At 68.9% G+C, this 56,849-nt stretch carries 54 protein-coding genes and 1 riboswitch (1 of these 55 running past the window's edge); of the genes, 25 read left to right on the top strand and 29 right to left on the bottom strand.

Annotated features, from left to right (window positions below):
- On the top strand, positions 1 to 483 hold the 3' portion of the coding sequence (locus BJY20_RS00275; protein WP_185989686.1) for an ArsO family NAD(P)H-dependent flavin-containing monooxygenase. It extends 558 nt beyond the left edge of the window; the window shows 483 of its 1,041 coding nt (coding positions 559–1,041); its start codon lies beyond the left edge, outside the window; the stop codon is at positions 481 to 483.
- Positions 484 to 537: 54 nt separating this feature from the next.
- Positions 538 to 1,158, top strand: coding sequence for an L-threonylcarbamoyladenylate synthase (locus BJY20_RS00270; protein WP_185989685.1), 621 nt, complete (start codon positions 538 to 540; stop codon positions 1,156 to 1,158).
- Between the two features lie 20 nt (positions 1,159 to 1,178).
- Here BJY20_RS00270 and BJY20_RS00265 read toward each other — a convergent pair whose 3' ends face one another.
- The 3 genes from BJY20_RS00265 to BJY20_RS00255 form a co-directional block, all read right to left on the bottom strand.
- Complete coding sequence (locus BJY20_RS00265) at positions 1,179 to 2,372, bottom strand: glycine C-acetyltransferase (RefSeq protein WP_185989684.1); 1,194 nt, start codon at positions 2,370 to 2,372, stop codon at positions 1,179 to 1,181.
- Position 2,373: 1 nt separating this feature from the next.
- Complete coding sequence (gene tdh / locus BJY20_RS00260) at positions 2,374 to 3,414, bottom strand: L-threonine 3-dehydrogenase (protein WP_185989683.1); 1,041 nt, start codon at positions 3,412 to 3,414, stop codon at positions 2,374 to 2,376.
- Between the two features lie 71 nt (positions 3,415 to 3,485).
- Complete coding sequence (locus BJY20_RS00255) at positions 3,486 to 4,466, bottom strand: methyltransferase domain-containing protein (RefSeq protein WP_246297075.1); 981 nt, start codon at positions 4,464 to 4,466, stop codon at positions 3,486 to 3,488.
- Between the two features lie 259 nt (positions 4,467 to 4,725).
- On the opposite strand from BJY20_RS00255, the gene BJY20_RS00250 reads away from it, so the two are divergent.
- On the top strand, positions 4,726 to 5,970 hold the full coding sequence (locus BJY20_RS00250) for a mechanosensitive ion channel (protein WP_185989681.1): 1,245 nt from the start codon (positions 4,726 to 4,728) through the stop codon (positions 5,968 to 5,970).
- 116 nt (positions 5,971 to 6,086) lie between these two features.
- Here the strand turns inward: BJY20_RS00250 and BJY20_RS00245 are convergent, their stop codons facing one another.
- The 6 genes from BJY20_RS00245 to BJY20_RS00220 form a co-directional block, all read right to left on the bottom strand.
- Positions 6,087 to 7,718, bottom strand: coding sequence for an AMP-binding protein (locus BJY20_RS00245; RefSeq protein ID WP_185989680.1), 1,632 nt, complete (start codon positions 7,716 to 7,718; stop codon positions 6,087 to 6,089).
- 90 nt (positions 7,719 to 7,808) lie between these two features.
- Positions 7,809 to 9,011: an MFS transporter gene (locus BJY20_RS00240; RefSeq protein WP_185992379.1), complete on the bottom strand. Its 1,203-nt coding sequence runs from the start codon at positions 9,009 to 9,011 to the stop codon at positions 7,809 to 7,811.
- A 35-nt stretch (positions 9,012 to 9,046) separates the two neighbouring features.
- Positions 9,047 to 9,493, bottom strand: coding sequence for a MarR family transcriptional regulator (locus BJY20_RS00235; protein WP_185989679.1), 447 nt, complete (start codon positions 9,491 to 9,493; stop codon positions 9,047 to 9,049).
- A gap of 154 nt (positions 9,494 to 9,647) precedes the next feature.
- Entirely contained in the window at positions 9,648 to 11,672 is a 2,025-nt protein-coding gene (gene betT / locus BJY20_RS00230) for a choline BCCT transporter BetT (RefSeq protein WP_343062712.1), read from the bottom strand.
- On the bottom strand, positions 11,669 to 13,429 hold the full coding sequence (betA, locus tag BJY20_RS00225) for a choline dehydrogenase (RefSeq protein ID WP_185989678.1): 1,761 nt from the start codon (positions 13,427 to 13,429) through the stop codon (positions 11,669 to 11,671). Before betA ends, betT begins: the two co-directional genes overlap by 4 nt.
- A gap of 61 nt (positions 13,430 to 13,490) precedes the next feature.
- Complete coding sequence (locus tag BJY20_RS00220) at positions 13,491 to 14,984, bottom strand: aldehyde dehydrogenase family protein (RefSeq protein WP_185989677.1); 1,494 nt, start codon at positions 14,982 to 14,984, stop codon at positions 13,491 to 13,493.
- An 89-nt stretch (positions 14,985 to 15,073) separates the two neighbouring features.
- Here BJY20_RS00220 and BJY20_RS00215 point away from each other — a divergent pair, with 89 nt between their 5' ends.
- The 15 genes from BJY20_RS00215 to BJY20_RS00145 all read left to right on the top strand — a co-directional run bounded on the left by BJY20_RS00215 (position 15,074) and on the right by BJY20_RS00145 (position 26,863).
- Positions 15,074 to 15,688, top strand: coding sequence for a TetR/AcrR family transcriptional regulator (locus tag BJY20_RS00215; RefSeq protein ID WP_185989676.1), 615 nt, complete (start codon positions 15,074 to 15,076; stop codon positions 15,686 to 15,688).
- Between the two features lie 26 nt (positions 15,689 to 15,714).
- Positions 15,715 to 18,081, top strand: coding sequence for an ATP-binding cassette domain-containing protein (locus BJY20_RS00210; RefSeq protein ID WP_185989675.1), 2,367 nt, complete (start codon positions 15,715 to 15,717; stop codon positions 18,079 to 18,081).
- 74 nt (positions 18,082 to 18,155) lie between these two features.
- Positions 18,156 to 18,488: a VOC family protein gene (locus BJY20_RS00205; protein WP_185989674.1), complete on the top strand. Its 333-nt coding sequence runs from the start codon at positions 18,156 to 18,158 to the stop codon at positions 18,486 to 18,488.
- 42 nt (positions 18,489 to 18,530) lie between these two features.
- Positions 18,531 to 18,926: a VOC family protein gene (locus tag BJY20_RS00200; protein WP_185989673.1), complete on the top strand. Its 396-nt coding sequence runs from the start codon at positions 18,531 to 18,533 to the stop codon at positions 18,924 to 18,926.
- A gap of 16 nt (positions 18,927 to 18,942) precedes the next feature.
- Positions 18,943 to 19,458, top strand: a complete 516-nt coding sequence (locus tag BJY20_RS00195; protein WP_185989672.1) for a putative immunity protein — start codon at positions 18,943 to 18,945, stop codon at positions 19,456 to 19,458.
- A gap of 1 nt (position 19,459) precedes the next feature.
- On the top strand, positions 19,460 to 19,597 hold the full coding sequence (locus BJY20_RS00190) for a hypothetical protein (protein ID WP_185989671.1): 138 nt from the start codon (positions 19,460 to 19,462) through the stop codon (positions 19,595 to 19,597).
- Between the two features lie 38 nt (positions 19,598 to 19,635).
- A complete protein-coding gene (locus BJY20_RS16565; protein ID WP_185989670.1) occupies positions 19,636 to 19,905 on the top strand; it encodes a FitA-like ribbon-helix-helix domain-containing protein in 270 nt (89 codons plus the stop codon).
- Complete coding sequence (locus tag BJY20_RS00180) at positions 19,902 to 20,318, top strand: type II toxin-antitoxin system VapC family toxin (protein ID WP_185989669.1); 417 nt, start codon at positions 19,902 to 19,904, stop codon at positions 20,316 to 20,318. The genes BJY20_RS16565 and BJY20_RS00180 overlap by 4 nt, the downstream gene beginning before the upstream one ends.
- Before the next feature lie 165 nt (positions 20,319 to 20,483).
- A complete protein-coding gene (locus BJY20_RS00175; RefSeq protein WP_185989668.1) occupies positions 20,484 to 20,720 on the top strand; it encodes a FitA-like ribbon-helix-helix domain-containing protein in 237 nt (78 codons plus the stop codon).
- A 543-nt stretch (positions 20,721 to 21,263) separates the two neighbouring features.
- Positions 21,264 to 21,353: riboswitch (SAM riboswitch) on the top strand.
- A gap of 244 nt (positions 21,354 to 21,597) precedes the next feature.
- Positions 21,598 to 22,116: a flavin reductase family protein gene (locus BJY20_RS00170; RefSeq protein ID WP_185989667.1), complete on the top strand. Its 519-nt coding sequence runs from the start codon at positions 21,598 to 21,600 to the stop codon at positions 22,114 to 22,116.
- A gap of 2 nt (positions 22,117 to 22,118) precedes the next feature.
- Positions 22,119 to 23,234: a dimethylsulfone monooxygenase SfnG gene (gene sfnG / locus BJY20_RS00165; protein WP_185989666.1), complete on the top strand. Its 1,116-nt coding sequence runs from the start codon at positions 22,119 to 22,121 to the stop codon at positions 23,232 to 23,234.
- An 85-nt stretch (positions 23,235 to 23,319) separates the two neighbouring features.
- A complete protein-coding gene (arfB, locus tag BJY20_RS00160; RefSeq protein ID WP_185989665.1) occupies positions 23,320 to 23,763 on the top strand; it encodes an alternative ribosome rescue aminoacyl-tRNA hydrolase ArfB in 444 nt (147 codons plus the stop codon).
- A gap of 41 nt (positions 23,764 to 23,804) precedes the next feature.
- Positions 23,805 to 24,548: an SDR family oxidoreductase gene (locus BJY20_RS00155; RefSeq protein WP_185989664.1), complete on the top strand. Its 744-nt coding sequence runs from the start codon at positions 23,805 to 23,807 to the stop codon at positions 24,546 to 24,548.
- 20 nt (positions 24,549 to 24,568) lie between these two features.
- Complete coding sequence (locus BJY20_RS00150) at positions 24,569 to 25,447, top strand: NYN domain-containing protein (protein WP_185989663.1); 879 nt, start codon at positions 24,569 to 24,571, stop codon at positions 25,445 to 25,447.
- A gap of 294 nt (positions 25,448 to 25,741) precedes the next feature.
- A complete protein-coding gene (locus tag BJY20_RS00145; protein ID WP_185989662.1) occupies positions 25,742 to 26,863 on the top strand; it encodes a M15 family metallopeptidase in 1,122 nt (373 codons plus the stop codon).
- 58 nt (positions 26,864 to 26,921) lie between these two features.
- Here BJY20_RS00145 and BJY20_RS00140 read toward each other — a convergent pair whose 3' ends face one another.
- On the bottom strand, positions 26,922 to 28,271 hold the full coding sequence (locus BJY20_RS00140; RefSeq protein ID WP_343062711.1) for an MFS transporter: 1,350 nt from the start codon (positions 28,269 to 28,271) through the stop codon (positions 26,922 to 26,924).
- Between the two features lie 250 nt (positions 28,272 to 28,521).
- On the opposite strand from BJY20_RS00140, the gene BJY20_RS00135 reads away from it, so the two are divergent.
- Positions 28,522 to 28,878 (top strand): RNA polymerase-binding protein RbpA, encoded by a 357-nt coding sequence (locus BJY20_RS00135; protein WP_185989660.1) that lies wholly within the window; start codon positions 28,522 to 28,524, stop codon positions 28,876 to 28,878.
- 103 nt (positions 28,879 to 28,981) lie between these two features.
- Here BJY20_RS00135 and BJY20_RS00130 read toward each other — a convergent pair whose 3' ends face one another.
- From BJY20_RS00130 to BJY20_RS00115, 4 genes are read right to left on the bottom strand one after another with little or no spacing between them, the layout of a single operon-like run.
- Positions 28,982 to 29,476, bottom strand: a complete 495-nt coding sequence (locus tag BJY20_RS00130) for an FxsA family protein (protein WP_185989659.1) — start codon at positions 29,474 to 29,476, stop codon at positions 28,982 to 28,984.
- Positions 29,473 to 30,273: a polyprenol monophosphomannose synthase gene (locus BJY20_RS00125; protein WP_185989658.1), complete on the bottom strand. Its 801-nt coding sequence runs from the start codon at positions 30,271 to 30,273 to the stop codon at positions 29,473 to 29,475. Before BJY20_RS00125 ends, BJY20_RS00130 begins: the two co-directional genes overlap by 4 nt.
- On the bottom strand, positions 30,254 to 31,837 hold the full coding sequence (gene lnt / locus BJY20_RS00120) for an apolipoprotein N-acyltransferase (RefSeq protein WP_343062709.1): 1,584 nt from the start codon (positions 31,835 to 31,837) through the stop codon (positions 30,254 to 30,256). The genes BJY20_RS00125 and lnt overlap by 20 nt, the downstream gene beginning before the upstream one ends.
- On the bottom strand, positions 31,834 to 32,256 hold the full coding sequence (locus tag BJY20_RS00115; protein WP_185989657.1) for an Lrp/AsnC family transcriptional regulator: 423 nt from the start codon (positions 32,254 to 32,256) through the stop codon (positions 31,834 to 31,836). Before BJY20_RS00115 ends, lnt begins: the two co-directional genes overlap by 4 nt.
- A 35-nt stretch (positions 32,257 to 32,291) precedes the next feature.
- Here BJY20_RS00115 and BJY20_RS00110 point away from each other — a divergent pair, with 35 nt between their 5' ends.
- Complete coding sequence (locus BJY20_RS00110) at positions 32,292 to 33,230, top strand: 5'-3' exonuclease (protein ID WP_185989656.1); 939 nt, start codon at positions 32,292 to 32,294, stop codon at positions 33,228 to 33,230.
- Positions 33,231 to 33,306: 76 nt separating this feature from the next.
- Here the strand turns inward: BJY20_RS00110 and BJY20_RS00105 are convergent, their stop codons facing one another.
- From BJY20_RS00105 to dop, 12 genes are all read right to left on the bottom strand, one after another.
- Positions 33,307 to 36,120: a DEAD/DEAH box helicase gene (locus BJY20_RS00105; RefSeq protein ID WP_185989655.1), complete on the bottom strand. Its 2,814-nt coding sequence runs from the start codon at positions 36,118 to 36,120 to the stop codon at positions 33,307 to 33,309.
- 23 nt (positions 36,121 to 36,143) lie between these two features.
- On the bottom strand, positions 36,144 to 36,986 hold the full coding sequence (gene tatC, locus BJY20_RS00100) for a twin-arginine translocase subunit TatC (RefSeq protein ID WP_246297074.1): 843 nt from the start codon (positions 36,984 to 36,986) through the stop codon (positions 36,144 to 36,146).
- Between the two features lie 43 nt (positions 36,987 to 37,029).
- Entirely contained in the window at positions 37,030 to 37,302 is a 273-nt protein-coding gene (gene tatA, locus BJY20_RS00095; protein ID WP_185989654.1) for a Sec-independent protein translocase subunit TatA, read from the bottom strand.
- Between the two features lie 71 nt (positions 37,303 to 37,373).
- Positions 37,374 to 38,333: a helix-turn-helix transcriptional regulator gene (locus tag BJY20_RS00090; RefSeq protein WP_185989653.1), complete on the bottom strand. Its 960-nt coding sequence runs from the start codon at positions 38,331 to 38,333 to the stop codon at positions 37,374 to 37,376.
- Positions 38,330 to 39,319, bottom strand: a complete 990-nt coding sequence (locus BJY20_RS00085) for a WYL domain-containing protein (protein ID WP_185989652.1) — start codon at positions 39,317 to 39,319, stop codon at positions 38,330 to 38,332. The genes BJY20_RS00090 and BJY20_RS00085 overlap by 4 nt, the downstream gene beginning before the upstream one ends.
- A gap of 130 nt (positions 39,320 to 39,449) precedes the next feature.
- The gene (locus BJY20_RS00080) at positions 39,450 to 39,836 is read right to left on the bottom strand and encodes an FKBP-type peptidyl-prolyl cis-trans isomerase (RefSeq protein ID WP_185989651.1); all 387 of its coding nucleotides are present in this window, start codon (positions 39,834 to 39,836) and stop codon (positions 39,450 to 39,452) included.
- Positions 39,837 to 39,973: 137 nt separating this feature from the next.
- Entirely contained in the window at positions 39,974 to 40,990 is a 1,017-nt protein-coding gene (locus BJY20_RS00075; protein ID WP_185989650.1) for an FKBP-type peptidyl-prolyl cis-trans isomerase, read from the bottom strand.
- 113 nt (positions 40,991 to 41,103) lie between these two features.
- Positions 41,104 to 42,474 carry a Pup--protein ligase gene (pafA, locus tag BJY20_RS00070; RefSeq protein WP_185989649.1) on the bottom strand — a complete coding sequence of 457 codons (1,371 nt, stop codon included), beginning with the start codon at positions 42,472 to 42,474 and terminating at the stop codon, positions 41,104 to 41,106.
- A 9-nt stretch (positions 42,475 to 42,483) separates the two neighbouring features.
- Positions 42,484 to 43,140, bottom strand: a complete 657-nt coding sequence (prcA, locus tag BJY20_RS00065) for a proteasome subunit alpha (protein WP_221935349.1) — start codon at positions 43,138 to 43,140, stop codon at positions 42,484 to 42,486.
- 35 nt (positions 43,141 to 43,175) lie between these two features.
- The gene (gene prcB, locus BJY20_RS00060) at positions 43,176 to 44,003 is read right to left on the bottom strand and encodes a proteasome subunit beta (RefSeq protein ID WP_425484097.1); all 828 of its coding nucleotides are present in this window, start codon (positions 44,001 to 44,003) and stop codon (positions 43,176 to 43,178) included.
- Positions 44,000 to 44,194, bottom strand: coding sequence for a ubiquitin-like protein Pup (locus BJY20_RS00055; RefSeq protein ID WP_185989647.1), 195 nt, complete (start codon positions 44,192 to 44,194; stop codon positions 44,000 to 44,002). Before BJY20_RS00055 ends, prcB begins: the two co-directional genes overlap by 4 nt.
- A 53-nt stretch (positions 44,195 to 44,247) precedes the next feature.
- On the bottom strand, positions 44,248 to 45,744 hold the full coding sequence (dop, locus tag BJY20_RS00050) for a depupylase/deamidase Dop (protein ID WP_185989646.1): 1,497 nt from the start codon (positions 45,742 to 45,744) through the stop codon (positions 44,248 to 44,250).
- Positions 45,745 to 45,802: 58 nt separating this feature from the next.
- On the opposite strand from dop, the gene BJY20_RS00045 reads away from it, so the two are divergent.
- The 3 genes from BJY20_RS00045 to BJY20_RS00035 are packed head-to-tail and all read left to right on the top strand — an operon-like array spanning position 45,803 to position 48,159.
- Positions 45,803 to 46,774, top strand: coding sequence for an alpha/beta hydrolase fold domain-containing protein (locus tag BJY20_RS00045; RefSeq protein ID WP_185989645.1), 972 nt, complete (start codon positions 45,803 to 45,805; stop codon positions 46,772 to 46,774).
- A complete protein-coding gene (locus BJY20_RS00040) occupies positions 46,771 to 47,766 on the top strand; it encodes an alpha/beta hydrolase (protein ID WP_185989644.1) in 996 nt (331 codons plus the stop codon). The genes BJY20_RS00045 and BJY20_RS00040 overlap by 4 nt, the downstream gene beginning before the upstream one ends.
- A 3-nt stretch (positions 47,767 to 47,769) precedes the next feature.
- On the top strand, positions 47,770 to 48,159 hold the full coding sequence (locus BJY20_RS00035) for a DUF3054 domain-containing protein (RefSeq protein WP_185989643.1): 390 nt from the start codon (positions 47,770 to 47,772) through the stop codon (positions 48,157 to 48,159).
- A 23-nt stretch (positions 48,160 to 48,182) separates the two neighbouring features.
- Here the strand turns inward: BJY20_RS00035 and arc are convergent, their stop codons facing one another.
- From arc to BJY20_RS00020, 3 genes are read right to left on the bottom strand one after another with little or no spacing between them, the layout of a single operon-like run.
- Entirely contained in the window at positions 48,183 to 49,853 is a 1,671-nt protein-coding gene (gene arc, locus BJY20_RS00030; RefSeq protein WP_185989642.1) for a proteasome ATPase, read from the bottom strand.
- A 59-nt stretch (positions 49,854 to 49,912) separates the two neighbouring features.
- Positions 49,913 to 50,953 (bottom strand): tRNA (adenine-N1)-methyltransferase, encoded by a 1,041-nt coding sequence (locus BJY20_RS00025; RefSeq protein ID WP_185989641.1) that lies wholly within the window; start codon positions 50,951 to 50,953, stop codon positions 49,913 to 49,915.
- 11 nt (positions 50,954 to 50,964) lie between these two features.
- Complete coding sequence (locus tag BJY20_RS00020) at positions 50,965 to 52,071, bottom strand: site-2 protease family protein (RefSeq protein WP_185989640.1); 1,107 nt, start codon at positions 52,069 to 52,071, stop codon at positions 50,965 to 50,967.
- A gap of 127 nt (positions 52,072 to 52,198) precedes the next feature.
- On the opposite strand from BJY20_RS00020, the gene metH reads away from it, so the two are divergent.
- Together metH and BJY20_RS00010 are read left to right on the top strand one after the other, a co-directional pair.
- Positions 52,199 to 55,870, top strand: coding sequence for a methionine synthase (gene metH / locus BJY20_RS00015; RefSeq protein ID WP_185992374.1), 3,672 nt, complete (start codon positions 52,199 to 52,201; stop codon positions 55,868 to 55,870).
- Entirely contained in the window at positions 55,867 to 56,667 is an 801-nt protein-coding gene (locus tag BJY20_RS00010; protein WP_185989639.1) for a PD-(D/E)XK nuclease family protein, read from the top strand. Before metH ends, BJY20_RS00010 begins: the two co-directional genes overlap by 4 nt.
- Positions 56,668 to 56,849 lie beyond the last annotated feature (182 nt).

The following is a 56,849-nucleotide window of genomic DNA, read 5'->3' as shown; positions in this document are numbered from 1 at the left end:
GAGGAGGTCTCGTTGGTCTCGGCCCGCCGACTGCGCTTCCTGCCCGACGACGTCGACGGACGACACCTGTTCGACCAGGCCACCGCCAGGCTCGACGAGGGGGACGCAGAGGCGGCCTTCGTCGGCAACATCGTGGCTCTTCCGCAGGTGCGGGCCGCCCGGGCGAAGGGGGCGCTGCAGCTGCGGGCGATGTTCGACCGGATGACCCCGCACGGCGGCGTCATCGGTCGTGAGCACCTCGACGTGGACGCCGTCATCTGGTGCACCGGCTTCCGACCGGCCCTGCGGCATCTGCGATCGCTCGGGCTGCGCACGGCGAGGGGGATCCCGGAGGTGGCCGGCAACCGCTCGGTCAAGGACCCGCGGGTGTGCTTCGTCGGCTACGGGGACTGGACGGGGCCGGCGTCCGCCACGCTCATCGGGGTCGGACGCACGGCCAGGTCCCTCGTTGCCCGGCTGGCCGTCGAGCTCGGCGGGTCCTGACGTCGACACGGCCGCACCGTGGCCACCAGAGGCGAAGGATCCTAGGCTGGGCCGATGGCAACCTTCGTCGAAGTTCACCCGGACAATCCGCAGCCACGCAGCGTCGGCAAGGTCGTCGAGCGCTTGCGTGAGGGCGCCCTCGTCGCCTTCCCCACTGACTCCGGCTACGCCCTCGGAGGCCGACTGGATGACCAGCAGATCAAGGACCGCATCCGTGACATTCGTCGGCTCGACGACCGGCACCACTACACGCTGCTGTGCGCCGACTTCGCGCAGCTGGGCCAGCTCGTGCACATCGACAACTCGGTCTTCCGTGCCATCAAGGCGGCCACCCCGGGGCCGTACACCTTCATCCTCCCGGCGACGAAGGAGGTGCCGCGCCGCCTGCTGCACGCCAAGAAGAAGACCGTCGGGGTGCGGATCCCGGACAACCCGCTGACCAGGGCGCTGCTCGAGGGACTCGGCGACCCGATGCTCACCTCGACCCTGCTGTTCCCGGGTGAGGAGCGCACCCCCACCTTCGGCTGGGACGTCAAGGAGGCCCTCGACCACCAGGTCGACATCGTCATCGACGCCGGCGAGGTGTCCACCGAGCCCACCACCGTGGTCGACCTCTCCGGGGACGGCGCCGAGATCGCCCGCTACGGCGCGGGCGACGCGACCCCCTTCGAGTAGTCGAGCGGCGGCGTCCGTGATCAGGAGTTGCCGAGTACCTCGGTCCGGGCCGTGACGAAGGCGGCCACGCAGGTGCGCACGTCCTCCTCGCTGTGGGCGGCAGAGAGCTGGACGCGGATCCGGGCGGCTCCCTTGGGCACGACGGGGTAGGAGAAGGCGATGACGTACACGCCGTGCTCGAGCATCGCCTCGGCGATCTGCCCCGCCTGACGGGCTCCGTCCTCGCCGGGGAACATCACCGGCACGATCGGGTGATCACCCGGGAGCAGGTCGAAGCCGGCGTCGGTCATCAGCTCCCGGAACAGGGCGGTGTTGCGCCGCAGAGTCGCCCGGGCATCCGCTGACGTCCGGGCGATCTCGATGGCCTTGAGGGAGCCCGCGGCCACCACCGGGGCGACGGCGTTGGAGAAGAGGTACGGCCGGGAGCGCTGACGGAGCAGGGCGACCACCTCCGCCGGGCCGGAGACGTACCCGCCGCTGGCACCACCAAGAGCCTTGCCGAGGGTCCCGGTGAGCAGGTCGACCCGGTCGGCGACGCCGCAGGCCTCGGGGGTGCCACCGCCGCCGTCGCCGATGAACCCGACCGCGTGCGAGTCGTCGACGAGGACCATCGCCCCGTACTCCTCGGCGAGGTCGCAGATCTGCTCCAGGGGAGCGAGGTAGCCGTCCATGGAGAAGACGCCGTCGGTGACGATCACGGTGCGACGGGACCCCTTCGCCGCCTCGAGCTGTGCCCTCAGGTCATCCATGTCGGCATTGGCATACCGGTACCGGGCCGCCTTGCTCAGGCGGATCCCGTCGATGAGCGAGGCATGGTTGAGCGCATCGGAGATGATCGCATCGCCCTCGCCGAAGAGCACCTCGAAAACGCCGCCGTTGGCGTCGAAGCAGCTGGAGTAGAGGATCGTGTCCTGCATCCCGAACCAGTCGGAGAGGGCACCTTCGAGCCGGGTGTGCTGCTCCTGCGTGCCGCAGATGAAGCGCACGCTGGCCATGCCGAAGCCCCACTGCTGCAGCGCATCGGTGGCCGCGGTCAGTACCTCCGGGTGATCGGCGAGACCGAGGTAGTTGTTGGCGCAGAAGTTCAGTGCCTGCGTCTTGGTGGTCGTGATGTGCGCCTGCTGCGGGCTGGTCAGCTCGCGCTCGTCCTTCCACAGCCCGTCGTCTCGGATCTGCTGCAGGGTCGCGGTGAGCTCGTCCTTGAATCCGTACATCTCAGCTCCAGTCCATGATGACCTTGCCGCACTCTCCCGAGGCGGCGGTGGCGAACGCGTCCTCCCACTGCTGCGCGGGGAAGCGGTGGGTGATGACCGACGAGATGGTCTCGCGCAGAGCGGGAGAGGTCGAGAGCATCGCGCTCATCGTGTACCAGGTGTCGTACATCTCGCGGCCGTAGATCCCCTTGATCGTGATCATGTGCGTGATGACCTTCGACCAGTCGATGGGGTAGGGGTCCTTCGGGAGGCCGAGCATCGCGATGCGACCCCCGTGGTTGAGGTTGTCGAGCATGTCGGCCACCGCCGGGGGAGCGCCGGACATCTCCAGCCCCACGTCGAAGCCCTCCTTCATGCCCAGCTCGCGCATCGCGGCCGCGAGGTCGGAGGACGCGGCGTTGACGAGCAGGTCGGCTCCCGCCGCCTGCGCCAGCTCCAGACGATGGTCGGACAGGTCGGTCACGGCGATGTAGCGGGCACCCACGTGCCGTGCGATGGCGGCCGCCATCACCCCGATCGGCCCGGCACCGGTGACCACGACGTCCTCGCCCGCCAGGGGGAAGGACAGGGTCGTGTGGACGGCATTGCCCAGCGGGTCGAAGATCGCCCCGAGGTCCGGGTCGATACCGTTGGTGTGCACCCAGGCGTTCGCGGCCGGGATGACGACGAAGTCGGCGAAGGCCCCGTCACGGTTGACGCCGATACCGACGGTGTTGATGCACAGGTGACGTCGACCTGCTCGGCAGTTGCGGCACGAGCCGCACACCAGGTGGCCCTCGCCGGAGACGCGGTCACCGACCGCGACGCTCGTCACCGCGGAGCCCACCTGCACCACCTCGCCGTAGAACTCGTGCCCGATCACCTGCGGCGTCGTGGGCACGGCGCCCGCCGCCCACTCGTCCCAGCCGTGCAGGTGGAGGTCGGTCCCGCAGAGACCGGCCCGCAGCACCCGGATCTTCACCTCGTCGGCGCCCGGGGTGGGTTCGGGGACATCGGCCAGCTCCAGACCGGGGCCGGGGCGGGGTTTGACCAGTGCGCGCATCGTTCTCCTGTCGTGGCTACGGGGGTGACCGTCGTCACGACACTAGCGACCATCGCGAAGGGGGAGAAACCTCACCGCCGGGACAGCAACACCATCACCTCGTGGTGGCGGGTCTGGGGGAACATGTCGAACAGGCGGGCCCGCTCGACGCGGTACCCGGGAAGGTCCCCCAGATCACGGGCCAGGCTGGTGGCGTTGCAGCTGGAGTAGATGATGTGGGCCGGCGCCGCTGAGGCCAGGGCGGCGCAGAGCCGGGCCCCGATGCCACGACGCGGTGGGTTGACGATGACCAGGTCCGCGGCCACGCGCTCGAGGGCGCTGGCATCCCCGATGCGGAAGTGCGCTGCCACCCCGAGCTGCGTAGCCGCGGTGCGCGCGCTCGCCACGGCTTCGGGCGCGACCTCGACCCCCTCGACTCGCCGTGTGTGCGCCGCCTTCGCCATCGCGGCGTTGAGCGCGAAGCCGCCGACCCCGCAGTACAGGTCCAGGACACTGTCCGGGTCGACCTGGCTCACCCATTCGCGCGCCTGCCGGTAGAGGCCGGCCGCGACGACGCTGTTGGTCTGGAAGAAGCTGCCCGGACGCAACCGGAAGGTGATGTCATCCAACCGCATCGCCAAGGACTCGTCCTGCGTGAGCACCATCTCCTCCTCGCCCTCGAGGACGGCCTTGTGCTCGGGCTGGAGGTTGACCGAGACCACGCGCACTGCCGGGACAGCGGCTCGAAGGGAGTCCAGCCCCCGCCGGATCCGTGGCAACTGGCCGGGAGAGCGCAGGACGAAGCGGACCATCAGCTCACCGTCCGGACTGGCCGTGACGATGAGGTGCTTCAGCTCACCCGAGCGCGCCGGCACGTCGAAGGGCATCAGCCCAAGTGCGGCGACCTGGCCGGTCAGTGCTGGCAGAGCCGCGGCCAGTGCCGGCTCGTACAGGCCGCAATCGCGCAGGTCGACACCATTGAATTGTGCGTCCAGGATCCCGAATGTCGGTGATGACTTCGTTCCTCCGACGGCCAGCTTCGCCTTGTTGCGAAAAGCGGATTCGGGTCCCAAGAAGGGCGATGCCCACGCCTGCGAGATAACGAAAGGATGCAGATTCTCAGCCAGTTCACAGCATAGATCACTCACCTGGCGGGCATACGAAATCCCCATCAGGGCGCATGAACGGCAGGAATCGGCGTCGAAATGGGTGCACTCCACGATTGATCAGGGTACGGGGGAAGCGCAATCGGCGGGTCTGTGATTGGACATGCGGGGCTTGGCGGCATATACGGTCGCGGTGTTCAAACCCACGTCACATAGGAGCTCAATCATGGATTTCCTCGACGATACTGATTGGGGATCCCTGCTCGGCACGGTCCTCGCCGCCGTGGCCATCCTGGTGGTCACGTGGATCATCGCCATGGTCATCAAGTCGGTCTTCACCAAGCTCGCGACCAAGGTGCCTGCCCTGCAGAAGTCCGGCGCCGACGGCGCCAGCATCGGATCCACCCTCGGCTCGATCGGATCCCTGCTGGCCTGGATGTTCGGCCTGGTGGCTCTGCTCCAGCTCCTCGGCCTCAGCGCCGCGCTCGCACCGATCCAGTCGCTGCTCGATGGTGTGCTCGGCTTCCTGCCGAACCTCATCGGCGCCATCGTCGTCTTCGTCGTCGGTGCACTCCTGGCCAAGGTCGTGCGCCAGCTCGTCGAGACAGCACTGGGCGCCGTCCCGTTCGAGAAGTGGTTCTCGAAGGCCGGGTCGACCGCCAGCAACATCCCCGGCAGCCCGTCGGCCCAGACCGAGGGCGCCACGCCGCCCCCGCCCAACGCGCAGCCGGCCGGTGACGGCATCGCCAGCTCCCTTCCGAAAACGATCGGCACCGTCCTGTACGCGCTGATCATGATCGTCGTCGCGATCTCCGCCCTGCAGATCCTGGGTATCCGGGCCATCTCGCAGCCCGCGGAGCAGATGCTCCAGACGATCTTCGACGCCATCCCGAACGTCCTCGCGGCCGGCATCGTGCTCGCCCTGGGTGTCTTCATCGCGCGCTTCGCCGGTGACCTGCTCCAGCAGGTCCTCGACGGTGTCGGTGTCGACCGTCAGCTGGCCTCCGTGGATGTCCTGCCCGAGGGCACCAAGGTCGTGCCGACCATTGCCAAGGTCGCCCAGATCGGCATCGTGCTGTTCTTCGCCGTCATGGCGGCGGAGCTGCTGCACTTCCCGCAGATCACGAGCTTCCTCAGCGAGGTCATCGAGCTCGGCGGCAAGGTCATCTTCGGTGGCGCGATCATCGCGGCCGGCTTCTTCATCGCCAGCCTGCTGGCGAAGCTGCTCTCCGGCATCGGCGCGACGATCGTCAAGTACGCCACGATCGTGCTCTTCGTCGCCATGGGCCTGAAGTACATGGGCATCGCCGACTCGATCATCGAGCTCGGCTTCGGCGCCCTCGTCGTCGGTGGCGCTGCAGCAGCGGCCCTGGCCTTCGGCCTGGGTGGTCGCGACGCGGCCGCCCGTCAGCTCGACCGTGTCTCGGCCAACGCCGAGGCGCAGTCGCGCAAGGATGACCAGCAGCTCTGATCATCCGCCGCACCTGACGAAGGGCGGGTGCCGGGTTCGTCCCGGTGCCCGCCCTTCGCGCGTGCCGGGGCACGCACGAGGGGAGCCTCCGCGGGGAGGCTCCCCTCCTCCTGTGCCTACTCCCGCCCGAGGATCTCGCCCGCACGCTCGCGCATCTCGATCTTGCGGACCTTGCCCGTGACCGTCATCGGGAACTCCTGGGTGACGTGCACGTACCGGGGGATCTTGTAGTGGGCCAGCTTCCCGGTGGCGAAGTCGCGCACCTCCTGGGCGGTGAGCGACTCCGCACCGGCCGTGAGGACGACCCACGCCATGAGCTCCTCGCCGTACTTGTCATCGGGGACGCCGATGACCTGCACGTCGGCGATCGACGGGTGGGTGTAGAGGAACTCCTCGACCTCGCGGGGGTAGACGTTCTCCCCGCCTCGGATGACGAGGTCCTTGATCCGCCCGACGATGTTGACGTAGCCGTGCTCGTCCATCGTCGCGACGTCACCCGTGTGCATCCACCGCGCGTCGTCGATCGCCTCGGCGGTCTTGTCCGGCTGCTCCCAGTAGCCGAGCATCACGCTGTAGCCGCGCGTGCACAGCTCACCGGCCTCGCCGCGGGGGAGCGGTACGCCGCTCACCGGGTCGACGACCTTGGTCTCGATGTGCGGCATCGAGCGACCGACGGTCTCGGTGCGCCGGGCCAGGTCGTCGTCCATCCGGGTCATCGTCGAGACCGGTGAGGTCTCGGTCATGCCGTAGCTGATGGCCACCTCGGACATGTTCATCTCGGCGACGACACGCTTCATGACCTCGACCGGGCACGTGGACCCGGCCATGATCCCGGTCCGCAGGCTGCCCAGGTCGTAGTCGGCGAAGGTCGGCAGGTCCAGCTCGGCGATGAACATCGTCGGCACGCCGTACAGGGAGGTGCACTGCTCCTGCACGACCGCATCGAGGGTCGCGACCGGGTCGAAGGAGGGGGCCGGGATGACCATGCAGGCACCGTGCGAGGTGGCCGCGAGGTTGCCCATGACCATGCCGAAGCAGTGGTAGAAGGGCACCGGGATACAGATGCGGTCCTGCTCGGTGTAGGCGATCATCTCGCCGACGAAGTAGCCGTTGTTGAGGATGTTGTGGTGGCTCAGGGTCGCGCCCTTGGGAAAACCCGTGGTGCCCGAGGTGTACTGGATGTTGATCGGGTCGTCCGGGGTGAGAGCCGCCCCACGCTCGGCCAGTTCCTCGTCGGTGACCGCGCCGCCGGCCGCGACGAGGTCGTCCCAGGACGAGTCACCGATGTAGACGATCTCGGTCAGGGAGGACACCTGCGGGTGCACCTCCTCGACCATCGATCGATAGTCGGACGTCTTGTGCGTGGTGGCGCTGACGAGCATCCGCATACCCGACTGCTGGGCCACGTAGGTCAGCTCGTGCGAGCGGTAGGCCGGGTTGACGTTGACCAGGATCGCGCCCGTGCGCGCCGTGGCGTACTGCAGCAGCGTCCACTCGGGGCAGTTCGGCGACCAGATGCCGACTCGATCACCGGCAACCACCCCCTTCGCCATCAGGCCCTTGGCGAGTGCGTCCACGTCCGCGAGCAGCTGCGTGTACGTCCAGCGACGGCCGGAGGGCACGTCGACCATGGCCTCCCGGTCGCCGTGTGTGGCGGTGGTGCGCTCGAGGTTGGCCCCGATGGTGTCCCCGAGCAGGGGAGTGTTCGAGATGCCCGAGGTGTACGAGGGGTGTGCGGGTGCGGTCACAACGACTCCTTGCGTGTTCGCGACGATGCGGTACGTCCCCAACCTTGCCACTCGTGCCGGGGTGGTTGCCCGATGCGTGATCTGCCCGTCTCAGTCGGCGTCGCCGACCAGCACGGCCTCACCCTCGGTGGCGCTGTGCGCCGTCGGTGCTGGCCCGGGGCGCAGATGGCGTGAGCCGAACGCGAAGATCGCGACACCGATGAGGACGGCGATGGTGCCCATCCAGAACGGAGCACTCATGTTGACCTCCTCGCCGAGTCGGCCGGCCGCCCACGGGGCAACGGCGCCACCGGAGAAGCGGACGAAGGAGTAGGCCGAGGAGGCAACGGAGCGCTCGACGGGCGCCGAGCCCATGACGGCCTCGGTGATCAGGGTGTTGTTGACACCGAGGAAGGCACCGGCGATGACGATCCCGATGATCAGGACGGTCGTGGACTCGACGAAGAGGGCCATCATCGCCAGGTCGGCGGCGAAGAACGTCAGGGCACCCAGGATCGAGGGGATGGTGCCGAAGCGGCGCTGCAGCCACGGCGCGGTCCGGACCGAGCTGATGGCGAGCAACAGACCCCAGCCGAAGAAGATCCAGCCCACCTGCGAGGCGCCCATGTCCAGCGGGAACGGGGCGAACGCGAGGAGGGTGAAGAAGCCCATGTTGTAGAAGAGCGCGGTCAGGGCCACGGTGAGCAGACCCGGGTGCTTCAGGGCCCGGATCGGGTCGGCCAGGGAGGTGTGCCGGCCCGACGGGGGAGTGGGCGGAAGGAGGAAGGCGGTCACGACGATCGCGATGACCATCAGGGCCGCGACACCGAAGAACGGGGCGCGCCAGGAGATGGCGCCGAGCTGGCCGCCGACGATCGGCCCCACGGCGATCCCGAGACCCAGGGCCGCCTCGAAGAAGATGACGGCCTGGCCGACGCTGCCGGCGGAGGCCACGACGATGGTCGACAGTGCGGTGGCGACGAAGAGCGCATTGCCCAGGCCCCACCCGGCACGGAAGCCGACGATGGCACCGATGGAGTCCGACATCCCTGCCAGTGCGGAGAAAACGATGATCAGCGCGAGGCCGGCGAGGAGCGTGCGCTTGGCTCCGATGCGAGAGGAGATGAAGCCGGCGATGAGCATCGCGACGCCCATGACCGCCATGTAGCTGGTGAACAGCAGCGAGGTCTCGCTCGGGCTGGCGCCCAGCTCGTCGGCGATCGGCTTGAGGATGGGGTCGACGAGGCCGATGCCCATGAAGGCGATGACACAGGCGAAGGCCACGGCCCACACTGCGCGTGGCTGCTTCCACATCGAGGGGCTCTCGGTCGAGGGTGTTGCTGGGGACGTCACTGCTGGCCTTCCTGCTGGTGTGCGGTGGCCTCGAGAACCTCGTGCAGCACCTTCACTGCAGTGGTGAGGTCCTCGGGGGTGAGTGTGGGGTGCTCCCGGACTGCGGTGAGGACGGCCATCGCGTTGCGCTCGCGTATGACGGCCAAGGCCTCACGACCGGCCGGGGTGAAGGCCACGAGGGTGGCCCGCGCATCGTCGGGGTCGCTCTCCTTGGTCACCCAGCCGCGCTCGACGAGCGTCCTGACGAGGCCGGACATCGTCGGCTGGGAGGTGCGGTCGAGCTGCGCGAGTTGACCCACGCCGCAGGGCCCGTGCTCGTCCAGGAGAGAGAGGACGCGCACTCCGGCCGGGGGAGTGGAGTGGATGTGCTGTCGCGATGCGCGTACGAGGCGCGCTGCGTGGGTCACCAGATCGCTGGCGGTGGACAACTCGTCGTGGGGCACGCGTCAACGTTACATAGGGGTCCTATGTATATGCAATTCGACGCTCCCTGCCGATGCTCGGGGGAGTAGCTCGCCGCGCAGAGAGCCGGGGCACGAAGAGGACCGGGGCAGTGACCACGTCGTGGTCACTGCCCCGGTCCCGGCGGGAGATGGCTCAGATCTGTTCGGTCAACGTCCCCGCAACGGTCCAGCGTTCGAAGTGATCCAGCACGTCGTGACAGATCTCCTCACCGCTGTAGGGGAAGACGTCGTAGCCGCCGCCGCTGGGCAGCGCGACGTCGAGCCGCGTCGTGCGGTCGTCGGCCTCGATCATGCGCACGCCGTAGGAGGGCGCCGGCCCGGGGCGAGCGCGCACGGACCAGACGAAGGGGGATTCCCCCTCGCCGATGACCAGCTCCGCCGAGGAGGGGGTGTTCGCGTCCCCGTGCCGAACCTCGAGGTGGGCCAGACGGCCCTGCGACTCCATCTCCGTGACGACTTCCTCCAACGCGGGGACGACCACGCTCGCCAGACGTTCATTGGCCCGTTGGATGCTCACGGTGCCGAAGGCGTGCGACAGCCGCTGGCGCCAGGAGAGCTGGTGCTGGATCTCCTGACCGGCCAGATGCGTGGCCAGTGACAGCCGGGCGGCGTCGAAGTTGGTCCGCTCGACCTCCAGCGCCCTGTGCAGGCCGACCATCACCAGGATCATCACGATCGCGAAGGGCAGCCCCATGATGATCGTCGCGTACTGCAGGGCGACGATCCCACCGACGACGAGCATCGCGATGGTCAGGACGCCGGTCGCGACCGCCCACACGACCCGCAGGAACGCCGGAGCATCCGTCTGGCTGTCCGGAAGGTCGGACGTCAGGTTGGCCATGATGAGCGCACCGGAGTCGGCGGACGTGACGTAGAAGAGCAGCCCGACGAAGGTGGCGAGCCCGACCAGGAAGAAGGCTCCCGGGTACTGCTGCAGCAGGGTGTAGAAGCCCTGCTCGGGCTGGTTCATCGCCAGCTCGCCGAAGGTGGCATCGCCGTCGGCGATCTGCTTGACGGCGGAGTTGCCGAAGATCGAGACCCACATGACGATGTAGCTGAAGGGGATGGTGAGGGTGCCGAACACGAACTGTCCGATGGTGCGGCCCTTGGAGATGCGGGCGAGGAACATCCCGACGAAGGACGCCCAGGCGACCCACCATGCCCAGAAGAAGAGGGTCCACAGGTTCATCCACTCGGCCGGGTGGTCGTAGGCCATCGTGTCCAGGGTCATCCCGGGGAACATGGAGATGAAGTCGCCGACGTTCATCGTGATCGCCCGCAGCAGGAATGTCGTGCTGCCGGTGACGAGGACCCACAGCGCGAGCAGGATGGCCAGGATGACGTTGAGCTGGCTGAGGATGCGGATACCGCGGTCGACGCCCGTGGTCGCGGAGACGGTGGCCACGGCGACAGCGAGCACGACGAGTCCCACCTGTGCGGGGATGCCCTGCGGGACGTCGAACATCACGCCCAGACCGACGTTGAGCATGACGACACCGATGCCCAGGGACGTGGCGACACCGAAGATGGTGCCGAGCACGGTGGCGATGTCGACCGTGTCACCGATCGGTCCGCGGATGCGCTTGCCGAAGATCGGGTACAACGCGGAGCGGACGGCCAGGGGCAGTTTCTTGCGGTGCGCGAAGTAGCCCAGGGCGATGCCCATGAGTGCGTACATGCCCCAGCCGGTGATGCCGTAGTGAAAGAGGGTCCACACGGTCGCCTCCCGCGCCGCATCCACGCTCCCTGCCTCACCCTGTGGGGGGGCGAGGAACTGGGAGGCGGGCTCGGCGACGGCGAAGAACATCACGTCTGTGCCGATGCCGGCGGCGAAGAGCATCGAGGCCCACGCGAAGGTGGAGAACTCGGGTCGGTCGTCGTCATCGCCCAGCCGCACGCGGGCGTAGCGGACGCCGACGTAGATGACGAAGACGAGCACCACCGTCGCCAGTGTGATGTAGAACCAGCCGAACCAATCACCGATACGGGTGACCAGACTCCCCAAGGTGCTCTCCGCCGCACCCGGGGCGATCAGCGCCCAAGCGGCGATGAGGGCGATGATCACTCCCGAGACCGCGAGCACGGTGGTCTTCAGGCGGGGTGTGCTGGGGCGTTCCGCAGTCAGCTGGGGGTCGATCGAGGTGTCGTTCGCACTCACTGGTCATCTCCCTTCGTCGGAGCAGTCTGCATGGCGCGCAGGGCGCTCGGCAGGTGATCACGGGCGTCCCAGGCGGTGTTGCGCGGGTCGCCCTCGGGGTGGAGTGGCATGCCCTCACCCGCGCGGTAGACCGGCGGGTGCTCGGCGGCCAGGGGAGTGTTGCCGGCGATCAGGTCGGCAGCCTTCTCCGCGACCATCATCACCGGCGCGTAGATGTTGCCGTTGGTGATGGTCGGGAAGACGGAGGCGTCGACGACGCGCAGGCCCTGCGTGCCGTGCACCCTCATCGTCGAGGGGTCGACCACGGACATCTCGTCGGTGCCCATCTTTGCGGTGCAGGACGGGTGCAGGGCCGTCTCGGCGTCCTGGGCGACCCAGTCGATGATCTCCTGGTCGGTCTCGACACCCAGGCCGGGGGAGAGCTCACCCCCGTCGAAGGGGGCGAAGGCCGGCTGGTCGAGGATGTGCCGCGCGGCACGCACGACCTCGACCCATTCCTGGCGGTCACGCTCCGTGGACAGGTAGTTGAACACGATGCCGGGCTTGGTGAACGGGTCGTCGTTCTTGATCCGCACGTGACCGCGCACATCGGAGTTCATCGGGCCGATGTGCACCTGGTAGCCGTGCTTCCCGCCCGCGGCCGTGCCGTCGTAGCGCACCGCGATCGGCAGGAAGTGGAACATCAGGTTCGGGTAGGCGACGTCGTCGTTGGTGCGGATGAACCCGCCCCCCTCGAAGTGGTTCGAGGCACCGACGCCACGGTTGAGGAAGAGCCACTCTGCGCCGATGTAGGGCGCCTTCCACTTCTTCAGCCACGGAGCGATCGAGACCGGCTGCAGGCTCTCGTGCTGCAGGTAGACCTCGAGGTGGTCCTGCAGGTTCTCACCGACACCGGGCAGGTCGACGTGCGGAGTGATGCCCGCGGCACGCAGTGTCTGCGGGTCACCGACACCGGACAGCTGCAGCAGCTGTGGCGTGTTGAAGGCCCCACCGCAGAGGATGACCTCGCCGGCGTCCACGGAGTGCTTTCGCTTGCCAGCGCGCAGGAAGTCGACACCGGTGACGCGAGTGCCCTGCCAGCGCAGCTTCGTCACGGTCGCCAGGGTGGTGATATCGAGGTTCTTGCGGTCGCGGATGGGCCGCAGGTAGGCGCGGGAGGCCGAGATCCGGCTGCCCTTGGAGACGTTGCGGTCGAAGGGGGCGAACCCCTCCTGGCGATAGCCGTTCACGTCGTCCGTGCGGGCGTACCCGGCCTGGTCCGTCGCCTCGAAGAAGGCCTGGAAGAGGGGGCTGGAGGCGGGCCCACGCTCGAGGGTGAGCGGACCGGCCCCACCACGCCAGGCGTCGGCACCGGCGGTCGTGGTCTCCATGCGCTTGAAGTAGGGCAGGCAGTGGGCGTAGTCCCAGTGGTCCATGCCCTCGAAGGTGGCCCACTTGTCGAAGTCACCCGCGTTGCCGCGCTGGAAGATCATGCCATTGATGCTCGAGCTGCCGCCGAGAACCTTGCCCCGGGCGTGCTTGACGCGACGGCCGCCCATGTGCGGCTCGGGCTCGGTCTCATAGGCCCAGTCGTAGAGGGGGTTGCCGGCGGGGAACATCAGGGCGGCCGGCATGTGGATCAGAGGGTCGGCGATGAAGTCGGCCCGTCCTGCCTCGAGGACGAGCACGCTCGTGCTCTCGTCGGCACTGAGGCGGTTGGCCAGGGCGGAGCCGGCCGATCCTCCTCCGACGATGACGTAGTCGTAGCGCTTATTCATGGGGTCCTTCCCGTGTCGTGCGTGTGGCGAACGCGTGTGTGGTCAGTGCTTCTCGGGCTGGTCAGTCCTGGTCGTTGCCGAACCAACCGGTGGTGGCCGGTCGGGAGTTGTGCCAGATGTGCTTGCTCTCCTGGTACTCGTGCAGGCCGGTCAGACCGAGCTCGCGACCGATGCCGGACTGCTTCATGCCTCCCCACTCCGCTGCCGGGACATAGGGGTGGAAGTCGTTGATCCAGATCGTCCCGTGGCGCAGTCGGCGCGAGACCCGCTCGGCCCGGCCGGCGTTCTGCGTCCACACAGCGCCGGCGAGCCCGTAAATCGTGTCGTTGGCGAGGGAGACGGCAGCCTCCTCGACCGACTCGGGGGAGTCCCCGGTGAAGGTCTCGACGGTCAGGACCGGCCCGAAGGACTCGTCCTGGACGCACGACATGTCGGCGGTGCACCCGTCGAGGATCGTCGGGGGGTAGTAGCTGCCGACGGCGAGGTCGCCACCGGGGCGCTCGCCGCCGCAGCGCAGCACGGCGCCCTCGGCGAGAGCCGCCTCGACGTAGGCCTCGACCTTCCGGCGGTGCTCTTCGCTGATGAGCGGTCCGGTCTCGGCGGCCTCGTCGAAGGGACCACCCATCCGGATGGTCTTCGCGCGACGCACGAGCTCGTCGACGACCCGGTCGTGCACGGAGTCCTCCACGAGCAGGCGGGAGCCGGCCGAGCAGACCTGCCCCGAGTCGAGGAAGATCGCCGTGAGGGCGTTGTCGATCGCGGCGTCCATGTCGGCGTCGGCGAAGATGATGTTCGGGTTCTTCCCACCGAGCTCCAGCGCGACGTTCTTCACCGTGGCTGCGGCGGCCGCCATGATGGTGCGTCCGGTCGCGAGGCCGCCGGTGAAGGAGACGAGGTCGACCTCCGGCGCGCTGGTCATGGTGGCGCCGACCGTCGAGCCCGGGCCCAGCACGAGGTTGGCCACGCCGTCGGGCAGGCCCTCCTCGACGAGCGTGCGCACGAGCCAGATGGCGGTCTGCGGGGTGAGTTCGCTGGGCTTGAGGACGAAGGTGTTGCCCGCGGCCAGCGCCGGCGCGACCTTCCATGCCGTCTGCAGCAGCGGGAAGTTCCAGGGCGTGATCAGCGCGCACACACCGACGGGCTCGTGGACGATCCGGGAGGAGACGTCCGCGGTGCCGGGGTCGACGACCCGACCGGCCTCGGCCTGCGCCAGTGAGGCGAAGTGGCGGAAGACCGCGACGATGTCCTGCATGTCCATGCGGGCCTCGACGAGCCGCTTGCCGGTGTCCTGGGACTCCAGGCGAGCGACGTCGTCGAGCTCGTCCTCGAGGCGGTCGGCAAGACGGTGCAGCAGTGCGGCCCGCTCGGGGGCCGGGGTCTTCGACCACGGGCCGTTGTCGAAGGCAACCCGTGCGGCCTTCACGGCGTCCTGGGTGTCGGCCACGCCCCCTTCGTCCACGGTCACGACCACGGACCCGTCCGCGGGGCAGGTGATCTCTCGGGTCTGACCGGAGGCGGCGGTGCGCCACTCGCCGGCGATGTGCAGCGTCGTCATGGGGACTCCTTGGGTCGGCTCGGGAACTCGTCGACCGTAACGCACGTTTCACTATTAATCGAAACGCGCGTTACGGTTAGGGTGTGTCCATGATCAGCCACGCCCGCAAGCGCCCGGCCCGGGAGCGCCTGCTCGCCGCGGCCGAGGAGTTGATGTTCGTCGACGGAGTCGTGCTCACCCCCGTGGACGTGGTGCTCAAGCGCGCGGGCGCCTCGGCAGCGACGCTGTACTCGAACTTCGGCAACAAGGACGGTCTGATCGCGGCAGCTCTCGAGCGCCGGCTGACGGACTGGACACAGGCGTGGGATGCGGCGATCGAGGCGGCCGACTCGCCGACCGGCCGTCTCTTCGCGATCTTCCCGGCGCTGCGCACGTACCAGCGCGAGCGGCTCGCGGAGCGCTGGTGCGCATTCAGTGGGACCGCTGCCGCGATCTATCGCCCCTCGGAGGAGATCGTGGAGATGCTCGAGGCGGAGGACGAGCTGCTCCACGCCCGACTGCGCGCGTTCGCGGGCGAGGTCGCCGGCGAGGACCGAGCGCAGGACCTGGCCGACCAGGTCGCCGTCGCCTACCTCGGGACGATCACCGGGATGCTGCGTGGCGACCAGGAGACCGCTATCGCCCGCGGCGAGCTCGTCGCCCGGACCCTCGTCGCCTCGTTGGTGGGGGAGGGCGGCGCCGATCTGCTTGGATCGGACGAGTAATCCCGTCCCCTTCGTCTGGAGACACCATGACGCACGTCGCCGACAGCCACGACCTCATCCGTGTCCAGGGGGCTCGGGAGAACAACCTCAAGGACATCGGTCTGGACATCCCGAAGCGGCGCCTGACGGTCTTCACCGGGGTGTCGGGTTCGGGCAAGAGCTCGCTCGTCTTCGGCACGATCGCGGCGGAGTCGCGCCGGATGATCGACGAGACCTACAGCGCCTTCCTGCAGGGCTTCATGCCCTCACTGGCACGGCCGGACGTCGACAACCTCGAGGGGCTGACGACGGCGATCATCGTCGACCAGGAGCGGATGGGCGCCAACCCACGCTCGACCGTGGGCACCGCGACGGATGCCAACGCGATGCTGCGCATCCTGTACTCCCGGCTCGGGCAGCCGCACGTGGGACCGCCGACGGCCTTCTCCTTCAACGTCCCCACTCGCAAGGCGAGCGGCATGATGTCGACGGAGAAGTCCGGCGGGCGCGTGGAGAAGAAGGCGGTCAAGCAGGCCGTCTACCTCGGTGGCATGTGCGCGCGCTGCGAGGGCATGGGGCAGGTGAGCGACATCGATCTCACCGCCCTCTACGACGAGAGCAAGTCGCTGCGCGAGGGTGCACTCACGGTCCCCGGCTACTCGATGGACGGCTGGTACGGGCGCCTCTTCGAGGGCATGGGCCTGCCGATGGACAAGCCCATCGCGACGTTCACGAAGAAACAGCTCGAGACGATGCTCTGGTCCGAGCCGACCAAGATCAAGGTCGAGGGGATCAACCTCACCTTCGAGGGGATCATCCCCAAGATCCAGAAGTCGATGCTCTCGAAGGACCACGAGGCGATGCAGCCGCACGTGCGTCGCTTCGTCGAGCGGGCGGTGACCTTCCAGATCTGCCCGGAGTGCGAGGGCACGCGCCTGACGCCGGAGGCCCGGTCGTCGACGGTCAACGGCAAGAGCATCGCCGACCTGTGCCGGATGCAGATCAACGACCTGGCCCAGTGGGTGCGTGACCTCGACGAGCCGGGCTTCGAGCCGCTGCTGAAGGGCCTGCGCCACCTGCTCGACTCCTTCACCGAGATCGGCCTGGGCTATCTGTCACTGGACCGGCCGGCCGGAACGTTGTCCGGGGGAGAGGCGCAGCGCGCGAAGATGATCCGCCACCTCGGCTCGTCCCTGACCGATGTCACCTACGTCTTCGACGAGCCGACGATCGGGCTGCACCCGCACGACATCGCCCGGATGAACGACCTGCTCCTGCGCCTGCGGGACAAGGGCAACACCGTCCTGGTCGTCGAGCACAAGCCGGAGACGATCGCGATCGCGGACCACGCCGTCGACCTCGGTCCGTTGGCGGGGTCGAAGGGGGGAGAGGTGAACTTCGAGGGCAGCGTCGAGGAGCTGCGCTCCAGCGACACGCTCACCGGTCGGCACCTCGACGACCGGGTCCGGCTGAAGGAGACGGTGCGCGGGTCCACGGATGCGCTGGAGATCCGTGGCGCCGACACCCACAACCTCCGGGATGTCGACGTCGACATCCCGCTCGGCGTCCTGACCGTCGTCACCGGTGTCGCAGGCTCGGGCAAGAGCTCGCTCGTCCACGGCGCCCTCGATCACCGCGACGACATCGTCATCGTCGACCAGGCCGCGATCAAGGGCTCGCGGCGCAGCAACCCCGCGACTTACACCGGACTCCTCGAGCCGGTGCGCAAGGCCTTCGCCAAGGCCAACGACGTCAAGCCCGCGCTCTTCAGCTCGAACTCGCAGGGCGCCTGCCCGACGTGCAACGGCGCGGGCGTGATCTTCACCGAGCTCGGGGTCATGGCGACGGTCGAGTCGCCGTGCGAGGACTGCGAGGGGCGGCGGTTCCAGGACGCGGTCCTGGAATTCGAGCTGGCCGGCAAGAACATCGCCGACGTTCTCGAGCTGTCGATGAGTGAGGCCGAGGCCTTCTTCGCCAAGGACGGACCGACGAGCCTGCCGGCCGCCCACACGATCCTCACCCGCCTGGTCGATGTCGGCCTGGGCTACCTGACGCTCGGGCAGCCGCTGACCGCCCTGTCCGGCGGTGAGCGCCAGCGCCTGAAGCTCGCCGTGCGCATGGGGGAGAAGGGGGAGGTGTACGTCCTCGACGAGCCGACCACCGGGCTGCACCTGGCCGACGTGGAGAACCTGCTGGGTCTGCTCGACCGACTCGTCGACTCCGGCACGTCCGTCATCGTCATCGAGCACCACCAAGCGGTGATGGCCCACGCGGACTGGATCATCGACCTCGGGCCGGGGGCCGGCCACGACGGTGGCCGGGTCGTCTTCGAGGGCACTCCGCGCCAGCTCGTCGAGGACCGCGCGACGCTCACGGGGGAGCACCTGGCCGACTACGTCGGCGCCACGGTCTGAGCGGGCCGTCGCCCGAGTACTGGGGCAGCTGCACGTGGGCCCAAAGCAGGGGAGTGGGGGAGTAGCGTCGCAGGATGCTTCGCATCGGCGCGATCGTCCTGCACGTGTCCGACTCCACGCGCGGTTCCGCGTTCTGGAGCGAGGCGCTCGGGTACGAGTACGAGGCCAACCCGGACTTCCTCCGACCTGTGGGGTCCGCCTCCACCAGAGTGCATCTGGACGAGAACGACCGCACTCACCTCGACCTGTGGACCGACAGTGCCGAGGAACAGCAGGAGGAGGTTCAACGACTGGTCTCACTCGGAGCCGCACGAGTTGAGTGGGAGTACCCCGACGACGCCGACTTCGTCGTCCTCACCGACCCGGCTGGGAATCTGTTCTGCGTCATCGACACCTCGGCTGAATGAAAATGGCTGTCCCGAATCAACCGTGCCGGTGAGGATGAGTTCATGAGCTGTCTTGTCTCGCACACGTCCGTGGACTGCCGCAACGCCTATGACCTGTCGCAGTGGTGGAAGGCCCTGCTCGGCTACACCGACATCGAGGGCGACCCCAACGCGCCCGGTCACCAGGAGTGCATGATCCAGGACCCCCGGACGGGACACACGATCCTCTTCATCGAGGTCCCGGAGGCGAAGGAGGTCAAGAACCGACTCCACTTCGACCTGCGTCCACGGGACGTGTCCCGTGACGAGGAGGTCGAGCGGGTGAAGGCATCCGGAGCCACGCTGATCGCTGACCTCCGCGGAGAGTACGGGCCGGGTTCTGGCTGGGTAGTCCTCGTCGATCCGGAGGGCAACGAGTTCTGCATCCTGCGCTCGGCCCGGGAGGTCGCGGAGTCATGATCTCGAAGGGCCACCGGTGATCCTGCCCCAGGTGCGGGACCCACGGATGGTCACGATCCGTCGTGGTGGGACGCTCGCGGACGCCGATCACCACCTGCTGGCGCTGTGGGCCGCTGCGTGCGCCGAGCACGTCCTGCATCTCTTCGAAGCAGTTCGTCCGGATGACGTTCGCCCGCGCGAGGCCATCGCGGCGGCACGGGCGTGGACCCGCGGGGAGCTGCCGATGATGGACGCTCGGGCGGCGGGAGGACACGCGATGGGTGCTGCACGCGACCTGACCGGAGCGGCCCGGTTCGCGGCCTACGCCGCCGGTCAGGCTGCCTGCGTCGGTCACGTCGCGGAGCACGACCTCGGGGCGGCTGCCTATGCGATCAAGGCCGTGCGGGCAGCAGTGCCCGAGGGCGAAGCCGACCGGGCCGGTCGCCGGGAGTGCTCGTGGCAGCGCGATCAGCTGCACACCGACATTCGTGCGCTCGTGCTCGAGGACCAGCACAGGCGCAACGACATCTGCTGGTCGGTCTTCGAGTGCTGAGATGACGGCCAAGGGCGAAGGGGGAGCGGTGACCGGCGATGGGGAGGCGGACCGGACGAGTCGTCTGATCGAGCACGTCGAGTCGCTCGCCGGCACAAGGCGCCGGGGCACGGCGTGGGAGATGTGGCGTCGGGTCTGAGGCGCACCGGAGTCAAGTGCTAGCATTGCTGTCAGGGAGTGATTGCAGTGGCGTCAATTACGGTTCGAAATCTCGACGACTCCGTGCGCGACGAGTTGAGGCTCCTGGCTGCCCGTCATGGGCGGTCGATGGAGGCTGAGGTGCGCACCATCCTCGCGGCAGCCGCCGGCCGGGGGGAGCGCTCCCCGAATGCGCTCATGGACCTCTACTGGGCCAGACGCGGCGTCGATGTTGAGGTTGATCTGGAATTGCCACATCGTGAAGTTGAGGCGCTGAGGGTCGACTTCTCGGGGCACGAGTTCGGATGATCGCAGTCGACACCAACGTCGTGTCCGAGCTGATGAAGGTTCACCCGGACAGCCAGGTGCTTCGTTGGGGGTCCCTCGTTGACGATGGGGACATCACCGTGCCCACCGTTGCGGCAGCAGAGCTCTTCCATGGGGTCGAACGCCTCCCCGGGGGATCGCGCCGTTTCGGGCTTGAGCTCGCACTTGACGCCTTCTTCCGCAGGGTGGGCGATGAGCGCATGCTCCACTTCGACGCGCGTGCGGCCGTCGAGTTCGGGCGCGTGATGGGCGCTCGCAGTCGGGCGGGACGGCCCATCGCGACCATGGACGCGCTGATCGCGGCCACCTGCCTTGCACATGACGTCGGACTGGCTACACGCAACATCCGCGATTTCGGGGGTCTGGGTCTCGAGCTCGTCGATCCATGGCGATGACGACAGCAACATCCATGGCACCCATCGTCAGCAAGGAGCGAGGGGATTGATTCCATCGATGATGGTGTCGGAGGGCCTCGTCTTCGGGGTCCGGGCGTGGCAGCGCCGAGAAGGGGGCACAGGCGCATCCGGTACAGGTAGGTTGGTCGTCAGGTGGTGATCTACATGACATTCACGATCAAGAACCTCGACAACGGCGTCGAGAGCAAGCTCACCGAACTCGCGAACAGCCACGGCCGCACGATGGAGGCCGAGGCCGCGGAGATCCTGACGGCAGCGACTCGCGGTGAAGCCCCGGACGATGACTCCGTGATGGGCCTGTACGCATCGGCTCGGCGGATCGTGTCGAAGGAGGCGCTGGCTCCGCCGACGCAGGTCGATTTCACGCCTGACGGATTCTGAGGGCCAGGACAAGGCGCAGCGTCCTGTCGTCGTGCTGAGGCAGTAACGGAATCCGAGCCCACGTCGACGTAACGCCGATAATCCACATTATGTCATTATTGATGTGAGTTGATCCTGTCCCGGCCCCCCTGTTCGTCGCCTGGCCAAGTAGCCATGTACGCGGCGCACTTCATCGAAGGTGGTCTGAAGACCTTCGTCGTCGCCTCCGCAGAACGTGCCGACAGGCTGCGCACGAGCGGTCTGTCCGTCAACGGAGATCACCTTCGGGCACCGGCAGCTCTCGTGCGGTGGGCGCACCGCTGCTCCGTCCGGTGAGCTCGATGTGGCTGGTCCCGTCGACGTCGTGATTCGTCATGCCTCGGTCCATGCCACTCCCTCGCTATGGGTTGTCGGTGTCCAGCCATCATCGTTGCGCCGCAACGGTTTCGCGGGGCCGTCGAGAATCCTGCGGAGCATGACGCGATCACTGTCCGGCGGTGGGTCCCCGGCCCACCTGACGAGACACGAGTTGACCAGCGAGCCGTTGTGGGCTTCTACTGGACGCACCCATCCAGAGCGGCCGAGAGATCTGGCTCGACGACGCCGCAGCAACCACCCTCCGGGGGCAGGTGCTCACGCCAGGATCGATGGAGGATCGATGCACCACTCCGTGTCCGCTGTGACCACTCCCCTGCGTCCTGCCCACGGGCAGGCGCTCTTCAGTCGCCGCGCCGTCGACCTGATGCGACGCGGCGTCAGCGCCTGTCGCGCCGTCTGACAACAGCCGCCCCCGCTGCCCTCTTGCCGCCTCGACCGCGCTGCGCAGCCCCCTTCGTCCTGACATGGCCCGGCCACGCCGCAACCATGCCTGCCTACCCACACCTCCTGAGGAGGAACCATGAGCACGCCCCTCGCCGACGTCCTCGAGCCACTCGATCTGCGTGATGCCTTCCGCGGCGCGGCCGCGAGCACCTGGGTCGTCACCGGCAGCTCCACCGCCGGACACGTCGGCTTCACCGCCATCTCGATCGTCTCCGTCTCGGTCGATCCACCGCTCGTGAGCTTCAACATCTCCAAGACGTCGAGCTCGCTGGCGCCCATCAGCCGCTCCCGCAGGGCCGCACTGCACCTACTGTCCGACGAGCAGCGTTCTGTCGCAAGTCGGTTCGCCAGCGACCGGGACCGCCGGTTCATCGACGACGGCACGTGGTCCCTGGACGGCGGAGGCCTCCCCCAGGTCCACGGCGTCGCAGCCCGCCTCGTCACCCATCTCGTCGACCTCGTCGACGTGGGCGACAGCTTCATCGCCGTCGCGCGCGTCGACACCGCCGACATCACCGACCGCCGGCCACTCGTGCACCACGCCGGTGGCTACTACCCCCTGACCACGCTGACCACGACCCCGAACGGAGCCTGACCATGACCTCCTCCGACCCCCTGAACTTCGCCTACTGGGTGCCCAACGTCTCTGGCGGTCTCGTCGTCTCCGACATCGAGCAGCGCACCGACCACTCCCCCGAGTACAACCGCGATGTGGCCCGCACCGCCGAGCAGGTCGGCTTCGACTACGCCCTGACCCAGGTGCGCTACCTCGCGTCCTACGGCGCTGATGCCCAGCACGAGTCCGTCTCCTTCTCCCTCGACCTGCTGGCCGCCACGGAGCGGCTGAAGGTCATTGCCGCCGTGCACCCGGGCCAGTGGCCGGCCCACCTCCTCGCCAAGTTGACCGCGACGGGCCAGGCGACGAGCGGCAACCGACTGGCTCTCAACGTCGTCTCCGGCTGGTTCAAGAAGGAGTACACCGACCTCGGTCTGGACTGGCTCGACCACGAGGAGCGCTACCGCCGGGCCGAGGAGTTCATCGAGGTCCTGCGTGGGCTGTGGGACGAGGAGGACTTCACCTACCGCGGGGACTTCTATCGCACGCGCGACGTCACCTTCCGGCCGCAGCCGCAGACGAACCCGGAGATCTTCCAGGGCGGCAACTCGACCTCGGCCCAGGCCATGGCCGGCCGACTGTCCGACTGGTACTTCATGAACGGCAAGACCATCGAGGGCGCCGCCGAACAGGTCCAGTCCGTGCGCGAGCAGGCCGCCAAGCACGGGCGACGAGTGCGCTTCGGGCTCAACGGGTTTGCCGTCGTGCGCGACACCGAGGCGGAGGCCCTGGCCGTCGTCGACGAGATCATTGCCAAGGCGAACGTGGACAAGGTCAACGACTTCGGTGAGGCCGTGAAGCAGGCGGGCAGTGCGACGGCCGACAAGAAGGGCATGTGGGCCGACAGCGAGTTCAAGGACCTCGTCCAGTACAACGACGGGTTCCGGACGGGCCTCATCGGCACTCCTGAGCGGGTCGCCGAGCGGATCATCGAGTACAGGAAGGTCGGCATCGACCTCATGCTCACCGGATTCCTCCACGTCCGGGAGGACGTCGAGCACTTCGGCAGGCAGGTCATCCCGATCGTGCGCGAGCTCGAGAAGAACCTGCCCGAGGAGCTGCGGTCCGCCGACCAGCTCGTCGGCGCCGCCCGATGACCGGCGCGATCGGCACCTGGGACGCGCACTGCACGCCCCGCCTCCGCTCGAGGTCGCGCTGGTGCAGGAGTGACATCCTGACCAGGTGAACGAGCTCCGCGTCCCTCCCGGTCCGGGGGTCCCCGACGGCATCGCCATCCCCGGCTCGGACCTGTCCGAGCAGTTCAGCCGGGCCAGCGGGCCCGGAGGTCAGGGCGTGAACACCACCGACTCGCGTGTCCAGCTCTCGTTGGATGTGGGAACGGCAAGCGCCCTGACCGATCGCCAACGCGACCGCGTCCTTGCTCACCTCTCGAGCCGCCTTGTCGGCACGGTCCTGACCGTCGACGCTGCGGAGCACCGGTCCCAGCGCCGCAACCGCACGGCCGCACGGGAGCGGATGGCCTCCCTGCTGCGCGAGGCTCTCGCACCTCCTCCCCCATCACGGCGCGCGACCAAACGCACCCGTGGCTCCCAGCGTCGCCGGCTGGCCGCCAAGCGTCGGCGGGCAGTGATCAAGCAGAACAGAGCGACGCCGAGGGACGACTAGCACCCGTTGGCAGGAAGCCACCGTGGCAGGAGGATGGACCCATGAGGATTGCCATCGCGGGAGGCACCGGCGTGGTCGGCCACCACGTCGTCGCCGCTGCACGCGCTCGTGGGCACAAGACGGTGGTCCTCTCCAGACGAACCGGAGCCGACCTCTACGAGGGCACCGGGATCGACGAACGCCTCACCGGAGTGGACACGGTCATCGACGCCACCTCGGTGCAGACGATCTCGGCCCGCACGTCCATCGACTTCTTCCGCACGGTCACACAGCACCTGGTGACTGCCGGTCGGCGATGCGGGGTGCGCCACCACATCGCCATCTCTGTCATCGGAGCCCAAACCGCTCCCTTCTCCTACTACGCAGGAAAGCGGGTCCAGGAGGAGCTCGTCCTCGACCAAACCATCGGCACCGTCGTGCGAGCCGGCCAGTTCCACGAGTTCGCGCAGCAGATGATGGCCCGGACCAAGGCGGGGCCGGTCTACGCCATCCCCAGGATGCGCTCCCAGCCGGTTGCGGCCAGTGAGGTCGCCGGCCTGCTCGTCGACGTGGCGGAGCAGGAACCGCAGGGCGTCGGCCCCGAGATCGCCGGCCCGCAGGAGTTGAGGGTGGCGGACCTGGCCCGCCGGGTGATCGACCACGAAGGGGGGCGCAGCCGCGTCATCGAGGTGCCCTTCCCCGGTGGCTTCGGTCGGGCGATGCGGGACGGCACGCTCATTGCCCGTGCGGGCACGACCTTGGGCCGACAGACATTCAGCGAGTGGCTGGCGGGGCAGGCGCGCTGAGCCGGCGGTAGGTTGCCGACATGGATGCCGACCCCCGTACCTCCACCCGCATCGCCGTGCTCATCGACTGCGACAACGTCTCCAGCAAGCACACAGCAGCGGTCCTTGAGGAGCTGGCCAAGTACGGCACGCCCACGGTCAAGCGTGCCTACGGCGACTGGACCACCACCCAGCTCGGTGGGTGGAAGGGCGAGCTGCAGCGCAACGCGATCCAGCCGGTACAGCAGTTCGCCTACACCGTCGGCAAGAACTCGACTGACTCGGCGCTGATCATCGACGCGATGGACCTGCTGTGGCAGGGACACGTCGAGGCCTTCGCCCTCGTCTCGTCCGACTCCGACTTCACCCGTCTGGCCACCCGTCTGCGCGAGTCCGGCAAGCGCGTCTACGGACTGGGCATGCGCAAGACGCCCGAGTCCCTTCGTCGAGCCGTCGACCAGTTCATCTACCTCGAGCTGCTGCAGGAGCAGTCCCGCGACGAGACCGACCGGGTGGAAAGCGGCGGTCGGGCAAGCACACCCACCTCGGCCGATGACCACGAGGCCCCCGAGACGTCGATCAACCTTCAGTCGGCGTTGACCAAGGCCATCAACGCCACCTCCGGCGACGACGGGTGGAGCACGCTGGGCACCCTCGGTCAGCACCTGTCGCGGGCGCACGCCGACTTCGACCCGCGGGCCTTCGGCCACCAGAAGTTGTCCACGCTCGTCGAGGAGCAGCCCTACCTCGAGACGAGGAACGAGTCGTCGATGATCCAGGTACGGCTGCGGACCAGGCGCGGCGGGGCCAGCACGTCGAAGAAGACAGCGGAACCCGCGAAGTCGACCGCCAAGAAGTCCACGCCCAGGACGACCACGGCGAAGAAGAAGACCACGGTCAAGACCTCGGGGAAGCCGTGATCCGGGCGTAACGACCTCATCGAGAGGCATTGCGGTCCGCGCTTCCCGTCACATCCCCTTCCGCAGTGTGACAAGCGCCTCTAGACTGCTCGCTGGTCCACCCCCTCAGGAGACTCAATGACCCAGCGTCGTCGACGTCCGAACGGCACTGTTTGGACAGTTGTCGGTCTGTGCCTGTCCGCAGGCATCGCATTCGCACCGCCGGCCTTGGCGACGGGTCCGTCGGACGACCCATCCCCCAGCACCGCGTGGAGCGCCGACAACGACCCCGGTGAGGGCGACCACGGCACGCCATTGAGCGAGAAGAGCCTCGATGAGCAGGTGGCCGAGGCCGAGCGCCTCTCGAAGAGCCTGACCGAGGACAACAAGGAGATCGCCGCCGCGGTCAAGGGCCTGGAGAAGTACTCCAAGCGCGTCAACACCTTGCTGCAGCGCCAGGCCGAGGCCCGCGAGAAGTACGAGCAGGCCAAGCGCGACGTCGACAAGGCACAGACACAGCTCGAGCACTTCCAGGAACGGCTCGCCGAGGGCGAGGCTGATCTGCGGGACTGGGCCTTCGAGACCTACACGCAGTCCGGGGGCTACAACGACACGCTGGAGCTCTTCGGGACGCTGGCGAAGGCGCCGGACAGCGGCAGCAACAGCGCCGGCGACCTGCGGTACCTGACCAACGAACGGATCCGCTCCGTGGACGTCGTGCAGCAGGAGACCGACATCCAGGCCGAGCTGACGAAGAGGAAGGAGTCGGCCGTCCGGGAAGCCTCCCAGGCCAAGAACGAGGCCGCCCAGGCCAAGGATGACGCCGACGAGGTGCTCCAGGAGCGCAAGGCGTCGCTGGACGAGCTGCGGGAGAAGCACTCCGAGGACCTGGCGAACGCCGGCCCCGTCATCACTGCGCTCATCGGTCAGCCGAACGGTGCCGCCCAGGGCGCAAGTGAGCAGCTCAGCGAGACGCTGCAGGACCTGGGCCAGGACGTCTCGGAGTTCGAGGGCGCCGAGCCGTGCTCGACCAACACCATGTCCTACCCCAACGGCCAGATCCCACCGGCCGCCCTGTGCCCGCTCCTGGGCGCTCCGAGCGAGTCACTTCGACCCCAGGCGGCTGCCGCGTTCAACTCGATGAGCCTGGCCTACCAACGCGACACCGGGCACCTGCTCTGCGTGACCGACAGCTACCGCTCGTATGCCAACCAAGTGGTCACCAAGGCCTCACGCGGACAGTGGGCGGCTGCTCCCGGCACGAGCAACCACGGTGTCGGCATGGCCCTCGACCTGTGCGGCGGGGTCAACAGCTTCGGCCATCCGGCGCATCTGTGGATGCAGCAGAACGCACCCCTGTACGGCTGGTTCCACCCGTCCTGGGCTGCAGCGGGCGGCTCCCTCCCCGAGCCATGGCACTGGGAGTTCTCGGGCTGACCCCGTGGCTCGTGGCGGCAGTGCGGGCACTTCGGGGGGACTCGGGGGCGCAGGTCGCTCAGCGGCCGGGAGCCCCCGAGGGAGACTTCACCGGCAGCAGCACCACGAGCCCGGCGACGAGCACCAGGGCGATGCCCAGGATGCCCCAGTACTGGGTGTTGTCCCGGCCGGTGAACACTGCCCCCAGCCAGATGAAGAGCGCGAAGGCGGCCGGCGACAGGAACGAGACGACTCGACCGGTCGTGGCGTACAAGCCGAAGATCTCACCGCTGTGCCCCTCGGGGATCACCCGCGCGAGGAAGCTGCGGGAGGCCGCCTGGGCCGGCCCCACGAAGGCCGTCATGGCCAGGCCGAGGGTCCAGAAGACGATCGTGCCGCCGTCGTGGAGCAGGAACACCCCCAGGCCGAGGACGACCAGCGCGCTCAGGGAGATGACGATCACCTGCTTCGGTCCCAACCGGTCGTCGAGCAGGCCGAAGGCCATGGTGCTCACCCCGGCCAGGATGTTGGCCGCGGCACCGAAGATGATGACGTCACCGGCAGACATCCCGAACGTGCCGGCAGCCAGCACGGCACCGAAGGCGAAGACACCGGCGAGTCCGTCCCGGAAGAGTGCCGAAGCACCGAGGAAGTAGACGGTGTGCCTGGACCTGCCCCACAGCCTACGCAGTGACGCCCACACGAGCTTGTACGAGTCGATGATCCCGACTCGGGGTGCCCGCTCGCGCGGCGAGTCCCTGAGCACGAGGAAGGTCGGCACGGTGAAGAGCAGCGTCCACAGGCCGCACACGAGCATCGAGACCCGGATGTCCAGGGCCGAGTCGTCAGTGACGCCGAAGAGGCCGACCTCGGGCTGGATGAACACGAAGAACAGCAGAAGGAGGACGAGGATGCCACCGAGGTAACCCATCCCCCAGCCGAAGCCGGAGACCCGACCGACGTTGCTCGGTGAGGCGACCTGCTCGATGGAGGCGTTGTAGTTGACCCCGGCGATCTCGGAGATGATCGACCCCGCTCCCAGGAGGACCAGACCCAGCACCAGGAAGGACGGGTCGGGCTTGACGAGGAAGAGCGAGGCCGACAGCGCGGCCAGGATCCAGGTCTGGATGCGCAGGTTGCGCACGGTCCGGCCCGACCGGTCGGAGTTCTGTCCCAGTACCGGCGCGAGCAGGGCCACGAGGAGTCCGGCAATCGCCGTGGCGACAGCCAACGCCGTCGACGTGGTGTTGGTGCTGCCGAAGCTCTCGCTGGTCAGGTAGACCGAGAAGACGAACGTCGTGATCACCGTGTTGAACGGCTGTGAACCCCAGTCCCACATCGCCCAGGCGACGATGCGCCCACGACCACCCTCGCCCCGTGCTCGAAGGGCGGTCTCTGGCTCGGCTGCGGGAGGTGTCGAGGCGGTCACGAACCGAGAGTAACCCGCGGCAGGGACACGATGTGCGTCACCGGGGTGGTTCGCGCTATCCTGTGGGGTCGCTCCATGGTCAACCACGTATTGACCACAGCCGGGCCGCATCCGGCCGGGAGGAGACGGACCTCACCACCGCAACGACGCGTCGTGTGGAACAACCGGTGCCCACCGGGCGTTGACACACACGTGAAGGTCCGCGCTGCAGGGGCGTGAACATCGCGAGAGACACCAGGAGACTTGCAACATGGCAGAGCGCACGCTGCGCGGCACGCGCATGGTCAGCTTCAGCATGGAGACGACGGACAACGTCGTCCCGAGTGACCGTCAGATCACGGCCTACGTCTGTGACGACGGCCACCGCACCGAGTTGCCCTTCTCCGTCGAGGCCGACATCCCGGGAACGTGGGAGTGCCGTTGCGGCAAGTTCGGCAAGCTCGTCGACGGGCCGGAGCCGGACACGAAGCCCGCCAAGCACGTGCGCACGCACTGGGACATGCTTCTGGAGCGTCGCTCCATTCCCGAGCTCGAGGAGCTCCTCGACGAGCGTCTGGCGCTGCTGCGCGCCAAGCGTGGCGAGAAGCCACGCAAGCGCAGCGCCTAACCTCCGCGGTCCACGAACGAAGGGGTTGCCCGCCGATGGCGGGCAACCCCTTCGCCTGTCCTGAGGTGCGAGGCACGAGCCTCGAAGGGTCATGCCTGCACGCTCACTCGTCGTCGTCGATGATCTCGCCCTCGACGACGTCGTCCTCGCCCCTGGGACGCGTACGACGCACCCGCACCTCTCCCCCGACACCCGCGGCCAGCAGGCGCCGCGCGACAACCACCTCGAGGCCGATCCGGGCGACGGGCCGGGTGAAGGGCAGCGCGAAGACCAACCCGACCACCGAGGTGACGAGGCCGGGTATGAAGAGGAGCGCTCCCCCGGCCACGACGAGGATGGCGTCGGCGATCTCGCGGTTGGGCATCTTGCCCGAGCGCAGCGCCTGCTCCAGTGCCCGCCACGTGCGTCGTCCCTCCCTGCGCACGAGGAAGGCCCCGAGCGTGGAGAGCGTCAGCACCACGATCACGGTCGGGAGCACGCCGATCAGCCGGGCGACGCCGACGAAGACCGCGATCTCCAGGATCACGACGAGGACGATGGCCAGTGGGATCCAGCGGATCCTGCGTCGCCCTGTGCGGTTGCCGGGTGGGAGGGTCACAGCCGGTGCCACCTCGGCTCGCGCTCGAGGAGTCGGCGGGCCTGGGCCAACCGGTGCTGCACACCCCACGTGGTGATCCGGGTGATCGACTCCCGCACGACGTCGCCGTCCATCTTGGAGTCGCCGATCTCCCGCTCGACGAAGGTGATCGGGACCTCGACGACGGTCAGTCCGGCACGCACCGTCCGCACGGTCAGATCCGTCTGGAAGCAGTAGCCCGCGCTCTCCACGTCGTCGAGACCGATGGTGCGCAGGGTCTGGCACCGGTAGACCCGGTAGCCCGCCGTCGCGTCGTTGACCGGCATCCCGAGGATGGCCCTGATGTAGACGTTGCCGGCCACACTGATCGCCTTGCGCTCCACCGGCCAGTTGACGACCTGCCCCCCGGGTACGTATCGCGAACCGATGACGAGGTCGGCCTGCGCGGCGGCCTCGAGCATCACGGGAAGGTGCTCCGGACGGTGCGACCCGTCGGCGTCCATCTCGACGACCGCGTCGTAGTCGCGTTCCAAAGCCCAGCGGAACCCGGCGAGGTAGGCAGCGCCCAGCCCCTCCTTGACCTCACGGTGCAGGACGAGGACGCGTGGGTCCGCCGCGGCCAGCTCGTCGGCGACCCGGCCGGTGCCGTCCGGTGAGTTGTCGTCGAGGACGAGCACGTCGGCATCGGGCACGGTGGCCCGCACCCGCTCGACGATGCCGGGCAGGTTCTCGCGCTCGTTGTACGTGGGGATGAGGACGGCGATTCGCTCGATCGGCGGGCGCGGCTCTCGGGGGCGGTCAGGCACCGGTGGTGACATCCTCGGTCTGCGGGGTGGAGGGACGACCCCCCATTCTACCCGCGAGTCGCTTGCGCACACGAAGTGCACCGGCACCGATGAGCAGGAACCCGCAGACCCACTCGACCCATGGTCCCAGGCGGTCGGAGACGGTCAATCCGCTGCGCAGCACCACCTCGTCGACGGGCTGCGCCGCGGTGAACAACCCGGTCGTGGGAGTCGAGGTGCCGTCGGGGTTGATGAATCCGGAGACTCCGACCGTCGAGACGTGCGCGACGCTGCGTCCGTGCTCGATGGCCCGGATGCGGGAGATCGCGTACTGCTGCGTCGACTCAGCGGTGTAGCCGAAGGTGGCGTTGTTGGTCTGGACGACGAGCAGGCTGGGCCGGCTCTTGTCGTCGGCGTTGCGCACGGCCCCGCGCATCAACCCGTCGTAGGCGACTTCGAAGCAGATCGTGGGGATGGCGGAAAAGGTGCCGTCGTCGCCCTCGATGCGGAAGGCTGCGGGCGCATCCCCCTTCGCGAAGCCGACCCGCACGAGGTCGACCTTGTCGCTGAAGTGGCGGTAGAAGTCACGGTGCGGCACGTACTCCGCGAAGGGCACCGGGTGCTGCTTGACGTAGCGCTCCGGCTCACCGCCGCCGGGTCGGTAGAGCAGCGAGGCGTTGGAGACCGCCGGGGCCGGCTCGTCGAGGATCGCGCCGACGATGAGCGGTGTGTCCACCGCCTCGACCGCGCGCGCGACCTGCGCCTTCGCGTCGGGATTGCGAAGGGGGTCGATGTCCGAGGCGTTCTCCGGCCAGATCACCAGGTCGAGGTCGTCGTGCTTCGCCGCCAGCTCCTGGGTCCCGGCCACGTGATTGTCCAGGACCGCGCGACGCTCGGCGTTGAAGTCCAGACCGGGGCTGGGGACGTTGCCCTGCACGAGCCCCACCCGGGCGCTGCTGTCGCCACCGGAGGGCACCGGGACCGCCCATGATCCGAGCCCGACGACCAGGGTGAGTGCCAGGGCCACCTTCGGCAGACGGCGCGTGACCACGAGCAGCACCACCGGCACCGCCACCAGGGCCACGACGAAGGTGATCAGCGGTGCACCACCGATCGCGGCCCACCGCGCCAGTGGGGAGTCGGCCTGGCTGAAGGCGATCCGTGCCCAGGGGAAGCCGCCATAGGGGACGGTCCCACGCATCAGCTCCTGCAGCACCCACAGCACGGGGACGAGCAGGGCGGCGGGCAGGGCACGGCCCCGCCGGATCAACGGACGCTGCACCCACACGAGCACCGCGCCCATCAGGGCCACGTACAGCGACTCGAAGGTCGCCAGGGCGAACCACGGGAAGGCACCGACGTAGATGCCCGACCAGCTGAGGGTGGGCACGAAGCAGGCGAAGCCGGCCAGGAAGCCCAGCAGCGCGCCCAGGCGGGGGCGCACGTCCCACATGGCCACGCTGATGAGGACCACTCCCCCGACGGCCGCCACCGCGACGTCGTGGTCGGGGAAGGACAGCCACAGCAGGAGTCCTCCGGTGATGGCCAGCAGGAGGCGCGCGGGCACCGGGCGTGCGAGCAGTGGCAGAGCGCTCACTCCCACGGGGTCGTCAGCACGATGGTCGTGCGAGTGGAGACCCCACCGGCCGCCCGGACCCTGGCCAGCAGTTCTTCGAGGTCCTGTGGCGTGCCGACGCGCACGCGCAGCATGTAGTTGGAGTCCCCGGCCACCGAGTAGCAGGCGTCGATCGCCTCGATGCCACGCAGCCGGTCGGGGATGTCGTCGGGATCGCGCGGGTCGAGCGGCGCGACGGCGACGAAGGCCGTCAGCGGCGTGCCGAGCGCAGCAGCGTCTACCACGGCCTCGTACCCGGAGATCACGCCCCGCTCCTCGAGGCGTCGCACCCGTTGGTGGGCCGCGGAGGTGGACAGCCCGACAGCCTTGCCGAGGTCGGTGAAACTCATCCGGCCGTCCTGGCGCAGGAGGTCGATGATGCGTCGGTCGGCCGCTTCCATGACAGAACCATATGCGACACACGTATCGTCGAGGCATGTCCGCCCCGGCGAGTGAACGCCTGCTCCTGCTCGATTCCGCATCCTTGTACTTCCGCGCCTTCTACGGCGTCCCGCCGCGAAGCACCGGCCCCTCGGGGATCCCCACCAACGCGGTCGCCGGATTCCTCGACATGATCGCCACCCTCGTCACCCGTTACCGGCCCACCCACCTGGTCGCCTGCTGGGACGACGACTGGCGTCCGCAGTGGCGGGTCGACGCGATCCCGACGTACAAGGCACACCGCGTCGCCGAGGACGCCGTCGACGGCGAGGCCGTACCCGATGAGCTCGGGCCGCAGGTCCCGGTCATCGCCGCAGCCCTGGAGGCGATCGGTATCCCGCGCATCGGGGCCGCGGACTACGAGGCCGACGACGTCATCGGCACCCTGGCGATGCGCCACCGCGGGCAGATGCCGATCGACGTCGTCACCGGCGACCGGGACCTCTTCCAGCTCGTCGATGACGCGTCGGGGACGCGAGTGCTCTACACCGCGCGCGGCGGGGTCCGGCAGCCCGATCTCGTCACCCAGTCGTTCCTGGCGGAGAAGTACGGCGTACCGACGGGCGAGGCATACCTCGACATGGCGGCGCTGCGCGGAGACACCAGCGACGGCCTGCCCGGGGTGAAGGGCATCGGCGACAAGACGGCTGCGACCCTCATTTGGGACTTCGGCTCGCTGGCCGGGGTGCGCGCGGCCGTGGCCGCGGGTGACCCGCGCATCAAGGGCGCCCGGCGCACCAATCTCGAGGCGGCCTCCGACTACCTCGACGTCGCGCCACTCGTCGTCCGGGTGGCCCACGACGTGCCGGTCGGCGACCTCGACCTCCACCTGCCGGACGACATCGCCGACCCCGGCGCGATGAGCCGGCTCGCCCTCGAGCACGCCCTCACCGGCCCCTTCGACCGGATGGGCACCGCCCTTCGCTCGCTCTAGAGGGCCCCTCCTCCGCTGGGGCATCGGGGGTCTCCGGGGGCGCAGGTCGCCCTGCGGCCGTGAGCCCCTGGACGTGTCAGTCCAGGCGGTCGGCGGCGACGACGCCTCGACGCACCTTGTCGACGGACTTGCGGGCCACGGTCCGCAGGTGTGGCTCCGGCGCCGCATCCGCGACCTGGCCGAGCAGGTCGACGATCTGCTTGCAACGACGCACGAAGTCCCCGGCCGTCAGGTCCGACCCGCTGAGCACCTCGTCGAGCCGGCGACCGCTCGCCCACCGGTGCACGGCCCAGGCGATACCGCCGTCGGGCTCACCGGTCTGAGGCAACGCGTGCTCGCTCTCCAGGTCCTCCAGCTCGCTCCACCGCTGCAGCATGTCCTGCCACGCATCCGAGACCCCGTCGGTGGGCAGCCGGGGGAAGGGGTCGTGCTCCTCACGGCGGGGCTCGTGGACGAGCATCGAGACCACGGCAGCCAGCTCGGCCGGGTCGAGCCTCGACCACGCTCCCCCACCCAGGCACTCGGCCGCGAGGAGGTCCTTCTCGGTGTAGAGCCGCCGCAGTCGCCCGCCGAGCTCGCTCACGCTCTCGCCCTCGTCGTCGAGGTAGCCCAGTCTCGTCAGGACGACGCAGATCCGCTCGAAGGTCTGGGCGACGGAGTTCGTGCGGTGCTCGACCTTGCGCTGCAGTGACGAGGTCTCCCGCTTCAGCTTCCACCACCGTTGAGCCCACCGCGCGTGCACCTCTCGCTCAGGGCACTGGTGGCAGGGGTGCTCCTTCAGCTGCCGGCGCAGCTGCGCGAGGTGCTCGTCCTCCCCCTTCGCCGCCTCCGTGGCCCGGGTGCGCACACTCGGGGCCTGCTCGTCGGGCGCCTTGATCCGCAGCGTCGTCGCGAGATCGGTGCGCTGCTTGGTGGACTTGGGGTTGAAGCCCCGCGGGATGGTCAGCTTCCCGAACGCGGCCACGGGTCCGTCGAGGTCGGCCGGTACGAGCCGGCGCACCTGCTTGTGCTCGGTCAGGACCGTGGGCGCGGACTCCTCCCCCTTGTACGAGCGCGGTGGCGCGATGACCAGGGCGAGACCGGAGCGTCGTCCCCCGATGCGGATGACGTCCCCGACGCGCAGTGCCTCGAGGGAGACGGCGATCTCGGCCCGACGATTGGCACCCCGGCGACGCTTGCCCTCCTTCTCGACGTCGGTGATCCGGCGCCGCAGCGCGGCGTACTCCCGGAAGTCACCGAGGTGGCAGTGCATCGCCTCGGCGTACGCGTCCAGCGAGTCCTGCTGCTCGCGCACCTTCGTCGCCAGGCCCACGACCGCCCGGTCGGCCTGGAACTGCGCGAAGGAGGTCTCCAGGACCTCCTTCGCCGTCTGGCGCCCCACCTGGGCGACCAGGTTGACCGCCATGTTGTAGGTCGGCTTGAAGCTGGAGTGAAGGGGGTAGGTCCGGGTCGAGGCGAGACCGGCCACGGCCATCGGATCCAGCCCGCGCGACCACACCACGAGCGCGTGCCCCTCGACGTCGATCCCCCGCCGGCCGGCACGACCGGTCAGCTGGGTGTACTCCGCCGGCGTGATCTCCACGTGCGACTCGCCGTTGAACTTCACCAGCTTCTCGAGCACGACCGTGCGAGCGGGCATGTTGATGCCCAGGGCAAGCGTCTCGGTGGCGAAGACGGCGCGGATGCGGCCCGCGGTGAACAACTCCTCGACGATCTCGCGGAAGAGGGGCAGCATGCCCGCGTGGTGGGCGGCGAAGCCGGCTGCGATACCGGCCACGAACTGGTGGTAGCCGAGGACGTCGAGGTCCTCCCCTTCGAGCACGGCCGCGCGCTCCTCGACGGTGCGGCGGTTGCGCTCGCCCTCGCGCTCGGAGACCAGGCGGACATCATTGGCCAGCAGCTGGGTCACGGCACCGTCGCACCCTGCTCGGCTGAAGATGAAGGTGATTGCCGGCAGCAGGCCGTCACGATCCAACTCGCGGATGACCTCGGTGCGGGAGGCGGCCCCGCCGAATCGGCCTCCTCCCCCGCGCTGACGCCCCTGACCGCCCTGGTTGCGGCCGCCGCCACGCCGCTCCCGACCACCGCGACGGTCGCGCCCCCCGCGGCCGCCACCGCGCTGCAGTCGCGGGTCGTCCTCGGTACCGCGAACCTTCTCGCGGATGGCGTGGAGCAGCTCGGGGTTGACCTTCGTCGGCGCCCCTGCTGACGCTCCCTCCTCGTCGACGAAGAGGTCGTGCACGTCCCGGCCGACCTGCATGTGCTGCCACAGTGGCACGGGCCGCTCCTCCGTCACGACGACCTCGGTGCCACCGCGCACCTCGGCGAGCCAGTCGCCGAACTCCTCCGCGTTGCTCACCGTCGCCGACAAGGAGATCACCTGCACCGAGCGGGGCAGGTGGATGATGACCTCCTCCCACACGGCGCCGCGGAACCGGTCAGCGAGGTAGTGGACCTCGTCCATGACGACGAAGGCCAGGGTGTCGAGCGTCGTTGACCCCGCATAGATCATGTTGCGCAGCACCTCGGTCGTCATGACGACCACCGGCGCCTCGCCGTTGACGGAGACGTCCCCGGTGAGCAGCCCGACGTTGTCGTGACCGTGCGTGGCGACGAGCTCGTGGTACTTCTGGTTGCTCAGCGCCTTGATCGGTGTGGTGTAGAAGGCCTTCTGACCGCGGGCGAGTGCCAGGTGGACGGCGAATTCACCGACGACCGTCTTGCCGGCCCCGGTCGGTGCAGCGACGAGGACGCCGTTGCCGGCCTCGATCGCCTCGCACCCGTCCAGCTGGAAGCGGTCCAGGTCGAAGTCGTAGGTGGCGGTGAAGGCCGCCAGCTCCCCTCGGCCCTTGCGGCGGGAAGCGGCATAGCGTTCGGCGGGCGAGGACATGTCCCCACGCTATGCCAGAACGATCACGTCAGTGGTGAGGCCTCGTCGTCCGACAGGTGCGACCAGTCGGGCTCGTCGCCGCGCTCGACTCGTCGCCGGTCGATCAGCAGCGCGATCCCGATGGCGATGAAGTACAGCACGCACAGGGGGCCCGCGAGCAGGAACATCGTGAACGGGTCCGGGGTCGGGGTGATGATCGCCGACGCGATGAAGATCAGCAGGATGGCCACCCGCCAGGACTTCAGCAGGGTCCGGCCGGAGAGGACACCGATCGACACGAGCCCGATGAGGAAGACGGGCAGCAGCCACGCCAGCCCGAAGGCGAGGATGAAGCGGGTGACGAAGGTGAAGTAGTCGCTCGCCTGCTGGATGTTGCTCGACTTGCCGTCGTCCGGGGTGAAACCGAAGAGAATGATCAGGGCCTTCGGCAGGGTGACGTAGGCGAAGAAGCACCCGGTGAGGAAGAGGGGGATCGCCGTGAAGAAGACACCGAGGGACATCCGCTTCTCGCGGCGGGTCAGCCCGGGGAGGATGAAGGCCCAGATCTGCCACACCCAGATCGGGCTGGAGATGATGACACCGGTGAAGATCGAGATCCCCAGCTGCGTGGTGAACGCGGAGGTGGCGTTGCCGTAGTTGAGCAGGGCAGCGGCGCTCTCCGGGTTGGACGCCTTGTACTGGTCGAAGGGCTGCGTCAGCTGCTCGTAGACCCCGGCGTAGGTGAAGCCGCCGATCGTGACCCCGTCGTAGAGCACCCACCCGAGGATCGCCCCGACGATGACCGCGGAGGCCGCGACCATCAACCGGTTGCGGAACTCCAGGAGGTGCGCCTTGAGTGGCATCCGCCCTTCGGGGTCCTTGGGCATGCGGTCACGTCGGGCCATGCGTTGCGTGGACGAAGGGGGCGAGTCAGGCACCCGGGCCGGACTCGTTGTCCGTGCGCGGCTTCGCGTCGTCGGCGGGCGAGCGCTCGGTCGTGGTCGACTCGACCGTGCCGGAGTCACGGGCGGACTTCTCCGCCTCACGCTGGCGGTCCTCTTCCTTCATCTCGCTGACCTCGGCCTTGAAGACGCGGGCCGACTTGCCGAGGCTGCGCGCAGCATCGGGCAGCTTCTTGAAGCCGAAGAGCAGGAGGATGACGACCAGGATGAGGACGATCTCCATGGGACCCAGACTGGGCATGACGGCACCTTTCGCGTTGGTACGTTTGCTCACCAGTGTACGACTCGGGGTTTCGTCGCCCTGCACGGTTCTCAGGTCCGGTACGCAGCCAGTGCGGACCGGGCGTGTGCGGCCACGGAGGACCGCAGCGACGCGGGCTCGAGGACCTCGACGCCGCCTCCCAGACGCAGCACGAGACGCTGCATGAACCCCTCGGTGCTCGAGGGCATGGTCACCAGGAGGTGATCACCGTCCGGCGTGCGATCGGTGACCGGGTAGTACTCGGCGACCCAGTGCGCGCCCGGTGCCAGACGCACCAGGACCGCCACGTCCTCGGCGCCACCTTGGTAGACGCCGGTACGCAGGTCGCGGCCGGCGAGCCCCTCGGGTGGGTCGGCGGGCACGTCGAGGACGTCGACTGCCTCGATGCGGTCGATCCGGAAGAGGCGCAGGTCCCGGGCACGGTGGCACCAGCCCTCGAGGTACCAGTGCCCCTCGACCCGGGCCAGTCGCATCGGGTCCACGTCGCGCTCGGTGCGCTCATCCCGGCTGGGCACGTGGTAGCCCAGGTGCACCCGACGGCCGGCGGCCAGGGCGTCACGCAGGTCCGCGAGCACGTGACCCGCCTGCGTGTCGTCCTCGACGACGAGGACGCGGTCGACGCCAGGGATGGCCCCGGCCGCACCCTCGAGCTTGCTCAGGGCGCGCTCCACGGCGCTGGACTCCCCCGCGCCGGATGCGGCCAGGGAGCGCAGGCCGACGATGAGCGAGGTGGCCTCGTCGACGGTCAGGCGAAGGGGGCGGGAGATCGCGTCCGCGTTGCTGACAAAGACGCGTCCACCCTCGTAGCTGGCTTCGATGAGCTCGTCCGGCATCGGTCCGTACCCGCACATGAAGAGCAGGTCGAGATCGGCGCGCAACTGCTTCTCGGTGATGCCGAGTCCCGCCGCGGCGCGCTCGATCTCGATCCCCTGGCGGCTGGCGAGCCAGGGGACCATCGTCAGCAGACGCTCGACACGGTTGGTGGCCGATTCCACGGGCTGGCGGGTCATGCCGGGGCCTCCTGGTGTGCGCTGACGACGGCCTCGAGCCGGTCGATGACGGCAGCGCGCAGCGCAGTGGGCTCCTCGACGACGACGTCGGGGCCGTGGCTGGCGATCTCGGCGGCGAAGGCGGTCGGGTCACCGTGGTCGACGTCGACCCGGTCCCACTGCTCGTCGATGTCGGCCACGGCAGTGGCGCGACGGCGCAGCACGTGCCCGGTCCCGACACGGACCCGCAGCACAGCAGCGCTCGAGGGTGGTTCCCTGCCGTCGGTCGCCGCGATCATCGAGACGGGGTCGAGGTCCTCGGGCACGACCTGTGTGGCCGACTCACCCGTGGTGGTCACCGTGGAGGTCACGCGCGAGAGCCGGAAGACGCGCGACGCCGCCCGGTCGAGGTCGTGACCGACGAGGTACCACCGGCCGTGCCATGCAGTCAGGTACCAGGGCTCGACGTGTCGGGGACCGGGCTTCCCCTCCCCCGCGCGGGCATAGTCGAAGCGGACGGTGGCCGCCGTCAGGACGGCGTCCTTGAGCGGCTCGAAGGCACTCTCGCCACTGCCGAGGTGCGGCTCCAGGCCGATGAAGGGGTCCTCGCTCAGCTCGTCACCGGCAGCGACCTTGCGCCACGCCGTCGCAGCCGTCCCGGCCATCGCCGCGTGCGCCCACGCGCGGCTCGCGAGGCCCACCACCGCCAGTTCCTGCGCAGTGAGCTCGATCGGCGGCAGGTCGTAGTCCCGACGGTCGATCCGGTAGCCCAGCTCGTCCTCGAAGACCCCGATCTCCTCGGTGACCAGCGGGATCCCCATGGCGCGCAGGTCGTCCTTGTCCCGCTCGAACATGCGGTCGAAGGCCTCGTCGGACTCGACGCTGCGGTAGGCCTCGACCAGCTGACGGATCCGCTGCTTGGGCAGGGGGATCCGAGATGACAACAGGCTCATCGTCAGGTTCAGCAGGCGCTCGGCCTTGGCCTTGGGTGTGTTGGGTGCCGCCACATCCGCTCCCTTCGTCACGGCGAGGCTAACCTGCCGGGGTGCTCGTCGACGCGAAGGGCCGCGGCGCAGGAACGTGTCCTGATCGCCGCGGCCCGTCGTCGACCGTCATCCGGCCGGGTGTGTCAGGTCCTCAGCCGGCCTTCACCAGGTCGACGACGAAGATCAGGGTTTCGCCGCCCTTGATGACGTTGCCGGCGCCCTGGTCGCCGTACCCGAGGTGGGGAGGGATGGTGATCCTGCGTCGACCACCTTCCTTCATGCCGATCAGGCCCTGGTCCCAGCCCTGGATGACCTGCCCGACGCCGGCGGTGAAGGCCAGCGGCGCGCCACGGTTCCAGGAGGCGTCGAACTCCTCGCCGGTCGAGTGGGCGACGCCGACGTAGTGCGCCTGGATCGGCGAGCCGGGGGTCACCTCTGCGCCGTCGCCGACGGCGATGTCCTCGACGACGAGGTCGCTGGGTGGGGTGTCACCGGGGAAGTCGATCTCCGGCTTGGTGGTGTTCGGGTCGAACGGCATGTGGATCTCCTTGGTGTCGGGGTGGTCGGGGTGGTCGGGGTGGTCGTGGCTTCGAGGCTACGGCCGCGGACGGCCTGCGCACCTCAGCCACCGGTGGTTGAGGTGCGGGCCCGCACTGCGGGCGATGCCTTGAGACCTCAGGGAGCGCCGAGGACGTCGACGGTGAAGACGAGCGTGGAGCCGCCCTCGATCGACCCGTCCGGAGTGCCCTCCTTGCCGTAGCCCTCCTTCGGCGGGACCACCACGAGCAGGCGGTCACCGACCTTCGCGCCCTCCACGGCCTTGTCCCAGCCGGGGATGACGGCGTTCTGGCCGACCGGGAAGGCGAACGGGCCGCGTCCGTCCTTCATGGACGAGTCGAAGACCTTGCCGTCCTCCCAGGTCACACCGGTGTAGGAGACATAGACGTAGTCGTCCTTCTTGATCTTCTCGCCGTCACCCTCGATGAGCTTCTCCACGACGAGCTTCTTCGGCGGGTCCTCGCCCTTGGGGACGGTGATGTCGGCGGGTGCGTCCGGCTTCCAGTCGACCTTCGGCAGACCGGCCTGCGGCTCGACCTCCTTGCCCTGCGCCTTCGTCGGAAGCTGGCCACGCACGTCGTAGACGAGAACGAGGTTGTCCTTGCCGTCGATGCCCAGCTGCGGGGCGCCCTCCTCTCCGAAGAGGTCCTCGGGCGTGAGCACGGCGACGCCGCTGGATCCGATCGGCTGGCTCTTGATGGCCTTGACGAGCCCGGGCAGGGACTGCTTGTTGCCCAGGTCGAGGACGATCGGCGAGCTGGTGTACGTCTCCGAACCGTCGATGGCCTTGCCGTCCTTGGCAGAGAACATCGCGAGGTCGACCGTGGCGTAGGCGTCGTCCGGCAGGTCCTTGCCGTCGCCCTCGTCCAGGATCGTGCGGGTGGTCTGGGAGACCTCGAGCGGCTTCTCGGGCAGCTCCACGGAGGGGCCCTTCTTGCCCTCGGCCTGGGTGACCTCGATCTCCTCGACCTTGTCGAGGTCCTCCTCCTTCGGCTCCGCGAGGGTGGGCGTCGCGTCCTTGGAGTCGGACGCCGACTCGCTGGACCCCTTGTCCGACGAGTCGCTCTCGGAGTCACCGCCACAGGCGGTCAGCAGCATCAGCGATGCGAGCGATGCCGCAACGGCGGTGGTCAAGCGGGGACGGGCCTTCGGCACGATCAACCTCATCGATGGGTGTAGGAAATGGTCCGCGGACACCCTAACCAGCGATTCTGGGTGTCCGCTGACCCAAGGGTGTGCATCGGCCGCTATGTGCCGACCATCATGTCGATGAGTCGCTGGACCCGTTCGTCGACACTACGGAAGGGATCCTTGCACAGCACGGTGCGCTGCGCCTCGTCGTTGACCTTCAGGTGCACCCAGTCGACCGTGACGTCGCGTGAGTGCTCCCGCGCGGTGCGCACGAAGTCCCCGCGCAGCTTGGCACGCGTCGTCTGCGGCGGGGTGTCCATGGCCGCCACGATCTCCTCGTCCGTGACGACCCGCGCGATCCGTCCGGCCCGCTGGAGCACGTGGTGCACGCCCCGAGCCGGGTCGATGTCGTGGTAGGCGAGATCGAGCTGGGCCAGTCGCGGGTCGTCCAGGTCGAGCCCGTGCCGGGTGGCGTACGCATCGAGCAGGCGGTACTTGATCACCCAGTCGATCTCCGTGTCGACGAGCGAGAGATCGTCGGTCTCGACGGCCTGCAACGTGCGTTCCCACAGGTCGAGGACCTGCGTGGTCAGGTCGTCGTCGATGCCCTCGCGCGCGGCGTACTCGGTGGCCCTGGCCAGGTACTCGACCTGGATCTCCAGCGCGCTCATCCGGCGGCCGTCGGCCAGGGCCACCGGAGTGCGCCCCGTCCGGTCGAGGCTGATGTCGCGGATCGCCCGGATCGGGTTCTCCAGGGTCATGTCCGGCATGGCGACGCCGTCCTCGAGCATGCGCAGCACGAGGTGGGCCGACCCGACCTTCAGCAGCGTCGTGGTCTCGGTCATCGTCGAGTCGCCGACGATGACGTGCATGCGTCGGTAGAGCTCGGCATCGGCGTGCGGCTCGTCGCGGGTGTTGATGATCGGCCGCGATCGGGTGGTCGCCGAGGAGACGCCCTCCCAGATGTGGTCGGCCCGCTGGCTCACCGAGAAGGTGGTTCCCCGGGTGCCCTGCATCAGCTTGCCGGTGCCGGCGATCATCTGGCGGGTGATGAGGAAGGGCAGCAGACCCTCGGTCACCGCGGCGAAGTTGTCCGTGCGCGCGACGAGGAAGTTCTCGTGGCAGCCGTAGGAGTTGCCGGCGGAGTCGACGTTGTTCTTGAAGACGTAGATGTCACCGGCGACGCCCTCCTGCGCCAGTCGCGCCTGGGCGTCCTCGACGAGATCCTGCACGATTCGCTCCCCCGCCCGGTCGTGGGCGATGAGCGTGCGCAGGTCGTCGCACTCGGCAGTGGCGTACTCGGGGTGGCTGCCGACGTCGAGGTAGAGCCGGGAGCCATTGGGCAGGAAGACATTGCTCGACCGCCCCCAGGTGACCACCTTGCGGAAGAGGTACCGGGCGACCTCGTCCGGCGTCAGTCGTCGATGCCCGTCGGTGACGGCCGTGATCCCGAACTCGGTCTCGATGCCGAAGATGCGTCGCTCCACGTGTGCAGGCTAACCCTCGCGCAGGGCCGGCCCGGTGAGCCGGCGGAAGCACCGGCGCGGCCGGTCACGCTCGAGCACGGCGACCTCGAGTGCATCGAGCGGGATCCGCGGGCCCGTCCCCTCCCCTTCGCCGTGGATGGAGAGCACCTCCACGGCCACGTCGAACGCCTCGGTCAGCGACATCCCGTTGTGCCAGCGGGAGCGCAACGTCTCGTTGAGCTGCTCGCTGGCACCGCCGATGACCACGCACCCGGCCTCGTCGGAGACGGACCCGTCGTAGGTCAGTCGGTAGATCCGGTCGCGCTCGGGACTGCCCCCGACCTCGGCGACCACGATCTCGACCTCGTAGGGCTTCTGGTCCTCGGTGAAGACCGTGCCCAGGGTCTGGGCGTAGGCATTGGCCAGACCCCGTGCGGTGACGTCGGAACGGTCGTAGGAGTAGCCGCGCAGGTCGGCGTAGCGGATACCGGCGACGCGGAGGTTCTCGAACTCGTTGTACTTGCCGACCGCAGCGAAGCCGAGGCGGTCGTAGATCTCGCTGACCTTGTTCAGCGACCGGCTGCTCGGGTTGTCGGCGACGAAGAGGATGCCCCCGTCGTAGGCGAGGACCACGACCGAGCGACCGCGGGCGATCCCGGCCCGGGCGAAGTCCGCCCGGTCCTTCATCACCTGCTCGGGTGAGACGTAGAAGGGGGGTTGGCTCACCGGGCACCTCCCGGGTTGTCGCGGCGGGTCTCCAGCACGGTCGCGACCGCGCCCTCGAGGACCACCTCGTCCAGGAAAGTCACCCCGTCGGCACCCACCATGCCGACGGTCGGCCAGATGCGTCGGTGCACGTCCGGTCCCCCGGTCGCGGAGTCGTCGTCGGCGGCGTCGTAGAGCGCTTCGACGGCGACGCGCACCGCCTCGTCACGCCCCATGTCGGGACGCCAGAGCTTCTTCAACGCACCACGCGCGAAGGCCGCTCCCGAACCGACGCTGTGGTGGCGGTGCTCCTCGTAGCACCCCCCGGTCACGTCGTAGGAGAAGATCCGACCGGTGCCGGCCACGGCGTCGTACCCGCCGAAGGCCGGGACGACGGCCAGCCCCTGCATCGCCAGGCCGAGGTTGCTGCGCAGCATCGCGGCCAAGCGGTTGGCCTTGCCCTCGAGGGACATATGCGTGCCCTCGATCTTCTCGTAGTGCTCCAGCTCGACCTGGAACAACCGCACCATCTCGATCGCCACCCCCGCCGTGCCGGCGATGCCGACGAGCGAGAGGTCGTCGGCGGCGAAGACCTTGTCCATGTCCCGGTTGGCGATGACATTGCCCAACGTGGCGCGTCGGTCACCCGCCATCAGGACACCCTCGGGCCAGGCCAGGCTGACGATCGTCGTGCCGTGGGGCGCCTCCAGCGCCGGCGTGCTGGGTAACGGACGCCGGCCGGGCAGCAGCTGCGGCTCGTGCCTCCCGACGAACTCCGTGAAGGAGGCACCTCCGGCGGTCATGAAGGCCTCCGGCAGGCGCCCGTGGGACAGCGTCGGACTCACTGGCCACCCTTCTGGACGAAGCCCTTGACGAATTCCTCGGCGTTGGACTCCAGGACGCCGTCGATCTCGTCGAGCACCGAGTCGACGTCCTCGTCACGAGCGGCGTTCTGCGCCGCCACCTGGGTCCCCTCGTCGACGGGCTCCTCGTCACCCCCACCGGAACGCTCGGGACGGATCTGCTCCTGCGCCATGACTGCTCCTTCTCGTCGTGGCCGGCCGCTGCCGGCACCCGGTCCCTACGAGCCTATGCCCCGAGCCCGACCACGAGGTCGTCGACGTCTCCGGTGGACAGCAGCGACTCGGTCTCGTCGCGGCCGTGGGCGAGCGGGTCCAGCATCGACACCCGGGCGATCCGACCGGCCCGCGGCAGACGGAGCACGAGACTGTCCCACGACGCGGAAATGACGTGCTGCCCAAGGCGCTCGACGACACCTCCACGCAGCCATGCGCGGGTGTCGGCAGGCGGGGTGGAGACCGCTGCTCGGACCTCCTCGTCGCTGGTCAGTCGGGTGATCCGGCCGGCCTCCTCGAGTTTGTGGAAGATGCCCTTCTCAGGGCGCACGTCGGAGAACTGGATGTCGATCGCCGTCAGCCTGGGGTCCGTCCACTCCATGCCGTCCCGATGGCGGTAGCGCTCGAGCAGGTTGAGCTTGGCGACCCAGTCGATGTCGGCCGTCGCGTCCATCGGGTCGTGTGCGAGGAGCCCGAGGAGCCGTTCCCAGTGGGCGAGTACCTCGTCGGTCGCCGGGTCGCTCCCTTCGCGCTCGACGAAGGCGGTGGCCATCTCGAGGTACTCGGTGAGGATCTGTACCGCCGTGAGGTCCCGTCCGTCGCGCATCCGCACCGTCGCCGTGCAGGTGGGGTCGTGGGAGATGACCTTCAGTGCCTCGACCGGGTGGAGCACCTCGAGCCCACGGTCGAACGCGTCCGCCTCGATGAGGGAGAGCACGAGCGAGGTGGAGCCGGTCTTGACCAGGTTGGCCACGTCCGCCTGGTTGGCGTCGCCGATGATCACGTGCAGCCGGCGCCAGATGTCGGGATCGGCGTGCGGCTCGTCGCGGGTGTTGATGATCGGGCGCTTGAAGGTCGTCTCCAGCCCGACCGACGCCTCGAAGAAGTCACTGCGGGAGGAGATCTGGTACCCGGCGTGCTCGCTCTCCTGGCCGATCCCGACCCGTCCCGCACCGCACATGACCTGGCGGGCGACGAAGAAGGGGGTCAGCCCGGCGACGATCCGCTCGAAGGGAGTCCTGCGGGTGACCAGGAAGTTCTCGTGCGTGCCGTACGAGGAGCCCTTGCCGTCGGTGTTGTTCTTGTACAGGTTGATACCGGGCGGGGTGGCGGCCAGTCGTTGCACGACCTCGCGCATGACCAGCTCCCCCGCGCGGTCCCACACGACGGCGTCCCGCGGGGAGGTGACCTCCGGGCTGGAGTACTCGGGGTGTGCGTGGTCGACGTACAGGCGGGCCCCGTTGGCGAGCACGACGTTGGCCAGCGTGGGGTCCTCGATGTCCGTCAGCTGGGACAGGTCGGCCCGGGACCGGGGTACCTCGAAGCCGCGGGCGTCGATGAGCGGGTGCTCGTCGCTGTAGTCCCATGCGCCGTGTGCGGCCCGCAACCCGTGTGCCCGCGCATAGGTGGTGACGACGTCGCCGGAGGCGGCCATCGGATTGGCCTGCGGCTCCCCCGGCACGGAGATCCCGTACTCGGTCTCGACACCCATGACCCGTCGCACACTCATGGCCACAGGGTAGGCGCCCCCACCCCGTGGTCGAAGGGGCAGCGTGTTGAATGGGGCCGTGGACGATCAGACGTGGATGCCCATGGGCACGAGGATCCTCGACTTCCTCACTCGCTTCGCGGTCACCGCCGACGAGATGACCGCGGATCGGCTCTCCAGAATGCGCAGCGCGGTGCCGATGCGAGCGCCCTACACCTGGGTCGTCGGGGCACCGCATCGTGGCGTGCGCAGCGAGGACCGCTGGATCACCGTGCGCGACGGCCACGAGCTGAAGGTGCGCGTCCACCGACCCGCGTCGGCCGAGCGGCTGCCGCTCCTCCTGCACTTCCACGGGGGCGGCTTCGTCATCGGCCACATCGGCATCTACGACCCCTACCTCACCCGGATCGCCGCAGCGGCCCGGGCCGTCGTCGTCACGGTCGCCTACCGGATGGCGCCCGAGCACCGGGGGCCGCAGGCCGCCCTCGACTGCCGTGACGCCACCACCTGGGCCCTGGAGCATGCCGAGGAGATCGGCGCCCGCACCGACGCAGTCGGCGTCACCGGGGACTCGGCCGGCGGCAACCTCGCGGCCGGGATCGCCCAGCACCTGCGCGACGATGCCTTCGTGGGGCTGCGCCACCAGGCCCTCGTCTACCCCGCTCCCGACCTGACCGAGCGCGAGCTGGCGGACCTGCAGTCGCTCGACCGGCGCTACCCGATCCTGACCCCTGCCATGCTGCGCAGCTTCCGGAGTCTCTACCTCGGCGACGACGCGGACGCCCACGACCCGCTCATCTCCCCCGCCCACGGCGACCTCACCGACCTGCCGCCGGCGCTGGTGCAGACGGCCGAGCTGGACCCCCTTCGCCCGGACGGGGAAACGTACGTCGACGCCCTGCGCACGGCCGGGGTCGAGGTACGGCACACGAACTACCGTGGTGCGCCGCACGGTTTCCTCAACTTCCCGGGGCTCGCCCCCGCGGCGGAGCCCGCACTCCAGGAGCTCGTGGGCGAGCTGCGACACCATCTGCACGTGGAGGATCGATGAAGCGTCCCTACCCCGGCCTCGCCCCGATGGTGGGCCTGCTGACCACCGTGCTCGACACCGTCGGGCGGGTCTCGATCGTCGACGCCACCATCGAGGACATCAAGCGGTCCCGGGCTCAGGTCTACCCGACCTCACCCCCCTTCGCCTGGATCACCGGCCGGGTCCGTGCGGACGTGACGGTCGACGAAGGGAGCGCCCCCGCGCGTGATGGGGCGACCATCCCCCTTCGCTGGTACACACCGTCCGGAGCGCGCTCACAACGACCACTCGTCGTCTACTTCCACGGTGGCGGCTGGGTGCAGGGATCCACGCGGATGTACGACCCGCTGTGCAGCCACCTCGCGGCCGAACTCGACGCCGTGGTGGTCAGCGTCGATTACCGGATGGCGCCGGAGCACCGCGCGCCGACGGCGGCGCACGACGCGATCGACGTCACGCGGTGGCTGCACGAGCACGCCGACCACGGGGTCGACCGGGACCGGATCGCCCTGTGTGGCGACTCCGCCGGAGGCAACCTCTCGGCTGTCGTCGCCCAGCAGCTGCGCGACCTGCGCACCGGTGACGGCGAGCCGGTCATCCGCCACCAGGCGCTGATCTACCCGGCGACGGACATGACCATGGCCTCCCCGTCGATCGCGGAGCACTCGCAGGGGGCGATCCTCACGCAGGCCAAGATCATCGCCTTCCGAGCCCTCTACATCGGGGACGCCGACGAGGCGGTGGACTACACCGACCCCCTCGTCTCACCGCTGTTCGGAGAGGTTGCCTCGGTGGCGCCGGCTCTGGTGCAGACTGCCGACCTGGACCCGATCCGCGACGACGGACTGCGCTACGGCCAGACCCTGCGCCGGGCCGGGGTCCCGGTGCGCGTGACGAACTACGTCGGGTTGCCGCACGGGTTCGCCAACTTCCCCGGGATCGCACGCTCGGGAGCACAGCACCGCGAGGAGCTCGTCCGCGAGCTGCACCGACACCTGGTCGAGGAGGTCTGACCGATGACTCCACCCGGGCCGGCACTCCGGTCGCCCGGCACCCGTACCGTCGTCGCTCTCGGGATCGACGTCGTGATCATCGCGGTGTTCACGCTCCTGGGACGTCGCACCCACGACGAGGCGCTCGACCCGGCCGGGTGGTGGCACACCGCCTGGCCGTTCCTCGTCGGGTTGGTCCTCGGCTGGGCGCTCGTCGTGGTCATCCGGCGCACGTGGCCGCTCCGGTGGGTCGACGGCGTGCCCGTGTGGTTGGCCACCCTCGTGACGGGCATGCTCCTGCGGGCCGCGAGCGGTCAGGGGACGGCCGCGCCCTTCGTCGTCGTCGCGACGCTCTTCCTGGCGGCCACGCTGATCGGCTGGCGGCTCGTGGCCGGACGACTCGCAAGGACCTGAGTCGTCACGACGGGGACCGCGGGTCAGAGGTACTGGCCGGTGCGGTGCCCCGTGTCGATCGAGCGGCCCGGCTCGGCGCCCCCGGACTTGCCACCGATGAGCGTGCGCACGTAGACGATCCGCTCGCCCTTCTTGCCCGAGATCTTCGCCCAGTCATCCGGGTTCGTCGTGTTGGGCAGGTCCTCGTTCTCCTTGAACTCCGCCACGCAGGCGTCGAGCAGGTGCCCGACGCGCAGGCCCTCGGTGCCCGTGGTGAGGAAGTCCTTGATCGCGGCCTTCTTCGCCCGGTCGACGATGTTCTGGATCATCGCGCCGGAGTTGAAGTCCTTGAAGTAGAGGACCTCCTTGTCGCCTCCGGCGTAGGTGACCTCGAGGAACTGGTTCTCGTCGGACTCGGCATACATCCGTTCGACGACCGCGTCGATCATCTCCGAGACCGTCGCCGCGGGATTGCCGTCGTGCTCCCCGAGGTCCTCCGGGTGCAACGGCAGGTCCGCGGTGAGGTACTTGCTGAAGATGTCGCGTGCGCCCTCGACGTCAGGGCGGTCGATCTTGATCTTCACGTCCAGGCGACCGGGACGCAGGATCGCCGGGTCGATCATGTCCTCCCGGTTCGTCGCGCCGATGACGATGACGTTGTCCAGACCCTCGACACCGTCGATCTCCGCGAGCAGCTGCGGCACGATCGTCGTCTCCACGTCCGAGGAGACACCCGACCCGCGGGTGCGGAAGAGAGAGTCCATCTCGTCGAAGAAGACGACGACCGGGGTCCCGTCGCTCGACTTCTCACGGGCGCGGTGGAAGATCAACCGGATGTGCCGCTCCGTCTCGCCGACGTACTTGTTGAGCAGCTCCGGGCCCTTGATGTTGAGGAAGTAGGCCGTGGCGCTCTCCTGCCCCGTGCGCTCGGCGACCTTGCGGGCGAGCGAGGAGGCGACGGCCTTGGCGATCATCGTCTTGCCGTTGCCGGGCGGGCCGTAGAGAAGCACACCCTTGGGCGCCTTGAGCTGGTGGCGCTCGTAGAGGTCGGCGTGCAGGTACGGAAGCTCCACGCTGTCGCGGATCGCTTCGATCTGCGTCGTCAGGCCACCGATGTCGTCATAACCCAGGTCCGGGACCTCCTCGAGGACCAGGTCGGCGACCTCGGCGCGCGGGATGCGCTCGACGGCGATGTTGCTGCGCTGGTCGACGAGCACGGCGTCCCCGACGCGCACCTGCTTCTCGGTCACCCGGCCGCCGCGCCGCACGACCCGCTCCTCGTCCTGGCGCATGATCACCAGCAGTCGGTCATCGTCGAGGACCTCCTTGACGACCACGACCTCGCCGGCGACGTCCTCACCGTGGACCGAGACGACGTTCATCGCCTCGTTGAGCCGCACCTCGCGGCCGACCCCCAGCTCCGCGACGTCCACGGCCGGGCTGACCGCAACATGCATCTTGCGGCCACCACTGAGCACGTCGACGGCCTGGTCCTGCGCGTGCACATCGACGATGACGGCGTAGGACGCGGGCGGCTGCGCCAGCCGCTCCAGCTCCTCGCGGAGGGTGACGAGCTCCTGCCGGGCGTCCTTGAGGGTGCGCACGAGCCGCTCGTTCTGCGAGGCGACGGTCGCCGACTGCGACTTCTGCCGCGCGAGGTCCGCACGCAGGTCACGCAGCTCACGATCGTGCTGGGGGGTCGGTTCTTCTGTCATCGACGTCTGCTCCCTTCCCGCCGGGTGAGGCGGTCTCCTGCCCAGTCTCCCCCGATCGCTCACCGAGGCGAAGGGGGGACCACTCCTCGGGCGAGCTTGCGCATCCGCTTCGCGGAGGCGACCCGCTCGCCGAGCGCCTCGGAGGTCCACTCGGCATCGTCCGTGCCCGGGGGCGCCTCCGCGGCAGTGACGTCAGTCCCCTTCGAGGCTTCTTCGTCCGCGGCCTCCTCCTGCGCGGCGTAGCCACGCCCCGGCCGGCGCTTGCGCGGCGGCGGGGTGACGCCCGGTGCGAGCCGGCGCGTGGAGATGAGGAACCCGGTGTGCCCGTGCATGCGGTGCTGCGGACGCACGGCGAGCCCCTCGAGGTGCCATCCGCGCACGAGCGACTCCCAGGCCTGCGGCTCGGTGAAGGTGCCGAAGTCGCGCATGGCCTCTCCGACCTTGCTCAGCTGCGTCGCGGTCGCGACGTAGCAGATGAGCACGCCACCGGGCGCCAACGCGTCGGCGACGACCTCGAGGCACTCCCACGGGGCGAGCATGTCCAGCACGACCCGGTCGACGCTGCCCGGCTCGACCGCGTCGGGCAGCGACTCGACGAGGTCCCCGACGGTCACGGTCCACGCGGGGTGGTCCTCGCCGAAGAAGGCGTGCGCATTCGCCCTGGCGATCGTCGCGAAGTCCTCACGACGCTCGAAGGAGTGCACCCGGCCGGTGTCACCGACGGCACGCAGCAGCGACATCGACAGGGCACCCGAACCGACCCCCGCCTCCACGACGCTCGCGCCGGGGAAGACGTCTGCCATCTGGATGACCTGGCCCGCGTCCTTGGGGTAGACGACCGCAGCGCCGCGTGGCATCGACATGACGTAGTCGGACAGCAGCGGACGCAGGACCAGGTACTGGGTCCCGGCGGTGTTCGTCACCGTCGAGCCGTCCGGCTCCCCGATGAGGTCGTCGTGCTTGACGTGGCCGCGGTGGGTGTGGAACTGCTTCCCCGGCGTGAGCGTGATGGTGTGCATCCGCCCCTTCGGGTCGGTCAGCTGCACCCGGTCCCCCTCACGGAAGGGACCACGACGATAGGCAGATCCGGTGGCACTCATGGGGGCCGAGTCTAGTTGCGCGAGAGTGCGGCATTGACCCGCGCCGCCCGGGCGACCGCGTGCAGTCGCCCGCCCGAGGTCACCGCGACGATCGACGAGCCCGAGGACTGGAAGGCGCGCACGAGGTCCAGTGCCTCGCTCCCCACTCGCAGCTCGGTGGTCCACGCCGCGGGCGCGGGGGTGGTCACCGCCGAGACCGGGGTGCTCGCCACGGCGTCCGGGGGTACGGAGCGCAGCGCGTCGTGGTCGATCAGGCCGATCGGCCGGCCGGCGTCGTCGACGACCACCGGCAGGGCGCGAAGGGAGGTCAGCTCGGTCAGCGGCCGGTCGCCCCCGATGGCGGCGGCCGGCTCGAGGACGGCCGCCACGTCCAGGCCACGCAGGGTGCCCAGAGCCTGCCCCTGGGCGATGGCGCTCGTCGCCCCGGACCACAGGAAGGCACCGATGAGGGCGGTCCACAGGGTGATCGACAGGTCCGGCGTCGCGCCGCGCGCCAGGGGGACGCCGATGATCGCCACGACGATGAGCACGACCAGCACCCGACCGGCCCAGCCGGCGATGACTCTGGCGCGCGACTGGTCTCCCGTGGCCGCCCAGATCAGCGACTCCACGACCTGGCCGCCGTCGAGCGGCAGTCCCGGTAGGAGGTTGAAGAGCGCCAGGGCGCCGTTGACGAAGGCCACGCCGCTCAGGAGGCTCACCGTGACCTCCGACCCGGAGACCACCACTCCGCCGAAGGCGAGTGCCGCGATGACCCCGTTGGTCAGTGGGCCGACGATCGCGATCGTCGCCGCGCTCCAGGCCGTGCCGTGGGAGGCGTCGAAGGCGGTGTGCCCACCCCACAGGTCAGCGACCACCCGGTGCACCTTGTGCCCGAAGGCCCGCGCCGCGACCGCGTGCGCAGCCTCGTGGGCCAGCACGCTCAGCAGCAGGGCCAGCGCGTAGACGGCCGCGATGGAGTACCCGGTGACACTCCCGAACCGCGCGGCGGTGCCCGGTCCGATGAGCACGATGATGATCACGCCCAGCAGCAGCCACGACCACCCGAGGTAGATGGGAACCGAGGCGATCGTGGCCAGACGGATCCCACGCGGGGGCGGTTCGATCGGCTCGGCCATGGCCCTGACCCTAGGCGAGCGACCGGCATGCGGATAATGGAAGGTCCCCCACCCTTTCGATGACAGGATCTCTCCGGTGAATGACACCGCCCTTCGTCCCGACGCCACCGAGTCCCTGCAGGAGGCCATGCGCGAGCAGGTCCTGCTCATGGACGGCGGCATGGGAACGATGCTCCAGCAGCAGGGCCTGTCGGAGGCCGAGTTCCGGGGGGAGCGCTTCGCCGACTGGACCAGCGACGTGCGCGGCAACAACGACCTCCTCTCGCTCACCCAGCCGGCCATCGTGAAGGACCTGCACCGTCAGTACCTCGACGCCGGTGCCGACCTGATCGAGACCAACACCTTCAACGCCCAGCGGATCTCCCTGGCCGACTACGGCATGGAGGACCTGGCCCACGAGATCAACGTCGCCGCCGCACGCCTGGCGAGGGAGGCCGCCGACGAGGTGATGGCCGGCGACCCCTCGCGCCCGCGTTACGTCCTCGGAGCGATGGGACCGACTGTGCGCACCGCCTCGATCTCCCCCGACGTCAACGACCCGGCCCACCGCAACATCACCTTCACCCAGCTCGTGGCGGCCTACCACGAGCAGGCCCTGGGCCTCGTCGAGGGCGGCGCCGACGTGCTGCTCATCGAGACGATCTTCGACACGCTCAATGCCAAGGCCGCGATCTTCGCGATCGAGACCCTGTTCGAGGAGCAGGGGCGCCGGTGGCCGGTCATCGTCTCCGGCACGATCACCGACGCGTCGGGACGCACCCTGACCGGGCAGACCACCGAGGCCTTCTGGAACTCCATCCGGCACGCGCAGCCGGTGGCGGTGGGGCTCAACTGCGCCCTGGGGGCGCAGGAGATGCGCCAGTACCTCGTCGAGCTGGGCCGGGTCGCCGACACCTTCGTGTCCGCCTACCCCAACGCCGGGCTGCCCAATGCCTTCGGCGAGTACGACCAGGACCCGCAGTTCATGGCCGAGCTCGTCTCGGAGTTCGCCACCTCCGGGCTGGTCAACATCCTCGGGGGGTGCTGCGGCACCAGCCCGGAGCACGTCGCCGCCATCGCGGCCGGGATCGAGGGCGCCACTCCTCGGGTACCCGTCGAGGTCGAGCCGGCGCTGCGCCTGTCCGGGCTCGAGGCCTTCAACGTCACCAGCGACTCACTCTTCGTCAACATCGGGGAGCGCACCAACGTCACCGGGTCAGCACGCTTCCGCAAGCTCATCGAGGCCGACGACTACCCGAGTGCACTGTCGGTGGCCCGCCAGCAGGTCGAGAACGGCGCGCAGGCCATCGACATCAACATGGACGAGGGGATGCTCGACGGGGTGGCCGCGATGGGCACCTTCGTCAACCTCGTCTCCTCGGAGCCGGACATCTCGAAGGTCCCGCTGATGATCGACTCCTCGAAGTGGGAGGTCATCGAGACCGGACTGCAGCGCGCCCAGGGCAAGGCGATCGTCAACTCGATCTCGATGAAGGAGGGCGTCGAGCCCTTCGTCGAGCAGGCCCGGTTGTGCCGCAAGTACGGCGCCGCAGTCGTCGTCATGGGCTTCGACGAGGAGGGGCAGGCAGACAACCTGCAGCGCCGTCAGGAGATCGCCCAGCGGGCGTACACCATCCTCACGCAGGAGGTCGGGTTCCCCGCCGAGGACATCGTCTTCGACCCCAACATCTTTGCCCTGGCCACCGGTATCGAGGAGCACGCTGCCTACGGCACCGACTTCATCGAGGGCACCCGCTGGATCAAGGAGAACCTGCCGCACGTCCTCGTCTCCGGAGGCGTGTCCAACGTCTCCTTCAGCTTCCGCGGCAACAACGCCGTGCGCGAGGCCATCCACGCGGTCTTCCTGTACCACGCGATCCGTGCCGGCATGGACATGGGAATCGTCAACGCCGGAGCCCTCGTCCCCTACGACACGATCGACACCGAGCTGCGTGAGCGGATCGAGGACGTCGTCCTCAACCGTCGCGAGGACTCCACCGAGCGCCTGCTGGAGATCGCAGAGCAGTTCCGCGGTGACGGGCACAAGGCCGAGGAGGCCAATGAGGAGTGGCGCGAGCTCCCCCTTCGCGAACGCATCACGCACTCCCTCGTCAAGGGGATCGACGACCACGTGGTCGAGGACACCGAGGCCCTGCGCCAGGAGATCGACGACGAAGGCGGGCAGCCGATCGAGGTGATCGAGGGACCGCTCATGGACGGCATGGGGGTCGTCGGCGACCTCTTCGGCGCGGGCAGGATGTTCCTGCCCCAGGTGGTCAAGTCGGCCCGGGTGATGAAGAAGGCCGTGGCCCACCTCATCCCCTTCATCGAGGCATCGAAGAAACCCGGCGATGCGGACCGCTCGAACGGCATGGTCATCATGGCCACCGTCAAGGGTGACGTGCACGACATCGGCAAGAACATCGTCGGGGTCGTCCTGCAGTGCAACAACTACGACGTCATCGACCTCGGTGTCATGGTGCCGACGCAGAAGATCCTGGCGACCGCACGCGAGCACGACGCCGACATCATCGGCCTGTCCGGGCTGATCACGCCCTCGCTCGACGAGATGGTGGGTGTCGCCTCGGAGATGCAACGCCAGGGCTTCGACATCCCGCTGCTGATCGGCGGGGCGACCACCTCCCGGGCGCACACGGCGGTCAAGGTCGACCAGCAGTACGACGGGCCCGTCGTCTGGGTCAAGGACGCCTCCCGATCCGTCCCGGTCGTCAGCCAGCTGCTCTCGGAGAAGGGGAAGCAGGGGCTGCTCGACGACGTGGCCGCGGACTACGAGGCCCTGCGCAAGCGGCACGCGGCGAAGAACAACGACCGCCCGAAGTTGACCTACGAGCAGGCCTTGGAGGCACGCACCCCGATCGACTGGGGGCAGGAGCAGGCCCACCTGTCGGGGGCCTCCCCCTGCCGCGTGGTCTTCGAGGACTACGACCTGGCCGAGCTGCGCGAGTACTTCGACTGGCAGCCCTTCTTCAACGCCTGGGAGCTCAAGGGCTCCTTCCCCGACATCCTGAACAGCCCCACGACAGGTGAGGTGGCGCGCAAGCTCTACGACGAGGCGCAGGTGATGCTCGACCAGATCATCGAGGAGAAGTGGCTGACCGCCAAGGGGGTCATCGGTCTCTTCCCCGCGAACGCGGTGGGCGACGACATCGAGATCTACACCGACGAGTCCCGCTCCGAGGTCGCGCACACGCTGCACATGCTGCGCCAGCAGGGCAAGCACCGACCGGGCGTGCCCAACCGCAGCCTCGCCGACTTCGTCGCGCCCAAGGACACCGGCCTGAAGGACTGGATCGGGGCCTTCGCCGTCACCGGTGGTCTCGGCGCTGCGGACAAGATCGCGGAGTTCAAGGCCGACCACGACGACTACAACGCGATCCTCCTCGAGGCGTTGGCCGACCGCTTCGCCGAGGCCTTCGCCGAGCGGCTCCACGAGCGGGTGCGAAAGGAGTACTGGGGCTATGCGGCGGACGAGGACCTGGACAACGCTGCCCTGATCAAGGAGCGGTACGCCGGCATCCGACCGGCGCCGGGATACCCGGCCTGTCCGGACCACACGGAGAAGCAGACGCTGTGGCAGCTTCTCGACGTCGACGAGATCGGCATCGAGCTGACCGAGGGGATGGCCATGTGGCCGGGTGCAGCCGTCTCCGGCTGGTACTTCGGGCACCCCGACAGCCAGTACTTCGTCGTCGGTCGCGTGGCGAAGGACCAGGTCGAGGACTACGCCCGGCGCAAGGGCTGGACCATGCGTGAGGCCGAGCGCTGGTTGGGTCCCAACCTCGGGTACGCGCCGGAGTGACCCCGAGCATTTCTCCGTCGCGGGCGGCCGATTTCAAGCAGTGCCCGCTGAAGTACCGCTTCCGCACGATCGACCGGCTCCAGGAGGCGCCGTCACCGGCAGCGGTGCGCGGGACGCTCGTGCATGCCGTGCTCGAGGACATCTTCGATCTGCCTGCCGCCGAGCGCACGCCGGAGGCCGCCCGGGAGCTCGTACCCGGCCGCTGGGACGCCCTCGTCGAGGAGCGTCCGGAGCTGGCCGAGATGCTCGCTGCGGACGAGTCGCTGACTCTGGAGTCGTGGTTCGCCCAGGCCGGAAGGCTCACCGACCGCTGGTTCACCGTCGAGGACCCCTCTCGGCTCGAGCCGGCAGACCGTGAGCTGAAGGTCGAGGTCGAGGTCGACGGGCTGGTCCTGCGCGGGGTCATCGACCGCGTCGACGTGGCACCGGAGGGGCAGGTACGGGTCGTGGACTACAAGACGGGGCGCACGCCCGGACCCGGCTTCGAGGGCAAGGCCCTGTTCCAGATGAAGTTCTACGGCCTGGTCATGTGGCGTCGCACCGGCCGGGTGCCGGACCTGCTGCAGCTGGTCTACCTCAAGGACGGCACGATCATCCGGTACGCGCCGGACGAAGAGGATCTGCTCGCGCTGGAGCGGAACGTGCAGGCCGTGTGGGCGGCCATCGCCCGCGCCACGGTGGAGGGCGACTTTCGGCCGCGCCCGTCACGGCTGTGCTCGTGGTGCGACTTCAAGCCGCTCTGCCCCGCTTTCGGTGGCACCCCTCCCCCGCTCCCGGTGACCGACCCGCCCGACTGAACCGGCGGGCGCTGACGGCGCAGACCTATCGGTGGCGGCTCAGTCGTCGGGGAGCAGCTTGACGAGCCAGTGACCGCTCGAGCTGACCCGGATGATCTTGGCGTCTGCGGTCAGCTTCAGGGGCTGCTGCGTGCCGTTCGTCAGCGTGTGCAGGGTGGTGGCATCGGACCCTGTGCCCGTCG

Source organism: Janibacter cremeus (assembly GCF_013409205.1).
GTDB lineage: Bacteria > Actinomycetota > Actinomycetes > Actinomycetales > Dermatophilaceae > Janibacter > Janibacter cremeus.
This window is presented reverse-complemented; position numbering and strand designations above follow the sequence as displayed.

What these genes read in the sequence shown, in the direction of transcription:
- BJY20_RS00270 (WP_185989685.1), top strand. Translation starts at nt 538, where the DNA reads ATGGCAACCTTCGTCGAAGTTCACCCGGACAATCCGCAGCCACGCAGC.
- BJY20_RS00265 (WP_185989684.1), bottom strand. Translation starts at nt 2,372, where the DNA reads ATGTACGGATTCAAGGACGAGCTCACCGCGACCCTGCAGCAGATCCGA.
- tdh (WP_185989683.1), bottom strand. Translation starts at nt 3,414, where the DNA reads ATGCGCGCACTGGTCAAACCCCGCCCCGGCCCCGGTCTGGAGCTGGCC.
- BJY20_RS00250 (WP_185989681.1), top strand. Translation starts at nt 4,726, where the DNA reads ATGGATTTCCTCGACGATACTGATTGGGGATCCCTGCTCGGCACGGTC.
- BJY20_RS00240 (WP_185992379.1), bottom strand. Translation starts at nt 9,011, where the DNA reads ATGTGGAAGCAGCCACGCGCAGTGTGGGCCGTGGCCTTCGCCTGTGTC.
- betA (WP_185989678.1), bottom strand. Translation starts at nt 13,429, where the DNA reads ATGAATAAGCGCTACGACTACGTCATCGTCGGAGGAGGATCGGCCGGC.
- BJY20_RS00220 (WP_185989677.1), bottom strand. Translation starts at nt 14,984, where the DNA reads ATGACGACGCTGCACATCGCCGGCGAGTGGCGCACCGCCGCCTCCGGT.
- BJY20_RS00215 (WP_185989676.1), top strand. Translation starts at nt 15,074, where the DNA reads ATGATCAGCCACGCCCGCAAGCGCCCGGCCCGGGAGCGCCTGCTCGCC.
- BJY20_RS00210 (WP_185989675.1), top strand. Translation starts at nt 15,715, where the DNA reads ATGACGCACGTCGCCGACAGCCACGACCTCATCCGTGTCCAGGGGGCT.
- BJY20_RS00205 (WP_185989674.1), top strand. Translation starts at nt 18,156, where the DNA reads ATGCTTCGCATCGGCGCGATCGTCCTGCACGTGTCCGACTCCACGCGC.
- BJY20_RS00200 (WP_185989673.1), top strand. Translation starts at nt 18,531, where the DNA reads ATGAGCTGTCTTGTCTCGCACACGTCCGTGGACTGCCGCAACGCCTAT.
- BJY20_RS00190 (WP_185989671.1), top strand. Translation starts at nt 19,460, where the DNA reads ATGACGGCCAAGGGCGAAGGGGGAGCGGTGACCGGCGATGGGGAGGCG.
- BJY20_RS00180 (WP_185989669.1), top strand. Translation starts at nt 19,902, where the DNA reads ATGATCGCAGTCGACACCAACGTCGTGTCCGAGCTGATGAAGGTTCAC.
- BJY20_RS00175 (WP_185989668.1), top strand. Translation starts at nt 20,484, where the DNA reads ATGACATTCACGATCAAGAACCTCGACAACGGCGTCGAGAGCAAGCTC.
- BJY20_RS00170 (WP_185989667.1), top strand. Translation starts at nt 21,598, where the DNA reads ATGAGCACGCCCCTCGCCGACGTCCTCGAGCCACTCGATCTGCGTGAT.
- sfnG (WP_185989666.1), top strand. Translation starts at nt 22,119, where the DNA reads ATGACCTCCTCCGACCCCCTGAACTTCGCCTACTGGGTGCCCAACGTC.
- BJY20_RS00155 (WP_185989664.1), top strand. Translation starts at nt 23,805, where the DNA reads ATGAGGATTGCCATCGCGGGAGGCACCGGCGTGGTCGGCCACCACGTC.
- BJY20_RS00150 (WP_185989663.1), top strand. Translation starts at nt 24,569, where the DNA reads ATGGATGCCGACCCCCGTACCTCCACCCGCATCGCCGTGCTCATCGAC.
- BJY20_RS00135 (WP_185989660.1), top strand. Translation starts at nt 28,522, where the DNA reads ATGGCAGAGCGCACGCTGCGCGGCACGCGCATGGTCAGCTTCAGCATG.
- BJY20_RS00125 (WP_185989658.1), bottom strand. Translation starts at nt 30,273, where the DNA reads ATGTCACCACCGGTGCCTGACCGCCCCCGAGAGCCGCGCCCGCCGATC.
- BJY20_RS00115 (WP_185989657.1), bottom strand. Translation starts at nt 32,256, where the DNA reads ATGGAAGCGGCCGACCGACGCATCATCGACCTCCTGCGCCAGGACGGC.
- BJY20_RS00110 (WP_185989656.1), top strand. Translation starts at nt 32,292, where the DNA reads ATGTCCGCCCCGGCGAGTGAACGCCTGCTCCTGCTCGATTCCGCATCC.
- BJY20_RS00105 (WP_185989655.1), bottom strand. Translation starts at nt 36,120, where the DNA reads ATGTCCTCGCCCGCCGAACGCTATGCCGCTTCCCGCCGCAAGGGCCGA.
- tatC (WP_246297074.1), bottom strand. Translation starts at nt 36,986, where the DNA reads ATGCCCAAGGACCCCGAAGGGCGGATGCCACTCAAGGCGCACCTCCTG.
- tatA (WP_185989654.1), bottom strand. Translation starts at nt 37,302, where the DNA reads ATGCCCAGTCTGGGTCCCATGGAGATCGTCCTCATCCTGGTCGTCATC.
- BJY20_RS00090 (WP_185989653.1), bottom strand. Translation starts at nt 38,333, where the DNA reads ATGACCCGCCAGCCCGTGGAATCGGCCACCAACCGTGTCGAGCGTCTG.
- BJY20_RS00080 (WP_185989651.1), bottom strand. Translation starts at nt 39,836, where the DNA reads ATGCCGTTCGACCCGAACACCACCAAGCCGGAGATCGACTTCCCCGGT.
- prcA (WP_221935349.1), bottom strand. Translation starts at nt 43,140, where the DNA reads ATGAAGGACCGGGCGGACTTCGCCCGGGCCGGGATCGCCCGCGGTCGC.
- BJY20_RS00055 (WP_185989647.1), bottom strand. Translation starts at nt 44,194, where the DNA reads ATGGCGCAGGAGCAGATCCGTCCCGAGCGTTCCGGTGGGGGTGACGAG.
- dop (WP_185989646.1), bottom strand. Translation starts at nt 45,744, where the DNA reads ATGAGTGTGCGACGGGTCATGGGTGTCGAGACCGAGTACGGGATCTCC.
- BJY20_RS00040 (WP_185989644.1), top strand. Translation starts at nt 46,771, where the DNA reads ATGAAGCGTCCCTACCCCGGCCTCGCCCCGATGGTGGGCCTGCTGACC.
- BJY20_RS00035 (WP_185989643.1), top strand. Translation starts at nt 47,770, where the DNA reads ATGACTCCACCCGGGCCGGCACTCCGGTCGCCCGGCACCCGTACCGTC.
- arc (WP_185989642.1), bottom strand. Translation starts at nt 49,853, where the DNA reads ATGACAGAAGAACCGACCCCCCAGCACGATCGTGAGCTGCGTGACCTG.
- BJY20_RS00025 (WP_185989641.1), bottom strand. Translation starts at nt 50,953, where the DNA reads ATGAGTGCCACCGGATCTGCCTATCGTCGTGGTCCCTTCCGTGAGGGG.
- BJY20_RS00020 (WP_185989640.1), bottom strand. Translation starts at nt 52,071, where the DNA reads ATGGCCGAGCCGATCGAACCGCCCCCGCGTGGGATCCGTCTGGCCACG.
- metH (WP_185992374.1), top strand. Translation starts at nt 52,199, where the DNA reads ATGCGCGAGCAGGTCCTGCTCATGGACGGCGGCATGGGAACGATGCTC.